Raw genomic sequence first — 54,368 nt, forward strand, 5'->3', positions numbered from 1 at the left:
GACATCCTGGAAGAGGCGGCGGACGCGTTCGAGCACGTCGCCAACACGGTCGAGACCATCGCGGTCAAGGAGTCCTGAGCGCCTCCCATGGACACCTTCGCGCTCATCGTGACCATTGCGGTCGCGCTCGGATTCACGTACACCAACGGCTTCCATGACTCCGCCAACGCCATCGCGACCTCGGTCTCGACCCGCGCGCTGACCCCGCGGGCGGCGCTGGCGATGGCCGCCGTCATGAACCTCGCCGGTGCCTTCCTCGGCAGCGGCGTCGCCAAGACGGTCAGCGAGGGGCTGATCGCCACTCCCCACGGCAGCAAGGGGATGGGCATCCTGTTCGCCGCGCTGGTGGGTGCGGTGGTCTGGAACCTGGTCACCTGGTACTTCGGCCTGCCCTCGTCGTCCTCGCACGCGCTGTTCGGCGGCATGGTCGGCGCCGCGCTGGCCGGTGGCACCACCGTGATCTGGTCCGGGGTGGTCGAGAAGGTCGTCCTGCCGATGTTCCTGTCGCCGGTGGTCGGGCTGGTGCTCGGCTATCTGGTGATGGTCGCGATCCTGTGGCTCTTCCGGAAGTCCAACCCGCACAAGGCCAAGCGCGGCTTCCGCATAGCCCAGACGGTGTCCGCGGCCGGTATGGCGCTCGGCCATGGCCTGCAGGACGCCCAGAAGACCATGGGTGTCGTCGTGATGGCCCTGGTCATCGCCGACGCCGAGGAGCCCAACGCCGCGATCCCGATCTGGGTCAAGCTGGCCTGTGCGCTCACCCTCTCGCTCGGTACGTACGCGGGCGGCTGGCGCATCATGCGCACCCTGGGCCGCCGCATCATCGAGCTGGACCCCCCGCAGGGCTTCGCCGCGGAGACCACGGCCGCCTCGGTCATGTACACCGCGTCGTTCATGTTCCAGGCCCCGATCTCCACGACCCATGTCATCACCTCCGCGATCATGGGTGTCGGCTCGACCAAGCGCCCGCGCGCGGTGCGCTGGGGCGTCGCCAAGAACATCGTGATGGGCTGGTTCATCACCATGCCGGCCGCGGCGCTGGTCGCGGCGTTCTCGTACTGGCTCGTCGCGCTGGCCTTCGGCTGACCGCTCTCCGCGCCACGGCAATGGGCCCGCCCCCGGGAAGAGGGGCGGGCCCTTCGTCGTGCGGTGGCACCGCCATGCAGCACCGCAGGACGTGGAGGGGGCGGCCCCGGCCGGTCGCCGGCCGGGGCGCGCGGGCGGCTCAGCCGAAGCGGCCGGAGATGTAGTCCTCCGTGGCCTGGACCGAGGGGTTGGAGAAGATCCGCTCGGTCTCGTCGATCTCGACCAGCTTGCCGGGCTGACCGACCGCGGCGAGGTTGAAGAACGCCGTACGGTCAGAGACGCGCGCGGCCTGCTGCATGTTGTGCGTCACGATGACGATCGTGAAGCGCTCCTTCAGCTCGCCGATCAGGTCCTCGATGGCGAGGGTGGAGATCGGGTCGAGGGCGGAGCACGGCTCGTCCATCAGCAGCACCTGCGGCTCGACCGCGATGGCGCGGGCGATGCACAGCCGCTGCTGCTGGCCGCCGGACAGGCCCGAACCGGGCTTGTTCAGCCGGTCCTTGACCTCGTTCCACAGGTTGGCGCCCTTGAGGGACCGCTCGACGATGTCCTTCAGCTCGCCCTTCTTGTACGAGCCGTTCAGCCGCAGGCCGGCCGCGACATTGTCGAAGATCGACATCGTGGGGAACGGGTTGGGGCGCTGGAAGACCATGCCGACGGTGCGGCGGACGGCCACCGGGTCGACGCCGGAGCCGTAGAGGTTCTCGTCGTCGAGCATCACCTTGCCCTCGACGCGGCCGCCGGGGGTGACCTCGTGCATCCGGTTCAGGGTGCGCAGGAAGGTCGACTTGCCGCAGCCGGACGGGCCGATGAAGGCCGTCACGGAGCGCGGCTCGACCGTCATCGAGATGTCGTCGATGGCCTTGTGGCTGCCGTAGTACGCGCTCAGGCCGCTGACGTCGATTCGCTTGGCCATGGAAATCACTGCTTCTTTCTGTCGCCGGGCCGGGTCGGCGGCCGGGCTGCGTCAAAAGGGTCGGACGTCGTCTCGCTTCGGCTCCGGTCGGGCGCCGCATCCTCGTTGCCGGGATGCGGGCTGCGGACTCCGCCGCGGCTCAACGCCGTCCTCCGCGGGGGGCCTTCCAGCGGGCGATGCCGCGGGCCAGCAGGTTGAGGACCATGACGAAGGCGATGAGGACCAGAGCTGCGGCCCAGGCGCGGTCGTAGGAGGCCTCGGAACCCTGCTGCCACTGCTGGAAGACGTAGAGCGGAAGCGACTGCTGGGCGTCCTGGAAGGGGTTGTTGTTGATCGTCTTCGCGCCCCAGACCAGGAGCAGCACGGGCGCCGTCTCGCCGGTGATCCGGGCGATGGCGAGCATCACGCCGGTGGTGATGCCGCCGACCGACGTCGGCAGCACGACCTTGAGGATGGTGCGCCACTTCGGCACGCCCAGGGCCAGCGACGCCTCGCGCAGCTCGTTCGGGACGAGCTTGAGCATCTCCTCGGTGGAGCGGACGACGACCGGCATCATCAGGATCGCCAGCGCCATCGCACCGGCGAAGCCGGACGGGCCGAAGCCGAGGATCAGGATCCACACCGAGAGGATGAACAGGCCGGCCACGATCGACGGGATGCCCGTCATGACGTCCACGAAGAAGGTCACGGCCCGGGCGAGCGCGCCGCGTCCGTATTCGACGAGGTAGATCGCGGTGAGCAGGCCGAGCGGCGCGGCGATCAGGGTGGCCAGGCCGACCTGCTCCAGGGTGCCGATGATCGCGTGGTAGATGCCGCCGCCGGGCAGGGCGTCCGGGGTGGTGCCCATGGAGTGCGAGAGGAAGAAGCCGTCCAGCACCTTGGTGCCGCGGGCGACGGTCTCCCACAGCAGGGAGGCCAGCGGGACGACGGCGACCAGGAAGCAGAGCCAGACCAGGCTGGTGGCCAGCCGGTCCTTGGCCTGCCGGGTGCCCTCGACGCCCGCGGCCAGCGCGAACGTGCCCAGCACGAAGAGCAGGCCGGCGAGCAGGCCCCACTGGACCGTGCTGTCCAGGCCGGCGGCCAGGCCGATGCCGCAGCCCGCGCCGGCCGCGGCCAGGGCGAGCGCCGGCGGGGTCCAGCGCGGCAGCCGGGCCTGCTTGAGGGAGACGGGCAGCGGGCCGCTGCCGTCGGAGACCGCGTGACGGCCGGTCATGACGCTCATGCTGCGGCTCCCGAATACTCCTTGCGGCGGGCGATGATCAGGCGGGCCGCGCCGTTGACGAGCAGCGTGATCACGAAGAGGACGAGCCCGGAGGCGATCAGCGCGTCCTGGCCGAACTCGTCGGCCTCGCTGAACTTGCTGGCGATGTTCTGGGCGAAGGTGCCGCCGCCCGGGTCCAGCAGGCTGGTGTTGATGAGGAAGCTGGGGGAGAGGACCGTGGCGACGGCCATCGTCTCGCCGAGCGCGCGGCCCAGGCCGAGCATGGAGGCGCTGATGATCCCGGAGCGGCCGAAGGGGAGCACCGACATCCGGATGACTTCCCAGCGGGTGGCGCCGAGGGCCAGCGCGGCCTCCTCGTGCGTCTTCGGGACCTGGAGGAAGACCTCACGGCTGACGCTGGTCACGATCGGCAGGATCATGATCGCGAGCAGGATGCCGACGGTGAACAGCGAGCGGGCCGCCCCGCCGGCGTAGCTGAAGATGCCGGTCCAGCCGAGGTAGTCGTCCAGCCAGGTGTAGAGACCGCTCAGGTGCGGGACGAGGAACAGCGCGCCCCACAGGCCGTAGATGATGCTGGGCACCGCGGCGAGCAGGTCGATGACGTAGCTGAGCGGGGAGGACAGCTTGCGCGGCGCGTAGTGCGAGATGAACAGCGCGATGCCGACCGCGACCGGCACGGCTATCAGCATCGCGATCAGCGAGCTGACGAGGGTGCCGAAGGCCAGCACGGCGATGCCGAACTTCGGGTCACTCCCGCTGGCGTTCCAGTCCAGCGTGGTGAAGAAGTTGGCCTTGTCGCCCGAGATGGCGAGCACCGAGCGGTAGGTCAGGAAGACCGCGATCGCGGCCATGATCGCCAGCAGGGCGATTCCGGAGCCCCGGGAGAGCCCGAGGAAGATCCGGTCGCCGGGGCGGACCGCCTTGCCGGAGACGGCGGAGCCGTCGTGCTGCGGTGGCAGGGGCGGGGTGTCGGTCGTGGAGGAGGGTGTCTTCATGGATTCTCCGGTCTGCGGAGCCGGTGAGGGCTCCTGGCGCGGCGGTGCACCGGACGGGCGGCGGCCCGAAAGGGGCCCTTGTGAGGGGGCCCCTTCGGTCGTACGGCGGCCGGTGGGCCGCCGCCCGGTGGGTCAGGAGAGCTTGGCGACGCTCGCGCGCACCTTGTCGGCGATCTCGGTGGGCAGCGGGGCGTAGCCGAGGGCCTTGAGGGCGCTCTGGCCGTCCTTGCTGGCGACGTAGGTCAGGAAGGACTTGGTGGCGGGCAGCGTCTCGGCCTTGTTGCCCTTGTCGCAGGCGATCTCGTACGTCACCAGGGTGATCGGGTAGGCACCCTCGGCCTTGGTGGTGTAGTTGAGCTGCAGGGCCAGGTCGTCGCCCGTGCCGACCTGCTTGGCCTCGGAGATGGCCTTCGAGGCGTTGTCGACGGTGGCGTCGACCGGCTGCTTGGCGCCGGTGTCCAGCTTGACCGTGGGGATCTTGCCGGCCGTCGCGTAGGACAGCTCGAAGTAGGAGATCGCCCCGGCGGTCTGCTTGACCTGCGAGGAGACGCCGGCCGAGCCGGACGCCGCCTGGCCGCCGGTGCCTTCCCACTTCTTGGCCGGCTCGTGCTTCCAGTCACCCGGGGCGGCGCCCTTGAGGTACTTGGTGAAGTTGTCGGTGGTGCCCGAGTCGTCGGAGCGGTGGAACGCCTGGATCTTGAGGTCCGGGAGCTTGGCGCCCGGGTTCAGCTTCTTGATCGCGGCGTCGTTCCACTTGGTGATCTTCGAGTCGAAGATCTTCGCCAGGGTCGGGGCGTCCAGCACGAGGTTGTCCGCGCCGGGGACGTTGTAGCCGACCGCGATCGGTCCGCCGACCATCGGCAGGTCGATCGCCTGGCCGTTCTTGCAGACCTTCTTGGACTTGGCGATCTCCTCCGGCTTGAGGGCCGAGTCGGAGCCCGCGAAGGCGGTCTGGCCCTGCAGGAAGGTCGTGACGCCGGCGCCGGAGCCCGTCGGCTGGTAGTTGATCTCGGTGCTCTTGCAGGCGCCCGAGTAGTTCTGCACCCAGACGTCCATGGCGTTCTTCTGCGCGGACGAGCCGGACGCGAGCAGCTTGCCCTTGCCGTCACACTTGATGTTCGACGTCTTGGCGGCGGCGGCGCCACCGCCGGAGGTGTCGTCGGAGCCGCACGCCGTCAGGGCCAGGGCACCGGAGACGGCGAGAGCGCCAACGGCGAGGGCGCGAACCCGGTTCTTGCGCTGAAGCTTCACTGTCGAGAGTTCCTTCCTGGGGCGCGCCGCTTCGTCGGCGTGCGGTGAGTGAGAGATGACTGCCGCGTCCATGGCGGAAGCCGGCCGTACTGCGCTCGTGCCGTGGGGGACGCGCACTCGGTAGGGCCGAAATTAGGTAGATCAGGTGAAGCGGCCGATGGAGGAGAGTGAACGCAGGGTGAACCTCGGCCATCGGCTGAGTGCGGGCCGATAAGTGCCGTTCGAGGGGTGGGATCCGGCACGTCGCCCTGTTGGATTACCGGTCGGTATGGCAGCATCCGCGCCTGAGACGTCGCGAATGCGTGCGGAACGACCGGAGGTGGCTGGTGGGGAGCCAGGGGGCACGGCAGGACGTGCGGGATGTTCCGGGAGCTCCGCGCGTACGGGGCGGGCGGGGCGGCCGGCTGAGGGCGTGCACCGCCGTCGTCCTGTGCGTGACGGGCCTGCTCGGCGGCATGGCGGCGACCGCCCACGCCGAGGCCCGCAGGAGCCCGGCCGCGGACCCGGTGAAGCCCGCGGACGCCGAGGCGCGCCACCTCGACGAGGTGCGCAAGAAGATCGACGCCCTGTACCGCAAGGCCGAGCAGGCCACCGACGCCTATAACGCCGCCAAGGAACAGGTCGACGTCCAGCAGAAGGAAATCGTCCAGCTGGCGCGCACCATCGATACCACCCAGCACAAACTGTCCGCACTCAAGCGGCAGGCGGGCGCGCTGGCCAGCGCCCAGTATCGCGGCGGCGGGCTGCCCGCCGAGGCGAAGCTGATGCTCAACGCCGATCCGGCGGGCTTTCTCGACAACGCCACCCTGGCCCGTAAGGGACAGCTCGCCGCAAAGCGAGTGGTCAGTCAACTGGCGCATCTCAAAGGCGACTTGCAGCGGTATTCGGACTCCGCCACGGACCGCTGGGAGAAGCTGGAGGCGAACCGCAAGAAGAAGGAAAGCGCTCAGCGGGACATCAAGAAACAGATCGATGAGGCAAAGCAGCTGGAATCCCGGCTGGCCGCCAGGGAAAAGGACCGGCTGAAGAAGCTGGAGGACGCGCAGGCCTTCCAGCAGCAGCAGAAGTGGCTCGACTCCGGCATCCTCAAAGACATCAGCAACAAGGCCTCGGCCGACGGCAAGAAGGCGATTTCGTACGCCACCGCGCAGATCGGCAAGGACTATGTGTGGGGCGCGGAGGGACCGGACACCTTCGACTGTTCCGGCCTGACCCTGCGGTCGTGGCAGGCCGCCGGCCGCACGATTCCGCGGACCTCACAGGAACAGTGGCGGCAACTGCCCCGGGTCGCCCTGAAGGACATGCGGCCGGGCGATCTGATTATTTATTTCTCCGATGCCAGTCATGTCGGGATGTATCTCGGTGACGGCGCGATTGTGCATGCGCCGCGCCCCGGCCGGCAGGTGACGATCACCGGTGCCGGTTCGATGCCGATCCTCGGTGTCGTCCGCCCCGACGGTGATGCCGGAGAAGATGGCGCGGCTCACACCCGGCGATAAATGACCTGTTTGTTTGCTCTCTGAGGGTTGTCGTCGCGTTGCTGAATGCACTCAAGCGGGGTGATGTTCGTCATTCCGCATTCCACCCTCTCCAGGTCAAATGGCTTATCGGTCGCGGCATATGACGATGGCCGATTGCCGCCGGGCATTCCATCCCACTCCGTACTGACGCTATGGTCGCCTGTCAGTGCCCGGTGCCACCCGTTCCATTCGACCGATGGACCACGGGACCCGGGCACGGTGGTGCACCGTCGGTGCCCCGCCGCACCCCTCGGGGGGAGGGAAGGAAGCAGACCGATGCCCGTACCCGTACCGCACCAGCGGACGGTCGTGCTGCCGCACCAGGCAGGACCGGTGGACGACGCCTGCGCGGAGACCGCGCGGGTCGCCCAGGCGCCGGGCGCGGGGGACGCGACGGCCCAGGGCGTCCGCGCCCCCGCCCCCGACGCGGGCCAGGAGGACCGGCCGGCGGCACAGGGCTCCCGTGAGCCCGCCCTCCCGCAGTCGGCCGACCGTCGACTTTCAGCCGACCATGGAACGACCCACCACGGCCTGACCCTGCTCCTCATCGGCGAGGACCCCAACAGTCACGTCCCCGAGATGTGGGACTGGGCGGGCCGCAAGGTGCGCCTGCGGACCGCCCGCAACCTCACCGAGGCCGCGCGGCTGCTCACCGACGATGTGCACTGCATCCTGCTCGACCTGTCCCCCCAGGCCCCCGAGGGCCGCGCGGAGCGGGACGCCGGGCACGCCGCCGAGGGGGACGAACTGGGCGTGCTGCGCGACGTCCTGCGGCTCGCGCCCTCGCACGCCGTCCTCGTCCTGACCTACGAGACGGATGCCGAGCGCGCCGCCGACGCCGTGCGCGTCGGCGCCCAGGACTACCTTTTCCGTGACGAACTGGACGGCGCGGTGCTCAGCCGCGCGGTCCGCTACGCCGTCGAACGCAAACGCGCCGACCTGGCCCAGCGCCAGCTCACCGAGTCGCGGATGCTCGCCCAGGAGAACGCCCGGCTGGAGCGGGGCCTGCTGCCCACGCCCCTGCTCGACGGCTCCGATCTGCGCTTCGCCGCCTGCTACCGCCCCGGCCGCAGCCGCGCGCTGCTCGGCGGCGACTTCTACGACACCGTCCGCACCCCGGACGGCACCGTCCACGCGATGATCGGCGACGTCTGCGGCCACGGCCCCGACGAGGCCGCCCTCGGCGTCGAGCTGCGCATCGCCTGGCGGGCGCTGACCTTCGCCGGGCTGTCCGGTGACGAACTGCTCGCCACCCTCCAGAAGGTGCTGGAGCACGAGCGCGCGGACGACGAGATCTTCGCGACGCTGTGCACCGTCGACATCTCCGCGGACGGCCGCCGCGCCGGGCTGTGCCTGGCCGGCCACCCCGCACCGCTGCTGGCCCGGGCCGGCGAGAGCCCGCGGCTGCTGCCCTACGAATTCGGCGGCCCGGCGCTCGGCCTGCTGCCGCACGCCCGCTGGCCGCGCCGGCAGGTCGAACTGGGCGGCTCCTGGAGCCTGATGATGTACACCGACGGGCTGATCGAGGGCCGCATCGGGGTGGGCAACCAGCGCCTCGGCCAGGAGGGCATGACCGAGCTGGTCAGCCGCAAGATGGCGGCCGGTCTCAGCGGCGAGGAGCTGCTGGACGCCTCGGTCAGGGAAGTACGCGATCTCAACGGCGGCGAGCTGACGGACGACGTGGCCGTGCTGCTGCTGGACCGGAGCTGACGCACCGGGCGGGATCCGGTGCCGGCGCGGCGGAGCGGCCGGGGTCCCGCAGGGGCCCGGCCGGGCGGGCTCAGCGCCCGCCGTTGAAGGGGCCGTACGGCCCGTCCGAGCTGGAGCCCCCGCGGCGCGGGCCGCTGCCGCCACCGGAGACCTCCCGGAGCGCGGGCCGCACGTCAACGGTGTAGACGATCACCGCGATCACGCCGATGACCGGCAGGAACGACATGATCGGGAGAATGAACAGCAGCGCCGTGGCCAGCGCGAGGAAGATCAGCCACATGCCCTTGGTCTGCTTGCTCGCGGCGCGGTAGGCGTCCTCGCGGCGCACGGCGGCATCGATCAGCATCACGGCGGCGTAGACGCCCAGGGCGAGCTGCACCCAGCTCAGAATGCTCTGGAACCCGTTAATCAGCACGCCGTCCACCGCCCGTTCGCCAGTCGTGTTCGTCCCGGTCCGGCACGGCCGTTTGCCGCCCGTGCCGCCCCACCGTACCCGGACAACGGGCCGGGCACCCGAAGGGTGCCCGGCCCGGCCCCGCAAATGGCGCCCTCACCGAAGAGTGAGTGACGTCACAGCGCGCTCACTTCGCGGACGGCGGCGTGCTCTTCTTCACCGGCGCCGGCTTGCGCTGCGCGACCGGCTTCTTCGGTGCGGCGGGCTTGGGCTGGGTCGCCGGGGTGGCCTTGGACTGTGCCTTGGCCCCGTTGGTGGCCGCGGGCTTCGGGGCGGTCTTGGACGCGGGCTTCGGCGCCGGCTCCGGCTCGATCGCCACCGCGAGGTCCTCGACCTGGTCGGCGGCCTCGCCGCGCCAGGTCGCCACCGCGCCGCGGCCGCGCTCGGCCAGCTCCTCGTAGCCCTCACGGGCCCGCACGACGGCCTCGGCGGCGCGGCCCACGCCCTGCAGCGCCAGCTCCTGCGCCTGGTCGCGGACCTTCTTGATGTCGCCGTCCAGCGAGCCCAGCAGCTCGGACAGCCGCTCCTGGGCGTCCTTGGCCTGCTTGCTGACCAGGGCCTGGACGTCCTTGGGGTCGGTGCTGCGCACGGAGTCGAAGTGCTTGGGCGCCTCGGCGCGGATCTTCTCGACGAGCTGCGGCACCTCGCCGAGCTTCTCGGCCGCCAGGTCGACGGTGCCGGCCAGCGCGTACAGCGGGGTGGCGTCGGTCAGGGTCTTGCGGAGGTCATCGGAGATGGCCATGACGTTTTTCCTCCTGGAAACGGAATCGGTTGCTCAGGTGGCGTGCGGGCCGCCGTCGGCCTCTGTGCCTGGGGTGTCCGTACCGCGCCCGACCCCGGGCCCGCTCGCAGCGGTGTCCCGATCTGCGGTGCCGAGCCCGTTCTCCTTGCGGAAGGACTCGTAGATCTGCAGCAGGACCTGCTTTTGTCTCTCGTTCAGCGCCGGGTCGGTGAGTATCGCGGTCTGCACCTCGACCCCGTCCAGACCGTGCCGCTCGTCCAGGATCCCGGCCTGGACGTAGAGCGTCTCCGCGGATATCCGCAGCGCCTTGGCGAGCTGCTGGAGGATTTCCGCGCTCGGCTTGCGCAAGCCGCGCTCGATCTGGCTGAGGTACGGGTTGGACACCCCGGCGGCATCCGCGAGCTGCCGCAGGCTCAGCCGCGCCGTGCGCCGCTGCTCCCGCAGGAACTCGCCGAGGTTGCCGACGTTGAGTGATGCCATACCCCGATGGTGCCTGCCGGTGCTAACTTTTGCAAGCAAGCGCTAGCAGAAGTGGTCCGACGGGGTGGGGAGGGGCTCCGGGCGGCCATCGAGCGCGCGGGGAGCCCGTCCGGTCGCCCGTTCCGCGGCCGTCGCCCGGATGCGCGGCTCAGGCCTCACGTCGGGCGTCCGTATGGGGATCATGTGTCACAGGACGGACGAATCCCCGACGAAAGGCATGACATGAAGGTCGCGGTCATCGGCGGCACCGGGCTGATCGGGTCGCAGGTCGTCAGGAAGCTGAACGCCGCGGGGCACGAGGCGGTGCCGTACGCGCAGTCCACCGGCACCGATGTGCTCAGCGGGCGGGGGCTGGACGAGGCGGCGGCAGGGGCCGATGTCCTCGTCAACCTGACGAACTCCCCGACCTTCGACGACGCGTCCCTGGCCTTCTTCCGGACCTCCATGGACAACCTGCTGGCCGCGGCCGCCAAGGCGGGTGTCGGCCACTTCGTCATCCTCTCGATCATCGGCGTGGACCAGGTGCCCGAGCTGGACTACTACCGGGCCAAGGCGCTCCAGGAGGAGATCCTCGCGGCCGGGCCGGTCCCGTACTCGATCGTCCGCGCGACGCAGTTCATGGAGTTCATGGACGCGGTGCTGTCCTGGACCGCCGAGGGTGACACCGTCCGGCTGCCCGCCACCCCGATCCAGCCGATCGCGGCCGGGGACGTGGCCGACGCGGTGGCGGAGGTCGCCGCGGGGCCGCCGCTGGGCGGCATTCACAAGGTCGCCGGCCCCGAGGTCTTCCCCCTCGACGACCTGGGCCGCCTCACTCTGGCCCACAAGGGCGACGACCGCACCGTCGTCACCGACCCCACCGCCGGCATGTTCGCCGCCGTCCGGGGCGATGTCCTCACCGACACGGACGCCCACCTCGCCCCCACCCGCTACACCGACTGGCTCGCCTGAACCGCTCGCCCCGTCCGGGCCCCTCACCTGCGGCCCGGCCGCTCAGAACGCCCACCGTGTGTGCGTGAAGACGCCGTCGTCCCGACCGAAGCCGTACGCCGTGGCCGGGGCGACGGCGAACAGCACCGCGCCCCCTGTGCGGAGCGCTTCCCCGAGCCCGTGGAAGGGGCCCTCGGGCGAGGTGATCTGCGGCCCGTACTTCGCCTCGTAGACCGCGATCACCTCGTCCAGCACCGCCGGATCGGCCACCCGCTCCGCCGTGCCCTCGACGACCAGGTCGAGCCCTTCGGCCAGCGCGTTCCGCCCGGTGGTCAGCGCGCAGTGCCCGTCAGTGGCGAGGTTTTGGGCCTTCTGCTCGTCCGGGCCGGTGGAGAAGTACAGCACCCCGTCGTGCCAGGCGGCGAGCACCGGAGTGACGTGCAGCCGGCCGTCCGGCCGCACCGTGGACACCCAGAAGATCTCGGCGGACGCCAGGTGGCGACGGGCCTCGGCCCACTCGGTGGCGGTGACGTCCGCGGCACCCGGGCGGGGGTTGAGGCCGGAGCTGTAGCGGGCGTCGAGTGCGGTCGTGGGCTGCGGTGCGGGTCCGTGGGTCGGCATGGCGGATCTCCCTTCCTCTTCCACCGGTAACGACCGGCCGGCGGCCCCGAAGTCATCGGCCGGGCCCCTTCGGGTCACCGCTCGCCCGGTTCGGGGCGGCCGCTACGGGGTGCCTTCCCCGGTGGCGGGCCGGGTCCCGATGACGACCGTGGCGTGCAGCTCGTCGGAGCCGGCCACCCGGGGCAGCAGCCCGTGGCGGGTGAAGGCCTCGACGGCCCGCGACGCCTGCCGCTCGCTCGTCTCGACCAGCAGATGCCCCTGCGGCGCCAGCCACCCGGGCGCGGCCGCGGTCACCCGCCGCAGCACGTCGAGCCCGTCCGCGCCGCCGTCCAGCGCGACCAGCGGCTCGTGCTCACGGGCCTCCGGCGGCAGCAGCCCGACCTCCTCGGTCGGGACGTAGGGCACGTTCGCCACCAGGACGTCGATACGGCCCCGCAGACCGGCGGGCAGCGCGTCGAAGAGGTCGCCGGCGAAGACCTTGCCGCCGGCGGCCCCGATGGTGCGGCGGGCGCAGCGCACCGCGGCGGGCTCGATGTCCGCCGCGTACAGCTCGACCCGGTCCAGGGCGGCGGCCAGTACGGCGCCGACCGCGCCGGATCCGCAGCACAGATCGACGACGACGGTGGGCCGGCCGGTGCGCGCCGCCGACCGGCGCCCCAGGCCGATGGCCTGGTCCACCAGGAATTCGGTGCGGCGCCGCGGCACGAAGACGCCGGGATCGACGGCGACCCGCCGCCCGTGGAACTCCGCCCAGCCGACGACGTGTTCCAGGGGAATGCCGAGGACACGGCGCTCCACCATGGCGGCGAGCCCGTCCGCCGTCCGCGCGGCCGAGCACAGCAACTCCGCCTCGTCCTCCGCGAACACGCACCCGGCGGCGCGCAGCCTGGCGACGACGCCGGCACGGGAGAGGGGCCGGGAGAGGGGTACCGCGCCGTCGGCCCGGGGCGAAACCGGCTCGGACCGCACGGGAGCGACCGATATGCGGGGTGACGACAGCGGGGACGACGACATGCGAGGTGACGACATGTGGGCCTTTCGGGGCGCCGAGGGCGCGTCCCGGGTCACGTGTGTCGAGCGGTCACCTGCGTCGGGCGGACCTGCGGACGTGAGCCGGGAGCACCTGCCTGATCTGGCGGGGAATCGGTCTCACCTCCTGGGTCGGTCCACTACTGAGAGTGCAACATTACCCGACCTGGGGCGCGGCGGCACGGGCAGACGGGGGGGGGCGGGCGCCGGGCGCGCAGGCTCGTCGGGCCGTGCGGAGCCCTTCCGCCGCCGGAGCACTCGCTCTTTCAACTTCGCTGGTTCCGGCGGCTCCTGAGTGGGGAGCCGGGACAACCCCGGGCTCCGGGAGGTGCCTTGAGGCATCCCGGCCTCGGCATGTGAGGCTGGGCCGCGGTCCGTCGGCATCCCTCTGCACCCCTCGGGAGGCGGCGGGTTCTATGAATCGAAAGTGCTTGTCATATTGGAAAGTGCTTGTCACGATGGAGTCGGAAGTCAGGTTCGTGAAGGCAGCGATCAGGGGGGACCGATATGGCGGAGTACGCATCAAAGGACGCGGTGGCCGCACTGGCCCGCGCGCAGGAGCTGCGCTCGACCGTGCGGGACGGCACGCGGTGGTACGCCTGGTATCAGGTGATCTACGGCAGCGCGACTGCGTTCACGCTGCTCAGCACCGGTCTGATCAGCAGGCCGTCCGGGGTGGCCATCGGCTGTGGCGTCTGGATCGCCGTCGTCGTCGGACTGTCCGTGTACGTCGCCCGGCAGCGCGTCACCCGGTGGGGCTTCCAGCGACGGCAGGCGTGTCTGATCACCGCTTGGGGGCTGCTGTACGGAGGGGTGCTGACCGTCGGCCTCATCCGGTTCCCCGGCGTCGTGGCGTGGTGGGTGCCCGGGGCGCTGTTGGTCGCCCTCCCCGGGCTGATAGGCGGCTACTTGGAGGCCCGACGGTGAGCACTTCACACCCCGGCATACATCCGCGCCATGGGCTCGACGAGGTGATCCACGCGCCCGTTCGCTTCTCCATCGTGGCGACCCTGGCGGCTGCGGGCAAAGCCGATTTCGGCTTCGTCCGTGACACCGTCGAGGTGAGCGACTCGGTTCTGTCGCGGCAGGTCACCACCTTGGAGAAGGCCGGATACGTCGCCGTCACCAAGGGGTACGTCGGCAAGCGCCCGCGCACCTGGCTCGCTCTCACGCCCGACGGCCGTGCGGCCTTCGCCGCGCACTGCCAGGCCCTGCGGGCGATAGCGGAGACGGCTGCCGACCAGTGACGCGCCGACCGGCGCCCGGGTGGGCGAGCGGGTGACGCGCCGCCGCCCTGTTGACTTGGAGTGTGCTTCAACTCGTAGCGTCCGGGGCGGATCCGGGGCGGTGGCCGGAACGGGGGCGACGGGCGGGGTTCACGGCCGGGGGTCGGCCGTGACGGGGTGGGTGGCCGCCGGTTGCCGGGTGGGCCGGGTCCGTTCGTCGTACGCCATGTGCATTCAGGAGGCAGCATCATGACCAGCACCAGCAGCATTCCGACGCGTCACCTCGGCGGGCTGGCGGTTTCCGCGCAGGGGCTCGGCTGTATGGGGATGAGCCACGGGTACGGCGCGTCGGACGACGCGCAGTCGATCGCGACCATCAACCGGGCGCTCGACCTCGGAGTCACCCTGCTGGACACCTCCGACTTCTACGGGGCGGGCCACAACGAGGAGTTGATCGGCCGGGCCGTCGCCGGGCGGCGGGACGAGGCGGTGCTGGCGACGAAGTTCGGGTTCGCCAACCGGCTCGGTGAGCCGACGGCGATCCGGGGTGACGCCGCCTATGTACGGGCGGCCTGTGACGCGTCACTGCGGCGGCTCGGGGTCGACCACATCGACCTCTACTACCAGCACCGCGTCGACCCGCAGGTGCCGATCGAGGAGACCGTCGGGGCGATGGCCGAGCTCGTCGCGGCCGGGAAGGTGCGGCATCTCGGGCTGTCCGAGGCGGGCGCCGCGACCGTCCGGCGGGCGCACGCGGTGCACCCGATCGCCGCGCTGCAGAGCGAGTGGTCGCTGTGGACCCGGGATCTGGAGCGGGAGATCGCTCCGGTGTGCCGTGAACTCGGCATCGGCCTGGTGCCGTTCTCCCCGCTCGGCCGGGGCTTCCTGACCGGGCGCTACACCTCCGTGGAGGGGCTGCCGGAGTCCGATCTGCGTCGGACCCAGCCGCGCTTCGCCGACGGCAACCTGGAGCAGAACCTGGCCATCGTGGAGAAGCTCGACGAGATCGCCGCCCGGAAGGGTGTCAGTGCCGGGCAGCTCGCGCTGGCCTGGGTGCAGCACCGCGGCGACGACGTGGTGCCGATCCCCGGCACCCGCCGGCAGAAGTACCTGGAGGAGAACCTCGGCGCCCTGGCCCTGGAGCTGACCGCCGGGGAACTCGCCGAGATCGACGCCGCCGCCCCCGCCGGCCGGATCGCCGGGACGCGCTACGACGAGGTCAGCATCGCGTTCGTGGAGAGCTGAGGCCACGCGGGCGGGGGTGTGGCGCGTGGCGCGGCGCCGACGCGGGCTCGCGGAGCGGGAGCGGGAGCGGTGCGGGAGCGCGGTGGCGTGCCGGGGGTGTGACCGCGCGCCACGGGGTGTGCGCCCTCCGCCACACCCGCGCGTGCCCGCGCCGCGCTGCCTAGACTTTTTGCAGCGCGGCAAGCCGGTGCCCACGGCCGTCGCTCCTGGGCCGCCGGCCGGAGGGAAGGACGGCGCGCCATGGACTGGAAGCTGGAACTGGTGCCGATTCCGGTCGCCGATGTGGAACGGGCGAAGCGCTTCTACAGCGAGCAGATGGGCTTCGCCGTCGATCACGACATGTGCGTCGGCGGCGAGGTCCGCATCGTGCAGCTGACGCCGCCGGGGTCGGGCTGCTCGATCGTCCTCGGCGCGGGTGCCGAGGACCCGGGAGCGCGGCCGGGGTCGGTGCGCGGGCTGCAACTGGTGGTGCCCGACATCGCCTCGGCCCGTGCGGAGCTGGCCGAGCGGGGGGTGGCGGTCGGCCCCGTCCAGCATGTCGAGAACGGGACGATGGTCGACGGCCCCGGCGGCGCGTGGAACTCGTTCGTCTACTTCAGCGACCCGGACGGCAACGGCTGGGCGCTCCAGGAACGCCCCTCGCCGGGATGAGAACCCGGCTGCGGAGGCGGGGAGTTGGCTTCCGGCCACGGGGCGGCCGGGGCGGGGGAGGGCTCCTAGGATCGGTGGATGACGACCGATCAGGAAGAGTTTCTGCGGACATTTCACGCCGCGCACCCCGCGGTGACGACGCAGGCCATGGCGCACGGGCGGGCCGAGGACGGCCGTTCCGGCTACCGGATCCTGCGGGACCGGGTCGCGGGGTGCGAGCGGGTGCTGGATCTGGGGTGCGGCGACGGGCTGCTGCTCGAACTCCTCGCCGCGCGGGACGGGGGCGCCCCGCGGGTGCTCGCCGGGCTCGACCTGTCCGCCGAGGAGCTGGCGCTGGCACGCCGCCGCCCGGGCGTCGGGCGGGCCGACCTGCGTGTCGGACGGGCGCAGCAACTGCCCTTCCAGGACGGCTGGTTCGACGGCTGTGTGTCCCACATGGCGCTGATGCTGATGGGGGAGGCGGAGCAGGTCGCGGCGGAGCTGGCGCGCGTGCTGGAGCCGGGCGGCACGCTGACCGCCGTACTGGGCGGCGGGGCGGCCGGCGGCGAGGCCTGCGAGCTGTTTCTGCGGCTGGCGAAGCCGCTGTTCCTCGCGGTGCCCGAGGGGCAGCGGATCCCACGCCTCGGTGACCGGCGGCTGCGCACCCGTGAAGGCTTCGACGCGGTGTTCTGTCCGGCCGGTTTCGGTCCGGCGGAATGGGAGACGGTGGCGATCGACCTGACCGGCCCGCCCGAGCAGGTCTGGCGCACCGTGGCCGCCTACTACGACGCCGGGCCGCTCGAAGCCTCCGCCATGGCGGAGCTGCGAGCCCGTCTCGAGGCGGAGTCGGTGGCGCTGGCGCTGCCGGACGGGCGCATTCCGTGCGGGATGCGGATGCATGTCGCGACGGCGGTGCGCTGATCCCCGGACTCGGGCGCCCGGCGGGGACGCAGCCTCCCAGAGCGCCCGCAACGGGCCTGCGGGAGCCGCCTGTTGCGGACACCCCCTAGCCCCCGTAGGGCCGGGTGGCGCGTGCCTCGCGAAGGGTCACCGCCCACCAGGTCAGCTGGCGGAGCAGGGCGTCGGCGGCCTGGGTGGCGGCGGCCGGTTCGCGCAGTTCGCCGGCGTCGTCGAAGAGGTTGCCGGCGAGGGCGAAGCTCACCGAGTCGCGGACCGTGGTGGCGTGCAACTCGGCGAAGACCAGCCGCAGTTGTTCCACGGCGCGCAGACCGCCGGAGATCCCGCCGTACGAGACGAAGCCGACCGGCTTGGCCTGCCACTGGGTGTGCAGCAGGTCGATGGCGTGCTTGAGCGGGGCCGGGAAGGAGTGGTTGTACTCGGGGGTGATCACGACGAACGCGTCCGCCTCGTCCACGCGCTTGGCGAAGGCCTCGTACTCCTGGCTGCCGTGGCGGAGGGTGTATGGGCGGACCTCGTCGAGGTCGATGACGTCGACGTCGAGATGCGGGTGGCGGGCGGCCTGCCGGGTGAACCAGGTCGCGATGACGGGCGCGAACCGGCCCTCCCGGGTGCTGCCGACGATCACTGCGAGGCGGTAGGGGTGCTCGGACATGCGGGGCCCTTCGTGGTCGGCGCGGGGGCGGCGGCGCGGGAGTCGGTGACGGCCGGGGTGCCGTCGGGACCCGACGCTAGGACCTCAAGCGAACTTGAGGTCAAACACGGGAGGGCAGGCCGGGCAGTTGCCCGGCCTGCCCCGTGCGCCTGGTGCCGTCCCCCGGCCCGTCCGCCGGGTCCGGCTCACTCCGCCCCGAACAGCTTCAGCAGCTCGGTCTTCTCGAACATCCGGGCCGTGTCGATCGCCGAGGGAGTGCCCGCCGACGGGTCCGCGCCGTGCGCCACCAGGACCTTGACGACCTCGTCCTCGGCCTTGAAGACGGCGCCGGCGAGCGGGGTCTGGCCGCGGTCGTTGGGGCGGTCGGCGTCGGCGCCGCGCTGCAACAGCGCCTCCACGGTGGTCGGATGGCCGTGGTACGCGGCCAGCATCACCAGCGAGTCGCCCTTGTCGTTCGTCAGGTTGGCGGGAACGCCCGCGTCCACATAAGCGGCGACGGTGTCGGTGTCACCGTGCCGCGCCAGGTCGAACACCTTCGCCGCGAGCTGCAGGACCTCGGGGTCGTGCGCGTGCTCGATCGCCTCGGGCCCCTGCGGCTCGGAATTCGCGTCGCTCATGGTCGCCGGCCTCCTGCTGTGGTGGGTGCTGCGTACGTGCACTGTCCTCGCCACCTTATGCAGGCCGTCGCCGTTGCGGCACCGGGCACATGCACCTCGCAGGGACGGGCCGGGCGGGACCGGTCGGGGGCCGGGCGACGGCCGTCCGCCGCCCGGCCCCCGGCCGTGCCGCTCAGAAGGCGGCGCGGATCTCGCCGACTCGGGCGCCGCCGCCGAGGAGCGGGGCGTCCTCCAGGCGGGAGAGCACGGGGGCGTCGATGCCCATGAGGCGCAGGGTGCGGGCGAGGACCGGGCCCAGGGTGCGGGTGGCACCGTCGTCGATCTTGAAGGCCAGGGCGCGGCCGTCGGGCAGGGCCAGTGCCTGCACGGCCTCGGCGCCCATCTTGGCGAGCGTGCCGGGGAGGGCCTGCATCAGCCAGGTGTCGGGGCGGCGGGTGCCGGCGACGTACTCGGGATGGGCGCGCATCGCGTCCGCGACCCGCCGCTCCGGGGTGCCGGGCCCGGCCAGGACGAAGTGCCGGAAGGCGCGGGCCAGGCCGGTCAGGGAGAGCGAGAGCAGGGGCGCGCCGCAGCCGTCCGTGCCGATGTGGGCGACGTCCTCGCCGGCGGCGGTGCGGACCCCGTCGGCCACCAGCTGCTGGAGCGGATGGTCCGGGTCGAGGTACGAGGCGAGCGGCCAGCCGTTGCGGGCGGAGGCGGCCAGCATGGCGGTGTGCTTGCCCGAGCAGTTCATGGTGAGGCGGTCGCGGGTGTGGCCCGCGGCGAGGTAGGCCTCCGCCTCCTCCGGGTCCAGCGGCAGGTCCGGCGGCGTCTGGAGCTGGTCGGCGGTCAGCCCGTGCTCGGCCAGCATGGTCCGCACCAGCGCGAGGTGGAACGGCTCGCCGGAGTGGCTCGCGGCGGCCAGCGCCAGCCGCTCACCGGAGAGGTCCAAACCCGCCCGCAGCACCGCCGCGGCCTGCATCGGCTTGTTCGTCGAGCGCGGGAAGACCGGCTCGGAGATCTCGCCCAGCGACCGGTCCACGCTGCCGTCGGCCGCGAGGACCACCAGCGAGCCGCGGTGCAGTCCCTCGACGAAGCCGGAGCGGACGACCTCGGCGAGGACGGGGTGAGCCGTGCGGGGCGCCGCCGCCCCCGAAACCGGGGACGCGGCGGAGCCCGGGGTCGGCTCGGGTATCGGAGTGGGCGAGGTCATCGGTGGCCTTCCGGGAGTGACCCGTGCCCCCGGAGGCTTGTGGCCGGTCAGGACAGCAGGTCGTCTACTTGGGCTTCGCCTTCACGGTACCTGCGGGCGATTTCGGCGCTGCACTCGTCGGTGGTGCGCTGGAGCGACTGGCGGCGGCGCGAGACCTGCTGCTCGTAGCGGATCAGCCGGCCCATCGCCTCGTGCAGCTCCTGGTCCGTGCGCGCGGTGAGGTCGGACAGCTCCACCTCGCCGAGCATCTCCTCGGCCAGCCTGCGGTACTCCTCGCTGTGCGGGGTCCCCAGCGTCACGTGCCGCGCCGAGGAGCGGTGCCGCGACGGCAGGTCGGTCAGGATCTCCGGGAGCCGGTCGAGGAGCGGGGAGTGCGGGGTGGTCCGGCGGGCGATCTCGGCCCGCAGGATGTCGATCCGGCCCTGCAACAGCCGCCGCAGATAGCTCAGATCGGCCTCCTCCTGCTGCGAATCGCGCCGCACCACCCGCAGCTCGGGCAGCCCCAGCCCGGACAGGTCGGGGGCCGTGGCCGGAAGGAAGCGTTCGAGCTGCTGCGGGGGGCGGGGGCGCTGCGGCGGGCCTGCCGGGAGCATGGGGCCGTCCTCCGTGCCGGGGGCCTCGGCACGCGCCGAGGTCGTGGTCGTCGTCAGGGCGGTGGGGGGTGGTGGGGTGCCGGGGGCCGGACGGGCCGGGTCCGGCGTGGGGGCGGTGGATGTCGTCCGTCCGGTCGGTGTCGTGCGGGCGGTTGGTCCGGGACCGGGTGTCTGTCCGGCGCCGAGAGTGCTCATGAATCGTTCCGTCCCCTCGTCCGGTGCCGCGTCCTGGGCATGTTGTCCATGAAACGCACCACGTGCACGCATCGTGCCACTCTGGGCGGTCCTTCTGCAGGGGCATGGCACCCGAACGGCCCCCGTAGGGGCACTGCTGTCCGAACGGGGCGGGCCGCCCGGCATCATGGCGGTATGCGAGCAGTGGTGCAGAGGATTGACGGCGCACGCGTCGAGGTGGCGGGCGAGACGGTCGGCGAGGTCGTCGGTGAGGGGCTGTGCGTGCTGGTGGGGGTCACGCACGACGACACCCCCGAGAAGGCGGCGCAGCTCGCCCGCAAGCTGTGGTCGGTGCGGCTGCTGCAGGGCGAGAAGTCCTGCTCGGACACCGCGGCGCCGCTCCTGGTGATCAGCCAGTTCACTCTCTACGGTGACGCCCGCAAGGGCCGCCGCCCCACCTGGAACGCCGCGGCCCCGGGGCCGGTCGCCGAGCCGCTGGTCGACGAGGTCGTCGACCGGCTGCGGGCGCTGGGCGCCCAGGTGGAGACCGGCCGCTTCGGGGCCGACATGAAGGTGTCGCTGACCAATGACGGGCCGTTCACGGTGCTGGTCGAGGTGTAGCCCCGCCGGCGGCGGACGGCTCAGGGCTCGACGACGACCTCCTGTGCCGCGGCGGTGCCGCCGGCCATCAGCGGGGCGTCCACCGGGACGTTCCGCTTGACCAGGGCGAGCGCGATCGGGCCCAGCTCGTGATGGCGGGCCGAGGTGGTCAGGAAGCCGAGCTGGCGGCCCTCCTCGCCGTCCGCGGCGAGGCGTACGGGGGTGCCGTGCGGCGGCAGATGGACCTCGCTGCCGTCCAGGTGCAGGAAGACCAGCCGGCGCGGCGGCTTCCCCAGGTTGTGGACCCGGGCGACGGTCTCCTGGCCGCGGTAGCAGCCCTTCTCGAGGTGCACCGCGCTGCCGATCCAGCCCACCTCGTGCGGGATGGTGCGGTGGTCGGTCTCCATGCCGAGCCGCGGGCGGTGGGCCTCGACGCGCAGCGCCTCCAGGGCCAGCACGCCGATGGCCGGCCCGTGGGCGGCGGCGAAGGCCTCCAGGCCGGCGCGCGGCAGGAACAGGTCGCGGCCGTGCGGGGTCTCGCGGACGACGGTGTGCTCGGGCACCTCGGCGATGGAGCCGGCCGGCAGATACACGACGGCGAACTCGTCGGTGCGGTCGGCGACCTCGACCCGGTAGAAGAACTTCATGCTCTCCAGGTAGGCGATCAGCGCCTCCTGGGTGCCCGGTTCGGTGTGCATCCAGGTCGTCTCGCCGTCGTCGACCATGGAGACGGCGTGCTCGACGTGGCCGTGCGCGGAGAGGATCAGCGCCTCGGTGGCATGACCGGGCGACAGGTCGCTGACGTGCTGGGTGAGCAGCAGGTGCAGCCAGCTCAGCCGCTCGGCGCCGGTGACGGTGACCACGCCGCGGTGCGAGAGGTCGACGAAGCCGGAGCCGTCGGCGAGCGCGCGCTGCTCACGGAAGAGGTCGCCGTAGTGCGCCGCGACGCCTTCGTCGGGGGCCTCGGCGGGGACGGCGCCGGGCAGCGACAGCAGGGGACTGGCGGGTGTTTGTCGCAGCATGTGCCCAGCCTACGACTCGGCGGCGATTGCCTCAGCCGTCCCCCTCGGCGGCCTTGTCCCGGCAGGAGGCACAGCGCCCGAAGATCGCGAAATGCTTCATGTCCGTCTCGAAGCCGAACTGTTCGCGCAGCTGCCTCGTGAACGGCTCGGCCACCGACAGGTCCGCCTCGATGACGTCCGTGCAGTCCCGGCACACCAGGTGGATGTGGTGGTGGCGGTCGGCGAGGTGGTAGGTGGGCGCCCCGTGCCCGAGGTGGGCGTGGCTGACCAGGCCCAGCTCCTCCAGGAGCTCCAGGGTCCGGTAGACGGTGGAGATGTTCACCCCGCCCGCCGTCTTGCGCACCTCGGTGAGGATGTCGTCCGGGGTGGCGTGCTCCAGCCTGTCCACGGCCTCCAGCACGAGCTGACGCTGTGGGGTCAGGCGGTATCCGCGCCTGCGGAGGTCGCTCTGCCAGTCTTTGGTCACCACACCGCCAGTATGAGGTGCTCCACCCCGGGACGGCGAAGATTCCTTGCGGCGGGCTTACGGGTTGTAGGGCGTGCCGTCCGGGCGGAAGAAGGAGACGCCGTCCGGTGTGTCGTCGGGCAGGCTCTGCGCCCACTCCTGGAGGTCGGCGACCTTCTTCAGATGCGCCGACATGTAGGGCCGCAGCGGCACGTCCGGGGTGGACTTCTCGCCGACCCACATCAGATCGCTGTTGACGTAGCCGTAGAGGCGCTTGCCGCCGCTGTACGGGCCGGAGGCCGCGGTGCGGGCGACGGCGTCGGTGGCCAGGTCGATCTGCGGCTTCTGGTCCGCCAGCTCGCCGTACCAGACCTCCACCAGGCCCTGGTCGCGGCACATCACGATCTCGACCTTGCGCTGGGCGTCGATGCGCCAGAAGCCGGTCTCGGTCTCCAGGGGGCGGACCTTCTTGCCCTCACCGTCGAGCACCCAGCTGTGCGAGGTGTACTCCAGGAAGTCACGGCCGTCGTGGGTGAAGGTGACCGACTGCCCGAAGTTGCACTTCTCGGAGCCGGGGAAGTCGGCCACGCCGGCGCCCTCCCACTTGCCGAGGAGGAAGGCGAGCGGCACCAGGGCCGGGTTCAGGTCGGACGGGATCTCGATCATGAGCGCTCAGGCGATCTGTAGAAGGGGGCGGAAGGGGCGCGCGGGGCGTGCTCGGCCGGGGGGGCTGCCGGCGGTCGGTCAGCGCTGGCCCTGGTAGAGCTTCTGCCAGGTCAGCGCGGCGAATCCGAGCACGCCGACGGCGACCAGAACGAGCAGGGTGGTGAAGAATGCCTCAAGCACGAGCGCGCTCCTTGAACGGGCGAGGGGGTAACGGACCGCCTGCGAGTCTAGTCGGCGGCACCGACAGCGGCGCTGTGAGGTCCTCCCCCGGGCTCCGGAAGAGCACGGGGTGCGCCCGCATCCCGCCCCTCGCGCCTACTCTTGCCCCATGGCGAAGAAGCTCGTGATCAAGGTGACGGCGGGCGCGGACGCGCCCGAGCGGTGTTCGCAGGCGTTCACGGTGGCGGCGGTGGCGGTCGCCAGCGGCGTCGAGGTCTCGTTGTGGCTGACCGGGGAATCGGTCTGGTTCGCGCTGCCGGGCCGGGCGGCGGAGTTCGAGCTGCCGCACGCGGCGCCGCTGCCGGAGCTGATCGACGGCATCCGGGCCGGTGGCGGGGCCATCACGGTCTGCACCCAGTGCGCGGCCCGGCGTGACATCGAGCAGAAGGACCTCATCGAGGGGGCCGGGATCGCCGGTGCCCAGGTGTTCGTCAGCGAGATCATGCCGGACGACGTGCAGGCGCTGGTCTACTGAGTCCCGCGGGCGCGGGCCGGCCTACTGGGGGTGCTTGTCGTCGCCCCGATCGTCCCCCCGGTCGTCCAGCTCGCGCCACCAGCGGTCGGACTCCGGGTCCCCGGACTCGTCCCACCAGCGCTCACCGGGCTCCCGGCGATTGCCGATGATCGCCGCGACCGGCGGGATCACCATCGCGACCACGCACATCCCCACCGCCGCCGGCACCGACCACAGCCGCACCACGCCCCAGGCGAGGACGAACAGCACCAGGCACACGCCCATCAGGACGAAGTACCTGAGATGGCGGCGCTGTACGGGCGACCGGCGGTGCGCGTCCATGCCTCCACGGTAAGTCCGCGCGGGGCCGGACAGAAGTCGGGCGCGGGACCCGCAGCGGGGCGGGCGCGGCCGTCCGCCACCGGGTACGGCAAAAGGGCCGCACCCCCGCATCAAGGCGTCCAAACCTCCGGGGGTGCGGCCCTTCCGGCCTTCGGTGCCGTCAGACGGCGATGGCGACCTCCGCCAGGCCGCCCTTCTCGGCGACGACCGTGCGGTCCGCGGTGCCGCCCGGGACGAGCGCACGCAGCGTCCAGGTGCCCTCGGCCGCGTAGAAGCGGAACTGTCCGGTCGCGGAGGTGGGGACCTCGGCGGTGAACTCGCCGGTGCTGTCCAGGAGTCGGACGTAACCGGTGACGGGCTCGCCGTCGCGGGTCACGCTGCCCTGGATCGTGGTCTCGCCGGGCTTGAGGGTCGAGGCGTCCGGGCCGCCTGCCTGTGCTCCACACATAGGGGTACTTCCTTGAGGGGTTGGGGAGAAGCTTGCGGGCTTACTTGGCGGCGCCGACCTCGATCGGCACGCCGACCAGCGAGCCGTACTCGGTCCAGGAGCCGTCGTAGTTCTTGACGTTCGCCTGGTCCAGCAGCTCGTGCAGGACGAACCAGGTGAGCGCGGAGCGCTCACCGATGCGGCAGTAGGCGATGGTGTCCTTGGCCAGGTCCACGGACTCCGACTCGTAGAGGGCCTTGAGCTCCTCGTCCGACTTGAAGGTGCCGTCGTCGTTGGCGTTCTTCGACCACGGGATGTTGCGGGCGCTGGGCACGTGGCCGGGGCGCTGCGACTGCTCCTGCGGGAGGTGCGCCGGGGCGAGCAGCTTGCCGCTGAACTCGTCGGGGGAGCGCACGTCGACCAGGTTGAGGTTGTCGATCGCGGCGACGACGTCGTCCCGGTAGGCGCGGATGGCGGTGTTCTGCGCCTTGGCCTTGTAGTCGGTGGCCGGGCGCTGGGGGACCTCGGAGCCGTCGACCAGGTCGCGCGAGTCCAGCTCCCACTTCTTGCGGCCGCCGTCGAGCAGCTTGACGCTGCCGTGGCCGTAGAGCTTGAAGTACCAGTAGGCGTAGGAGGCGAACCAGTTGTTGTTGCCGCCGTAGAGGACGACCGTGTCGTCGTTGCCGATGCCCTTGGCGGAGAGCAGCTTCTCGAAGCCCGCCTGGTCCACGAAGTCACGGCGCACCGGGTCCTGGAGGTCCTGCTTCCAGTCGATGCGGACGGCGTTCTTGATGTGGTTCTTGTCGTAGGCCGAGGTGTCCTCGTCGACCTCGACGAGGACGACCTTCGGGTCGTCCAGGTGGGCCTCGACCCAGTCGGCGTCTACGAGGACGTCGCTACGGCTCATGGTGTTCTCCTCCGGGGCAGTTGCGGGGGCGGTGGCAGAGTGGCACGCGGATCCGCCGGGAGCGCGCGGACGATCTCCGGGCGGGTGGTCCGGGCGGGCGCGGTGCGGGGATGAGCGGACGGCGGCCCGAGGGGCCGGCCGGCTGAAAACGGGCGGGAAGGCCCGTCAGACAGGGCGACAGAGCATGGCGGCGACGCGGCACAGGTCTACTGCCCGCCGCTTCGTCAGTACCGCACGTCCCCGTGGACGGAGACCGCTCAATGAGCTCTGCATGCCTCCGATCGTAGGGAGGCGGAGCGGGGCGTGTCACCGGCGTGTCGAATGGCGAGACGCGATTGTCCGTAATGCGGGATGGGAGGTCCCGTCGGGCGGGTATCCGGCGGGCCGCGGGGCCCGTTCGCCGGTGGGGGGTCTGGCGTACGGACCGGGGTGTCTCAGGGATTGGACGGGGTGGGTCCGGGCGCCGGCGCGGTGGCGCGCGCGGCGCGGCGGGCCGGTGGGGCGGCCCGCCGGCGGCGGCCGGTCAGCCGGGGAGCTTGACGTTCTTGCCGGAGGCGGAGATCGAGATGCCGTCGGGCATCGTCACGACCTTCTCCAGCTTCAGGTTGCCGGGCAGCTGGTCCAGCTTCCAGTCGTGGTCGGTCCGGGCGCGGACCTTGGACTCGCAGCCCGGGAGGACCTTGCACATCGTGGGCAGCCCGTCGGCCCGCAGCCGGACGGTGTCACCGTGGACGACGGAAATGGAGCCGGTCACGTCGAACTGGCTGAGCACCGGGATGTTCGGCGAGATCTTGACCTGGCTGCGGCCGTTCTTCTGGCCGCCGTAGGTGACCTTGACATCGGCGCCCGCCGCCCGGGTCAGGTCGGCGTAGTTGATCCGGGCGTTGCCGGTCGCCCAGGCGGCGCTCTCGATGGAGGTGTAGTCGCTGTTCAGCGCGACCTCGTGGAACTGCGCCGACAGCTGGTCGATGCGCAGCGTGCGGCCCTGGGCGCGGGCCTCGATGCCCCCGAGGTCGGCGTCGACCTCCTGGAGGTTGCGGCCGGCGATCTGGGTCAGGAACGGGAATCCCTTGATGGCGACGTTCGGGGTCTTGTCGAGCCCCTGGCTGCTGCGGATCTTGTCCGCGGCCTTGTCCTCGGCGAGATTCACCGCGACCCGGTCGGCCGCCACGAAGAGCCCGCCGAGTATGACCACGACGAACAGCAGCACACGAAGTGCACGCATCGAACCACTTCCCCCACACCTGGGCCGGGATACCGGCCGACTCGTCCGGGCAGGCCCCCTGCCTGCGTTTCCGGGGGAGCCTAGACGACGCCGAACGGGAAGCGGGAGCGGCGGCCGCCGGAGGGCGCAGGGTGCGCTTTCCGGCGGCCGCCGCTCCGTTTCGCCGGGAATCCTGGGGACTCCGCGGGACGTGCGCCTCCTGTGGCGGTTATCCCAGCGTGCGTCCCAGGACGTAGACCGCGGGCGCGGCCAGGGCCAGCGGCAGGGCCACCCCGGCCGTCAGGTGCACGAAGCGGGAGGGGTAGTCGTAGCTGGCCACCCGCAGCCCGATCAGGGCGCAGCCGCCGGCCGCCAGGCCCAGCAGCGCCCCGGACACCCCGAGGCCGGTGAGCTGGCCGGCCGCGATACCGGCGCCCGCGGCGGCCACCAGTGCCGCCCCGATCGAGGCGGGGCCGGGCAGCGGCAGCGCGCGGGCGAGCGTGGCCACCGCGGCACCGGCGGCGCCGACCACCACCGCATGCGGGCTCGCGGCGAGCTGGCCGCCGGCGAGCACCGCGAGCGCGGTCGAGGTCAGGCCCGCGGTCAGCGCGTACATCCGCTCGTCGGCGCTGCTGCGGTTGCGCAGCTGGAGGACGAGGACGAGCAGGCACCAGACGCCCAGCGTGCCGATGCCCACCAGCGGCGCGCTGGCGCGGTCGGTGGCCAGCAGCGCGACATCGGTGGTCAGACCGCCGAGGAAGGCGAGCGCGATGCCCTGACGGGCCGGCCACATGCCGTTCAGCCGGAACCAGCCGGCGGCGGTGACGGCCTGCAGCAGCGCCACCGGGACGGCGAGCACCGGGCGGCCCAGCGGCGCGGTGAGCGCCAGCAGCAGCGCGAGCCCGGCGGTCAGCGCGGCCGGCTGGATGCCGGGCGGGATGATCGGCGAGCGGCCCTCGGCGCGGGCCCGCTGGTTGGCCGCGAGCGGGGCGCTGGAGACCGGCGGGGTGGGCAGCGGCGGCTTGGCCGCGGGCGCGGCGGGCGCGGCGGGCGCCGGCCCGGCCTGCTGGGGGTGCGCCCGGCCGTAGGGGTCCTCGGCCGGCCGCGCGCTCTGGTGCTGGTTGGGCAGCTGCGAGGTCTCCGCGGACGGGATGCGGTAGCCGTCGTGCCCGTAGGGCGGCTGCGGCTGCTGCTGCGGCTGAGCGGGCTGCTGCGGTTGCGGCTGCTGGGATTGCTGGGGCTGCGGCCGTGCGTGCTGGGGCCGGCGCCCGTACTGCTGCTGTCCGTACGTCTCCCGCCCGTACTGATCGCGTCCGTACTGCTCGCGCCCGTACGCCTGCTGCCCGTATTGCTGCTGCCCGTAGGGGTCGTGCCCGGCCTGCTGCCCGTACGCCTGCTGCCCGTAGGGGTCGTGCCCCGGCTGCTGCGCGGACGGGTCGTGAGCCGGCCGGCCGTAGGGGCCCGGCGCGGGCTGCTGCGGCTGTGCGGCGTAGGGGTCCTGCGCGGCGTACGGATCCTGCGGCGCGTACGGGTCCGGCCGGCCGTACGGGTCCTGCGGCGGGTACGGATTGCGGTGCTGCGGCTGGTTGTCGCTCATGATCGTGTGCTCACCCTCCCGCGAACGGCGGCAGTACCTCGACGGTCCCGCCCTCGGCCAGCGGCACCGTCCCGTGGTCGCGGGTGCCGACCGGCGCGCCGTCCACCAGGAACGAGCAGCGCAGCAGCACGCGGGCGAACTCGGGGTTCGCGGCGTGCTCCGCCCGCGCCGCGTCGAGTGCCTCGGCGAGCGTCGCCGCCGCGTACGGCTCCTCTGCCGTGCCGGCGGCGGCCTTGGCCGCCGCCCAGTAGCGCACGGTGCCAGTTGTTGTCACGGCGGCCTCTTCGTCGTGTTCGTCGGTGCGTCGTGTCGGTCGGGGGCGTCCGGTGGTGGCCGGTGCCCCGTCGTTGCCGCCTCCATGATGGCGTACGCGGCGGCCCGTCCGGTTCCGGCAACATCTGGCAAAGCCTGCCCGTCCAAGCGGGGCAGACCGGGGAAATTCGGTTGCCGTGGGCACATGTTCGCTTAGGCTCACTGTGTGTTGGTCCGACTTGTACGGGGACATCTGCGGCCCCACAGACGCGCGATCTCCCTGATCGTGCTGCTCCAGCTGATCCAGACGCTCGCCACCCTCTACCTGCCCACCCTCAACGCCGACATCATCGACAACGGCGTCGTGAAGGGGGACACGGGCTACATCCTCGGCACCGGCGGCTTCATGGTCGTCGTCACCCTGCTGCAGATCGTCTGCGCGATCGGTGCCGTCTACTTCGGTGCCCGCACGGCCATGGCGCTGGGCCGGGACCTGCGCGCCGCGGTCTTCGACCGGGTGCAGTCCTTCTCCTCCCGGGAGATGGGCACGTTCGGGGCGCCGTCGCTGATCACCCGCACCACCAATGACGTCCAGCAGGTCCAGATGCTGGTGCTGATGACGTTCACGATGATGGTGACGGCGCCGATCATGTGCATCGGCGGCGTGCTGATGGCGCTCAACCAGGACGTGCCGCTGTCCGGTCTGCTGCTGGTCATCGTCCCCGTCCTGGCGGTGCTGATCTCCCTGATCGTGCGCCGGCTGCGCCCGCTCTTCCGCGGGGTGCAGCAGCGCATCGACACCGTCAACCGTGTCCTGCGCGAGCAGATCACCGGCATCCGCGTCATCCGCGCCTTCGTCCGTGACGGCTACGAGCGCGAGCGGTTCGCCGGGGCCAACACCGATCTGTTCGACATGTCGCTGCGCTCCGGCCGGCTGATGTCGATGATGTTCCCGCTGGTCATGCTGATCGTGAACCTCTCCAGCGTGGCCGTCGTCTGGTTCGGCGGGCTGCGGATCGACGCCGACGAGATGGAGATCGGCGCGCTGACGGCCTTCCTCAGCTACCTCATGTACATCCTGATGTCGATCATGATGGCGACGTTCATGGTGATGATGCTGCCGCGCGCGGAGGTCTGCGCCGAGCGCATCCACGAGGTGCTGTCCACCGACTCCAGCGTCACCCCGCCCGAGCACCCGGTCACCACGCTGCGCCGGCACGGCGAACTGGAACTGCGAAACGTCGAGTTCCGCTTCCCCGGTGCCGAGCAGCCGGTTCTCAGGGACATCTCGCTGATCGCCCGCCCCGGCGAGACCACTGCCGTCATCGGCTCCACGGGCTCGGGCAAGTCGACCCTGCTGGGCCTCGTACCGCGGCTCTTCGACGCGACCGGCGGCGCGGTCCTGGTGGACGGCGAGGACGTCCGCACCCTCGACCAGGAGACGCTGGCCCGGACCATAGGCCTGGTCCCGCAGAAGCCGTACCTCTTCTCCGGCACCGTCGCCAGCAACCTGCGCTACGGCAATCCGGACGCCACCGACGAGGAGCTGTGGCAGGCGCTGGAGACCGCCCAGGCCCGGGAGTTCGTCGAGCGGATGGAGGGCGGGCTGGCGGCCCCCGTCGCGCAGGGCGGCGGCAATGTCTCCGGCGGTCAGCGGCAGCGGCTGGCCATCGCGCGGGCGCTGGTGCGCCGGCCCGAGATCTACCTCTTCGACGACTCCTTCTCCGCGCTGGACTACGCGACGGACGCGGCGCTGCGGGCCGCGCTGTCCCGGGAGACCGACCGCGCGACGGTGGTGATCGTCGCTCAGCGGGTCGCCACGATCCGGGGGGCCGACCGGATCGTCGTCCTGGACGAGGGCCGGGTCGTCGGCACCGGTACCCACACCGAGCTGATGGCCGGCAACGAGACCTACCGGGAGATCGTGCTCTCCCAGCTCACCGAGCAGGAGGCGGCGTGACCACCGCGGACAGGGCGCCGGCCACCGGGACCCCGGCAGCCGGCGAGCAGAGCGCCCCGGCGCCCCGGAGAGGCCCGGCCCCGGCGGTCGGGCCGGCCCGGATGATGGGCGGCCAGCCCACCGAGAAGTCCATGAACTTCAAGGGCTCCGGCAAGCGGCTGCTGTCCCAGATGCGGCCCGAGCGCGGCGTCATCGGCATCGGGCTGCTGCTGGCCGTCGTCAGCGTGGCGCTGGCGGTGGTGGGTCCCAAGGTGCTCGGCAGGGCCACCGACCTGATCATGTCCGGTGTCATCGGCCGCCGGCTGCCCGAGGGGATCTCCAAGGCCCAGGCGATGGCCCAGCTGCGCGCCCACGGCCAGGGCGGGCTCGCCGACATGCTCGACGCGATGCCGGTCGTGCCCGGCCGGGGCATCGACTTCGGCGCCGTCGGCGGGGTGCTGCTCTGGGCCGCCGTGATCTACCTGGGCGCCACGGTGTTCGGCTTCGTCCAGGCCCGGATCGCCACCCGCGTCGTCCAGCGGACCGTCTTCCGGCTGCGCGAGCAGGTCGAGGAGAAGCTGGCGCGGCTGCCGCTGAGCTACTTCGACCGGCAGCAGCGCGGCGAGGTGCTCTCCCGCGCCACCAACGACATCGACAACATCCAGCAGACGCTGCAGCAGACCCTCAGCCAGATCGTGGCCTCGCTGCTGACCATCGTCGGCGTGCTGGTGATGATGTTCTGGATCTCGTGGCTGCTGGCGCTGGTCGCCCTGGTCACGGTCCCGCTCTCGATCCTCGTCGCCACCAAGGTCGGCAAGCGGGCCCAGCCGCAGTTCGTCCAGCAGTGGAAGACCACCGGCAAGCTCAACGCGCACATCGAGGAGATGTACACCGGCCACAGCCTGGTGAAGGTCTTCGGCCGCCAGCGGGAGTCCGCCGAGCTGTTCCGCGAGCAGAACGACGCGCTGTACGACGCGGGGTTCCGGGCCCAGTTCATCTCCGGGATCATCCAGCCCGCGATGATGTTCATCGGCAATCTGAACTACGTCATGGTGGCGGTCGTCGGCGGTCTGCGGGTCGCCTCCGGGGCGCTGTCCATCGGCGACGTCCAGGCCTTCATCCAGTACTCCCGGCAGTTCAGCCAGCCGCTCACCCAGGTCGCCTCGATGGCCAACCTCGTCCAGTCCGGCGTGGCCTCCGCCGAGCGGGTCTTCGAACTCCTCGACGCCGCCGAGCAGGAGCCCGACCCCGCCCGCCCGGCCCGGCCCGCGCGGGTGGAGGGCCGTGTCGAGTTCGAGGACGTCACCTTCCACTACTCCGCCGACAAGCCGCTCATCGAGGAGCTGTCGCTGGCCGTCCACCCCGGGCAGACGGTGGCGATCGTCGGCCCGACGGGCGCCGGCAAGACCACGCTCGTCAATCTGCTGATGCGCTTCTACGAGGTGCGCGGCGGCCGGATCACCCTCGACGGCACCGACATCGCCGGCATGGCACGCGAGGAACTGCGCTCCCACATCGGCATGGTCCTCCAGGACACCTGGCTGTTCGGCGGCACGATCGCGGAGAACATCGCCTACGGAGCGCCCGCGGGCACCTCCATGGACACGATCGTGGCGGCGGCCAGGGCCACCCACGTCGACCGCTTCGTGCGCACCCTGCCGGACGGCTACGACACGGTGCTCGACGACGAGGGCGGCAATGTCTCGGTCGGTGAGAAGCAGCTGATCACCATCGCCCGTGCCTTCCTCGCCGAACCGGCCATCCTGGTCCTGGACGAGGCCACCAGCTCGGTCGACACCCGCACCGAGGTGCTCATCCAGCACGCGATGGCCCGGCTCCGCAGCGGCCGCACCAGCTTCGTCATCGCCCACCGGCTCTCCACCATCCGCGACGCCGACACCATCCTGGTGATGGAGAACGGCGCGATCGTGGAACAGGGCCCGCATGACGCCCTGTTGGCGGCCGGCGGCGCCTACGCCCGTCTGTACGCGGCGCAGTTCGCCGAGGCGGTGGCCGAGACGGAGTGAGAGCGGCGGGCCGGCCGCCGCACCGCTACTGCGGGGTGCGGGCCGTGATCCACTCCCCGATCCGCCCCAGCAGCTCCGGCGCCGCCGCGTTCTCCGCGTGCCCGAAGCCCCGCTCGATCCACAGCTCCGTCGTCGCGGGGTCGGCGGCCGCGCTCAGCATCCGCGGATGATCGAGCGGGAAATACGGGTCGCGGTCGCCGTGGACCAGCAGCAGCGGCGTGGGCGCGATCCGCGGCACGGCCTCGGTGGGGGAGAGCGGGACCGGGTCCCAGTCCTCGGGGTGGATCCGGGTGCCCAGCCCGAGCCGGGAGACGAGCCGGCCGGCGGGGCGGGTGATGGCCCAGTTGACCCGGCGCATGGACGCGGTGCCGCGGTAGTACCAGCGGGCCGGGGCACTGACCGAGACGGCCGTGTCGGCGTGCGCACCGGTGCGCTCGTCGTGCGCCCCCGGGCGGTGCAGGGCCGCGTGCCGCAGGACGACCGACCCGCCCATGGAGAAGCCGACGGTGGCGACCCGGCGGTGGCCCAGGGCGCGGGCCCAGCGGACCGCGGCGGCCAGGTCCTCCACCTCCCGGTCGCCGACCGTGGAGCGCCCGCCGGAGCCGCCATGTCCACGGAAAGAGAACGTGATCACGTCCGCATGCTGGGAAAATGCGGCGGCCGCCCGGCGGAGTGCGGGGCGGTCCAGCGCCCCCGTGAAACCGTGCGCGAGGACGATCGCCGGGGCGTCGGCGCGGACGCCGCAAGCCGCTTCATCCGGGGCCCGGCGGGGGGTGTGGGCGGCCTCGATCCGGACCCCGTCGGAGGTCAACAGGCACACCCTCTGACCACTCGAAGTGATCGAGGGAACACAAGAACGCGCAAAATCGGCCTCGGGTCCGGGAGTCATGTGAGCTATTCTGCTGGGCAGGAAGGATCCGGGCAGCGTTGCCCCCGGATCCTTTTGTGCTTTCAGCCACGCGCCGGCGCGGCTGAAAGGACCCCGTACGAAGCAGTGCCGCAGACACCCCGGCCGAGGCCGGGGGTGCCCCCGTCGCAGGGACCGAGGAGGAACCAGACGTCATGGGCGAGCGAAGCAGGCAGGACCGCACACCGCACAGGGTGATTCGACCCGAGAACCGGGCAGGTGGTCGCACGTGAGTTCACTCCTGCTGCTGACCAATGCACTCCAGCCGTCGACGGAGGTGCTCCCGGCGCTCGGTCTGCTGCTGCACAGCGTGCGGGTGGCCCCTGCCGAGGGCCCCGCACTCATCGACACCCCCGGGGCCGACGTCATACTGATCGACGGCCGCCGTGACCTGCCCCACGTACGGTCCCTGTGCCAGCTGCTGCGGTCCACCGGACCCGGCTGCCCGCTGGTGCTGGTCGTCACCGAGGGCGGGCTGGCCGCCGTCACCGCCGACTGGGGCGTGGACGACGTCCTGCTGGACACCGCGGGCCCCGCCGAGGTCGAGGCCCGGCTGCGGCTGGCCATGGGCCGCCAGCAGATCACCACCGACGACGGCCCGATGGAGATCCGCAACGGTGATCTCTCGGTGGACGAGGCGACGTACAGCGCGAAGCTCAAGGGCCGGGCCCTGGACCTGACCTTCAAGGAGTTCGAGCTGCTGAAGTACCTGGCGCAGCACCCGGGCCGGGTCTTCACCCGCGCCCAGCTCCTCCAGGAGGTCTGGGGCTACGACTACTTCGGCGGCACGCGGACGGTCGACGTCCACGTCCGGCGGCTGCGCGCCAAGTTCGGCCCCGAGCACGAGTCGCTGATCGGCACGGTCCGCAACGTCGGCTACCGCTTCGTGGTGCCGGAGAAGCCGGACCGGTCGGGCGAGGGCAAGGGCAAGGGCGAGGCAGCGAAGACGGCGGAGTCCTCGGGGGCCCCGGGGGCCCCGGCCGTGTCGCGGCGTGACGGACGGGGCGCACCGGGTGGTGACGGTTCCGCGAAGGCGGCCGGCGCCGGCGCGGAATCCCCCGCGCCACAGCCTGCCCGCCGGTAGCACCACCCGCGTAGACTGCCGCGCGTGGCCAAGGTGACGCGGGATGATGTGGCAAGACTGGCGGGTACGTCCACCGCCGTTGTCAGTTACGTCATCAACAACGGACCACGGCCGGTCGCCCCGGCCACGCGCGAGCGGGTACTCGCCGCCATCCAGGAGCTCGGCTACCGGCCGGACCGGGTGGCGCAGGCGATGGCGTCCCGCCGTACCGACCTCATAGGTCTGATCGTGCCGGACACCCGGCAGCCGTTCTTCGCGGAGATGGCGCACGCGGTCGAACAGGCCGCCGCCGAGCGCGGAAAGATGGTCCTGGTCGGCAACGCCAACTACCTCGACGAGCGCGAGGTGCACTATCTGCGCGCCTTCCTCGGGATGCGGGTGTCCGGGCTGATCCTCATCAGCCAGGGCCCCAGCGAGCACGCGGCCGCCGAGATCGACGCCTGGGACGCCCGGGTGGTGCTGCTGCACCGCCGGCCGGACGCCATCGACGACGTCGCGGTGATGACGGACGACATCTGGGGCGCGCAGCTGGCGACCCGGCATCTGCTGGAGCACGGTCATCCCTACGTCGCCTTCCTCGGCGGCACGGAGGAGACCCCGAAGTCCGGCGACCCGGTCACCGACCACGTCGAGGGCTGGCGGCGGGCCATGCAGGAGTCCCAGAAGTCCACCGAGGGGCGCTACTTCCAGGCCCTGTACAACCGCTATGACGCCTACCAGGTCGCGCTGAAGCTGCTGGCCGGGCCCCAGCGGCCGCCGGCCATCATGTGCGCTACCGACGACCAGGCGATCGGGGTGCTGCGGGCGGCCCGCGAGCTGCGCATCGACGTGCCCGGTGAGCTGGCGGTCGCGGGCTTCGACGACGTGAAGGAGGCGGCACTGACCGACCCGCCGCTGACCACCGTCGCCTCCGACCGCGAGGCGATGGCGCGGGCGGCGGTCGATCTGGTGCTGGACGACGGGCTGCGGGTGGTGGGCTCCCGCCGTGAGCGGCTGCGGCAGTTCCCCTCGCGGCTGGTGGTCCGGCGCTCCTGCGGCTGCGGCGGCTGAGCGCCCGATCCGAAGCGCCCGATCCGAAGCGCCAAACCCTCCCCGGGCCGGCGGCTTTATATCGGGCATACCCACTTCTGTCGGGTCTCTCAGCACGCTCTCAGCCGGTTCTCATGGACCGGGCGCAGAGTTTTCGACATGAGCGAGAACTACCGCCGCAGCGGCGATGAGATGCCCCAGGACCGACCGTCCTCGTACGGCGACTCCGACAACTCCGGTCACGCCACCTTCGGGTACGGCGGCGAGCACGCCCAGCAGGCTCAGGGCGGCCACGGCGGTGTCCCGGGCGGCACGGGGCAGGCGGTGCCGCCGCCGCCCCCGTACGCGCCCCCCTCACGGCGCCGGCCGCGCCGCCCGGTCACGCTGATCGCGGCGGTGGCCCTCATCTCCGGTCTCATCGGCGGCGGCAGCGCGGCGCTGATCGCCGACGCCACCGGCCGGGCGACGCAGAACACCTCCTCCACCCCGCTGGTCAACGCGGGCGACAAGTCGAGCGGCAGCGGCGTCTCCGGGGTGGCCAAGGCCGTCAGCCCGGCGATCGTGGAGATCAAGGCCCGGACCGCGGGCGGGGAGTCCACCGGCTCCGGGGTGGTCGTCGCCAGTAACGGCGAGATCGTCACCAACAACCACGTGGTGTCCGGCGCGAGCACGGTGACCGTCACCTTCAGCGACGGCAGCCGGAAGAAGGCCGAGGTCGTCGGCACCGACCCCGACAAGGACCTGGCGATGGTCAAGATCAACGGCGCCAAGAACCTGACCGCGGCCTCGCTCGGCGACTCCGACAAGCTCACGGTCGGCGACCAGGTGGTGGCGATCGGCTCACCCGAGGGGCTGACCGGCTCGGTGACCAGCGGCATCGTCTCCGCGCTCAACCGGGACGTGACCGTCCCCAAGGAGGAGAGCCAGGGCCAGCAGGGCAACGGCGGCGGCAACGGGGGCGGCGACGGCGGCTGGCCGTTCGAGTTCGGCGGCCGGCAGTTCAACGGCGACACCGGCTCCTCGAAGACCTCCTACAAGGCGATCCAGACCGACGCCTCGCTCAACCCGGGCAACTCCGGCGGCGCGCTGATCAACATGCAGGGCCAGATCATCGGCATCAACTCCGCGATGTACTCGCCGAGTTCGGCGTCGAGCAGCTCGGCCGGCAGCATCGGCCTGGGCTTCGCCATCCCGATCAACACCGTCAAGGACGACCTCGACTCCCTGCGCGGCGGCGGGAGCGGAGGCAGCAACGGCGTCTGACCCCCGGCCCTTCCCCGGGAGTCCCCCGTCCCGCCCTGCCCCGGTACGAGACGCCACGCGTCGCCCGGCGGGAGGCACCCCGTCGTGCAAGGCTGAGGGCCGGCCGTTCCCCATCGACCCGAGGTAGCCACGCACATGAGCCCCGCCGAGCACGGTGATCACCCCTCCCGCATCCTGATCGTCGACGACGAGCCCGCGGTCCGCGAGGCCCTGCAGCGCTCCCTGGTCTTCGAGGGCTATGTGACCGAACAGGCCGTCGACGGTCTGGACGCGGTCGAGAAGGTCGCGGCCTGGGACCCCGAACTGATCGTGCTGGACGTGCTGATGCCCCGGATGGACGGGCTGACCGCGGCCCGCCGGCTCCGGGCGAGCGGGGTGACGCTGCCGATCCTGATGCTGACCGCCCGCGACACCGTCGGCGACCGGGTCACCGGCCTGGACGCCGGCGCCGACGACTACCTCGTCAAGCCCTTCGAGCTGGACGAGCTGCTGGCCCGGATCCGGGCCCTGCTGCGCCGCAGCTCGTACGCGGCCGGCGGGGGCGATCCCGAGGAGGGCGAGTCGCTGGCCTTCGCCGATCTGCGGATGGACCTGGCCACCCGCGAGGTGACCCGGGCCGGCCGGCCGGTGGAGCTGACCCGTACCGAGTTCACCCTGCTGGAGATGTTCCTCGCCCATCCGCGGCAGGTGCTCACCCGGGAGCAGATCCTCAAGGCCGTCTGGGGCTTCGACTTCGAGCCCACCTCCAACTCCCTGGACGTCTACGTGATGTATCTGCGCCGCAAGACGGAGGCGGGCGGGGAGCCGCGGCTGGTGCACACGGTGCGGGGGGTCGGCTACGTCCTGCGGGCGGACGGCGGTGCGGAATGAGCCAGGGCACCAGGACCTCCGCGGCGGGCGGCACGGGCCCGGCGTACAGCAGGCTCGGCGCCCGCTTCGCGCGGCTGCCGCTGCGCTCGCGGCTGACCCTGCTCACCGCGGCCGCGGTGGCGGTGGCGGTGGCGGTCTCCGCACTGGCCTGCTGGCTGCTCACCCGGGCCCAGCTGCGGGACGAGGTGGACAACACGCTGCAGAACGTCAACGTCGGCCCGGAGTATCTCCAGGCGACCTATGCCAACTGCCGGGCCAGCGACCCGACCGAGAACAAGAACGCCCCGCCCTCCTACTACAACGTCCAGATCGTGCAGGTCGACGGCTCGCGCTGCATCGGACCCAACTCCCAGCCGGTGAAGGTGCAGGCCGCGGACCTCGGGGTGGCGCAGGGCGTGCAGCGCGACACCCTGCACGACGCTGTCACCACGAGCGGGGCGGACGTGCGGGTGCTGACCAAGCACATCGAGGTCCAGGGTGTGCAGTTCGCGGTGTCCGTCTCGCGCCCGCTGACCGAGGTCGACAGCGCGCTGAACCGCCTCGCGCTGCTGCTGGCGGCCGTCGCCGGGCTGGGCGTGGTCGGCGCGGGCACGGCCGGACTGGTCATCGCCCGCTCCGGCCTCAAACCCGTGGACCGGCTGACCGACGCCGTCGAGCACGTCGCCCGCACCGAGGACCTGGCCATCCGGATCCCGGCCGACGGCGAGGACGAGATCGCCCGGCTGTCGCGCTCCTTCAACTCCATGACCGCCGCGCTGGCCGCCTCCCGCGATCTGCAGCAGCAGCTGATCGCGGACGCGGGCCACGAGCTGCGCACGCCGCTGACCTCGCTGCGTACCAACATCGATCTGCTGGTGCGCAGCGAGCGGTCCGGCCGGCCGATCCCGCCCGCCGACAAGGAGGCCCTGCTGGCCTCGGTGAAGGCCCAGATGGGGGAGCTGGCGGCGCTGATCGGCGATCTGCAGGAGCTGTCGCGGCCCCCGGAGCCGGGGCACAGCGCCATCGCGGTCATCGCACTGCACGAGATCGCCGGGGCGGCGCTGGAGCGGGCCCGGCTGCGCGGCCCGTCACTGCACTTCGCGGCGGATCTGCACCCCTGGTACGTCCGGGCCGAGCCGGCCTCGCTGGAGCGGGCGGTGGTCAATCTGCTCGACAACGCGGTGAAGTTCAGCCCGCCCGGCGGCACCGTCGAGGTCCGGCTGACCGACGGCGAGCTGACCGTGCGCGATCACGGACCGGGCATCCCGCAGGACGAACTGCCGCACGTCTTCGAGCGGTTCTGGCGCTCCCCGTCGGCGCGCAGCCTGCCGGGCAGCGGGCTGGGCCTGTCGATCGTGGCGCGGACGGCGGAGCAGGCGGGCGGTGCGGTCCGGCTGAAGTCGGCGGACCTCGGCGGCACCGAGGCGGTGCTGACACTGCCGGGCGCCGCGACCCCGCCGCCGGGCGCACCGGCCCCGCAACGGCCCCCGGAGCCGCCTGCCGCACCGCGGTAGCGACGACGGGCCCCGGGGCTTCCCCCGGGGCCCGTTTCCGTTCGTCTCCCGGCTACTTCCCGCCGTGCTTCTTCGCCGCGTCCCCGAACGGCAGCTCCACCCCCGACAGGTCGGCGCGGATGCCGTCCCGCTCGACGGAGATGTGCCGCAGCCGGACGTTGCCGGGCGTCTTGGGGAGCTGGAAGGACAGCGACAGCTGGTCGGCGAGCTGCGGCTTGGTCAGGCCGGACAGCGTGCCGAAGATCTTCGGGTCGATGCCGACCTTCTGGAGCAGCCAGGGGTGGTCGGTGACCACGTCGACGAGATTGACCTTCATCAGCTGCCGGACGAAGCGCGGCGAGCCGGTCAGCTCGTGCAGCTTCTCCTCGCTGTTCAGGGCGTCCTGGATGTAGGCCTTGGGGATGCCGATCCGGTCGGCGATCGCCGGGATGCTCAGCATCGCCTTGACCTTGGCGGCCTCCCGGCTGAGCTGCGCCGCGGTCTTGCGGGTCAGCCGCAGGCCCTCCTCCTTGCCGGTGCCGGGGCGGTAGACGGCGATGTCACCGATGTCCAGGCGCATCCGGCTGATGTCGGTGGAGATGCCGCGTTCGCCGGTCCGGTGGATGTTCGCCTGCGCCCGGACCCGCAAGTCGTGTCCGGCGATCGGCAGTTGGCCCACCGCGCGCACCGCGTCGGGGCCCATTTCACTGAACTTGACCTGGGAGGCACCCAGTTCACGGTTCATGTCGTCGAAGGCGAGCAGCACGCTGCCGTGCATCTGGCCGATCGTGGCGCCCTTGATCGAGCTGGGCAGATCGCCGTCGAGACGCACGTCGTCCGCGGTGGCCTCGAACTTGGCCAGCGAGACCCGGTCGGCGGCCAGGTCGGGAATGGTCACCTTGACCTGGTCGACGCGCTTGTCCGCGAGCTGGGTGAGGAACGGGAAACCCTTGATGTCGACTTCCGGGGTCGCGTTCAGATGCAGCGACTCCTTCAGCTTCTTGGCGGCCGCGTTCTGCGCGTACAACACCGCGAACCGGTCCCCGAGCGCCAGGAACGAGGTGCCGACCAGGACCGCGACCAGCAGCTTCAGGGTGATCGGGATGGCCGAGAAGCGGCTGATGCCACGCTTCTTGCGGCGGTGGTTCGGCGGCTTCCAGCCCTCGTCCGTCTCGTCGTCCGAGCGCAGCCCCAGGCCCAGCGGGTCGTCGCTGTCGTCGCGCTCGTTGAGGTAGGTGCGCCGCCGGGGCGTCCCGTCGGCGTCGTACGTGTCGAAGTCCGCCTCGGGCTCCGGCTCCGGGTCGGCGAGGGCCGCGAGGTCCGCGTAGGGGTTGACCGGGGCCACCGGGGTGAGTTTTCTGGTCTCGCCGGCAGGGTCGTCCGGGCTGCCCGCGGTGGCAAGGGAGTCGCTACCGTGCGGCGCGGCGGGCGCCGGCGAGGGTATGCGTGTGGGGGTGCGCATCCCTACATCCCACCATGAGCGGGTCCCTCGAACGCAAGTTGCACCGGACGTAAGTCGCGTATGCCCGCCTTGTCGCGCCGGCCTTGATAAAAAATTGCCTCGCCCATGGGCAGCCCTGACCACCGTCACCCCTCCGGCCGACCCGGACGACGGCCCGCACCGGCCGGCGCCCGCCCTGTGGGAATCCGCCCGGCGCGGACGGGGTTACCCCCCTGAACACCCGTAGTCCTCGCGCCCTATCGGCCCACCACCGGAAGACGGACGTCCTCCCATGAACTCTCCCGAGAACTCTCCCGAACGCGCCCCCGTGATCGTCGTCACCGGGGCCACCGGAAACATCGGCCGCCGACTTGTCGGCCGGCTCCTCGCGGACGGCGCCGCCGTGCGCGCGCTGACCCGCGATCCGGCGCGCGCCGCGCTGCCGGCCGGCGCCGAGGCCGTGCGCGCCGACCTCAACGACCCCCAGGACCTCGCACCGCTGCTGGCCGGCGCCGACGCGCTGTTCCTCAACCTGGCGGCCGGCGGGGAGCAGGCGGTGACCGCACTGGTCGACGCCGCCGTCGCGGCCGGCGTCCGCCGGATCGTCCTCAACTCCTCGATGGCGGTGACCGGCACCGCCGCCGACGACTCGAACCACATCGCCCGCATGCACGCCGCGTCGGAGCGCGCGGTGCGCGCGTCCGGCCTGGAGTGGACCTTCGTCCGCGGCAGCAACTACTCCACCAACACCCTCGCCTGGGCCCCGTCGATCCGCACCTCCGGCGTGGTGCGTGACGCGCACCCCGGCGCCCAGGGCTCGCCCGTGCACGAGGCCGACCTCGCCGATGTCGCCGCGGTCGCCCTCCTGGACCGCGGCGGCGCGCACCAGGGCCAGGCCTATCTCGTCACCGGCCCGGAGGTGCTGACCATCGCCCAGCAGGTCGCCGAGATCGGCCGGGCGACCGGACGCGAGACACGGGTCGAGCAGATCTCCGAGGAAGCCGCGGCCGAGGCGATGGCCGGCCCCCACTTCCCGCTGGAGGCCGCCCGGGAACTGGTCGCCCTCTTCGGCACGATGGTCGACGCGCCGACCTTCCCCGTCTCGGACGCCGTCGCACGCGTCACGGGCCGCCCGGGCCGGACGTACGCGGAGTGGGCCCGGGAGCATGCGGGGGACTTTTCCTGACGGGGGTGGGGCGCCGCCGGCTTCCTTACTGCCCGCCGGCGCGCTGCCCCTCCGCCCCGAGGAACTGCCTGACTCCGCCGCCAACACCTTGACGGGGCGGGCCGCTTCGGCGATGTCGTGGCCCATGCCCGTACGGCCGGAGGCGCCCCCACGACCGCGCCCCCGCCCCGGCGCATGGCCGGAGCGGGGGCGCGATGAACCTACGGAGCCGGCGGCTACTTCACCACCGTGATGCGGTCCGCCTTCGGCGGGGTCAGGGGGGCGGTCGCCGAGGAGTGCGCGGTCAGGTAGGCGGTGAGGGCGTCCAGGTCGGAGGGGCCGACGTACTTGTTCTTGCCTTCCTTGAAGGCGGGGAAGCCGTCGCCGCCGCCGGCCAGGAACTCGTTCATCGCGACGCGGTAGGTCTTGGCGGGGTCGAGGGCGGTGCCGTTCAGCTTCACCGAGTCCTTGACGAGGCGGTCGGCGCCGGACTTCTTCATGTCCAGGGTGTAGGTCAGGCCCCTGGAGACCTGGAGGATCTTCGGCGAGGCCTCGTTGGGGCCGCTGACCTGCTGCTGGAGTGCGGTCAGGAGCTGGGCGCCGGTGAGGTCGACGACGTTCATCATGTTGGTGAAGGGCTGGACGGTGAAGGCCTCGCCGTAGGTGACCACCCCGTCGCCCTCCGGGCCGGAGGCCTGGAAGGCGAGGTCGGAGCGGATGCCGCCGGGGTTCATCAGGGCGAGCTGCGCGCCGCCCTTGTCGGCGGCCTCGGTGGCCTCCAGCTGGGCGTCGGAGATGACGTCGCCGAGCGGGGACTCGGGGGCCTCGGTGCCGCGGCCCGCGATGTCGGCGGAGATGTGGCCGACGGGGCGGTTCGCGACCGGGGCGGCCAGCTTGTTCCAGCGGGCGATCAGCGAGGTCATGTCCGCGGCCTTGGGCTGGGTGCGGTCGACGACGTGGTTGACCGCGCCGGGCGCGGTGACGCGGGTGCGCACGATGTCACGGGTGCGGCGGTCGTAGCGCAGCGTGGTGTCGGTGTAGAGCTTGCCGTAGGACGCGGCGGAGGTGACGGTGCGCGGCCGCCCGGAGGGGTCCGGGATGGTGCAGGCGTAGGCCTGGTGGGTGTGGCCGGTGACCAGCGCGTCGACCTTCGGGGTGACGTGCTTGGCGATGTCGGTGATCGGCCCCGAGATGCCATCCCCGCGGCCGGGGCTGTCGCAGTGGTAGTTGTAGGAGGTGGAGGCGGGCTGGCCGCCCTCGTGGATGAGGGCGACGATCGCCTTCACGCCCTGGTGGTCGAGGACCTTGGCGTACTTGTCGATCGTCTCGACCTCGTCGTGGAACTTCAGGCCCTTGACGCCGCCGGCGCTGACGACGTCCGGGGTGCCCTCCAGCGTCACGCCGATGAAGCCGATTTTGACGCCCTTGTGCTTCCAGACGGTGTACGGCTTGAGCAGCGGCTTTCCGCTCTTCTCGTCCGTGACGTTGGCGGCGAGGTAGGGGAAGCCGGCGCCCCGGAACTTCTTGCCCTTCTCGTAGCAGCCGTCCTTGGGGTGGCAGCCGCCGTTCTGCAGGCGCGTCAGTTCCGCCCGGCCCTCGTCGAATTCGTGGTTGCCGACGGAGGTGACGTCGAGGCCCAGCTTGTTCATCGCCTCGATGGTCGGCTCGTCGTGGAAGAGCCCCGACAGCAGCGGGCTGGCGCCGACCAGGTCGCCGGCCGCCGCGGTGACCGAGTAGGGGTGGCCCTTACGGGCCGTGCGCAGCGACTGGGCGAGGTACTCCACGCCGCCCGCGGTGATGCTCTTCTTGCTGCCGTCCGGCTGGAGCTCCTCGACGGTGCCGGAGGAGCCCTGCGGCGGTTCGAGGTTGCCGTGGAAGTCGTTGAAGGAGAGCATCTGCACGTCGACGGTGCGGCCGGCGTGTGCGCGGTGGCCGGTGGCGGCGCCGGCCGGCAGGGCGGCGGCGGTGACCGTGGCGGCCGCGGCCAGTGCGGCGGCGCCGATCGTCAATCTGCTGATGGTGCGGCGCCGTTGCGGTCTCGCTGGCATGTGTTCCCCTCCTGGATGGTCCTGAGCGGACGGCAGCTTATTGTCGACGCGCGTAGCGCAACAGGGGGAAAGGATGACGACCTGGTTGCGGGTCGGGGGCGGGGTGCGCGGGTGGTACCCGTCGGGGGACCCGGCAGGGCCGTACGCTTCACACATGACTGACGCTGCACAGGAGATGGGCCGGGTCGGCCGCAGGATCCAGGTGGTCGACGAGGTCGCGCCGGAGACGGCCGCGGCCGTCGTCGATCTGATCGAGCGGGCGGCACGGACGGACGGGCAGCCCGCCGTGTCCGAGCAGGGGCGGCTGCAGCTGCGCGGGGGCCGGCGCCCCGGCGTGCGCCATGTGCTGGTGTACGTACCCGGTGACGAGGACGCGGGCGAGGAACTGGTCGCCTACGGGCAGCTGGAGGACACCGACCCGGTGGAGGCGCCGGCCGCCGAGCTGGTGGTGCACCCCGGTCACCGCGGCCGCGGACACGGCCGGGCGCTGGGCGGCGAGCTGCTGGAGCAGTCCGGGCGGCGGCTGCGGATCTGGGCGCACGGCGGGCATCCGGCCGCCCGGCACCTCGCCCAGACCCTGGGGCTGACGATGTTCCGGGAGCTGCGGCAGATGCGGCGCCCGCTGACGGATCTGGAGCTGCCGGAGCCGGTGTTCCCCGAGGGGGTGTCGGTGCGGACCTTCCAGCCGGGGACCGATGACGCGGCCTGGCTGGAGGTGAACGCGGAGGCGTTCGCCCACCACCCGGAGCAGGGCTCGCTCATCCAGCGCGACCTGGACGACCGCAAGGCCGCGTCGTGGTTCGACCCCAAGGGGTTCTTCCTGGCGGAGCAGGCGGGCCGGCTGGTCGGCTTCCACTGGACCAAGGTGCACGCCGACGAGGGGCTCGGCGAGGTCTATGTCCTCGGGGTCCGTCCGGGTGCGCAGGGCGGTGGCCTGGGCAAGGCGCTGACCTCGGTCGGGCTGCGTCATCTGGCCGCCCAGGGGCTGCCGACGGCGATGCTCTACGTGGACGCGGACAACGCCGCGGCGGTCAGCGTGTACGAGCGGATGGGGTTCGCCACCCACGAGACGGATCTGATGTACCGCTCGGAGACGTGAGCGCCGGGCCGGAGGCGGCCCGAGGAGGAGGAAGCGGGGCGGGCCCACGGTGGCCCGCCCCGCTTCTCACTGTCCGGGTGCGGCCTGCCGCCGCGCCCGCCACTCGCGCGCCAGCATCGCGTAGACGACCTCGTCGGCCCACTCCCCGTCGAGGAACTCGTTCTCCCGCAGATGGCCCTCGCGGCGCATCCCCAGCCGTTCCAGGAGCCGGGCGGAGGCGGTGTTGCGCCAGTCCAGCTCGGCCTGGATGCGGTGCAGCCCCAGCTCCTCGAAGCCGAGCCGCAGCAGCGCCCGGCTCGCCTCGGTCGCGTAGCCGTGGCCGGCGTGGTCGGGGTGGAAGACGTAGCCGATGCCGCCCTGGCGGTGCTCACGGCTCTTCCAGACGAAGGTGACGTCGCCGGCCAGCACCCCGCTCGCGCGCACGACGACGGCGAGCTGGAGGACGTCGCCGGACTCGCGCAGCGTGGTGCGGGTGGTCTTGGCGGCGACGGAGGCCCGGGAGCCGGCCTCGTCGAGCGGGCCCCAGTAGAGGTAGCGGCAGACCTCGGGGAGGCGTTGGTAGGCGTGGATCGCCGCGAGGTCGCCGGGGGTGACCGGGCGCAGATCCAGGCGTTCGGTGCGCAGCGGGTAGTCGGGGGTGTACGGCAGCGGTGGACTCACGGGCACGGATGGTGGGGGCACGCGGGCAGCGTACGCAGCGGAGGTTGACAGGTGCAGCCCACTTCCCTCACCCTTTCACTACTTAATTAGTGGAATGCATCAGAGGGGGGCGGCGATGCGGCCGATGATCAGGGGCGAGGGGGTCGGCCGGGCCGCGGGGCGCACCGCCGTCGAGGCGATCGGCCTCGGCAGGCGCCACCGCCGCCGCTGGGCGCTGCGCGACTGCACCTTCCGGCTGCCGGCCGGCCGCATCTGCGCACTGGTCGGCCCGAACGGCGCCGGCAAGAGCACGCTGCTCTCGCTGGCCGCCGGGCTGACCCGCCCCACCGAGGGCTCGATCCGGGTCGGCGACGGCGCCCCGGCCCGCCCCGTCATCGCCCATCTCGCCCAGGACAAGCCGCTCTACCGCCGGCTGACCGTCGCCGAGACGCTGGAGCTGGGCCGCGCCCTCAACCCCGGCCGCTGGAACGGGCGGTACGCCGAGCGGCTCGTCGACGACGGCGAGATCCCCCTCGGTGCCCGCGTCGCCACCCTCTCCGGCGGGCAGCGCACCCGCCTCGCGCTCGCCCTCGCCTTCGCCAAACGCCCCGAACTCCTGCTGCTCGACGAGCCGTTGGCCGGTCTCGACCCGCTCGTACGGCACCGGGTCGCGGCGCTGCTGCTGGCCGAGGCGGCCGAGCACGGCACCACCGTGGTGCTGTCGTCGGACCTGCTCGCCGAGCTGGACGGGGTCTGCGACCACGTGCTGCTGCTGGGCGACGGCCGGGTCCGGCTCGCGGGCGAGGTCGACGACGTCATCGGGGCGCACGCCCTGGTGATGGGGCGCCGGGGGCGGGGGCTGCCGCCGGAGGTCGCCGCGCACCCGGTCGTCGAGGCCCAGCTGTCCGGGCCGCGCTTCACCGCCCTCGTGCGGCGAAACGGCCCGGTCGCCGCCGGGCCCTGGGAGACCGCGGAGCCGTCCCTGGAGGAACTCCTGCTCGGCTATCTCCGCGCGCCCGGCGCGCCCGGGCTGATCGCGCCGAGCGCGGAGCCGCTCTCCGCGGCGCCGCGCCGCCGGCCCGGCCACAAGCCCGGCATCCCCGGCATGCCGCGCAACGGACCGCCCCGCCCGGCGGGGCTGCCGGGCTGCCGGGAGAGCCCCCCGCGCAGCACGGAACGCACACGGCACGACCATCACAGCGGCAAGGGAGCGGCGGCATGACCAGCACGGCACACCTCGGGACGAGCGGGCGCGGGAGCACCGCGGACACACCGGAGCACCCCCGCGCCACGCGCGGCCGGGGACCGCTGGGCGGCCTCGTCTGGCTGGTGTGGCGCCAGCACCGGCTGGTCCTCGGCGTGCTGCTCACCGCGGCGGTCGGCGGCGCGGTCTGGTGCGTGGTGCTGCGCGGCCGGATGGCCGCGTTCATCGACGCCCACCACATCGCCGGCTGTTCGCAGATCTCCCTCGTCGCACGCTGCGAGGGCACCCAGAGGGCGGTCACGGCCTTCCGCGACGCCTACGGCCCGTCGCTGAAACTGGCCGAGGTGGGCCTGGTGCTGCTGCCCGCGCTGGTCGGGCTGTTCCTGGGCGCCCCGCTGATCGCCCGCGAGCTGGAGGCCGGCACCCACAAGCTGGTGCTGTCCCAGTCGGTCGGCCCGCTGCGCTGGCTGGCGGCGAAGGTCGCGCTGCCCGCGGCGTTCGTGCTCGCGGCCGGCACGCTGGTGTCGACGGCCTTCGCCTGGCTCTGGCAGGTCGGCGGCGACGAGGTGTCCGGCTCGTACTGGTATTCGATCATGGGGTTCGGCTCGCTCGGCCCGGTGCCCGTCGCCTACTCCCTCCTGGGCCTCGCGATCGGCCTGCTGGCCGGCCTGCTGCTGGGCCGCACGGTCGCCGCGATGGGCGTCACGCTGACCGCCATGGTCCTGGTGCAGGTGGCGTTCACGCAGCTCAGGTCCCACCTGATGCCGCTGGTCACGGCCAAGTTCGGGGCCAGTGAGCCCACCCAGGTGCCGGACAGCTCCTGGCTGGTGGGGCAGGGGTACCACACCTCCACCGGCGAGCGGCTCTCCGACCTGCCCTGCCGGCCCAACCAGGATTTCGACGGCTGTCTGCGGCAGCACCACGTGGCCGGCCAGTACATCGACCACCACCCGGTGTCGCACCACTGGCCCCTGGCGTGGGCCGAGTCCGGGATCGTGCTGGTGGCGGCGGTGGTGCTGACCGTCCTCGCCTTCCGGGTGCTGCGGCGCCGGCACGGGTGATGGCGCGGGGCGCGGGCGGCGCCGCCCGCTTTTCCCGGTGCGCCGCCTCTGATGGCATTCTGCGTCCCGCATTTCCCTCTCCGGCGCATTTCCACTCCGCGCGCTTTCCCCTTCCTCGGGTTCCTCGGGTTCCCTGAGTTCCCCGGGCGAATTTTCATCGCGGGGGGAGGGGGCGGAGTGTTCCGGCGCTCAAATGCCTTGTGGCCGGGCCCCGTTCGCCGTACTGAACGGTGGGGGTGTCGGCCGCAACGCCCGCCCGGCATCGCCCGCCGCTCCCCGCCCCGCCGCACTTTCGTCGTCACCCCGGCCGAATGAGTTCGGCCGGTAAATCAAAAACCCGCATCCGCACCGACCGGGAAATCGCAAACGGCCGACCCCTTTCCGCCCCGCCTTTCCTTCCCCCGCCGCTTGATCAAATATGGCCCCGAAGAGACGGGCATTCCGCGTCTATAATCGGGCGTGTGACCACGGCCGCGTCGGGGCAAACAGCAGGGGCGCGCCGCACCGCGGAGCCCGTCGCGGAAACGGACCCCGCAGGGCGCCGCCCCCGGCACCCCGTCCCGCCCGACGGCACCGTGAGGGGCGGCCCCGCCCGGCGTCCCCCGCCCGCGCCCGGACACCGCCGGCGGCCCGGACCCGGCACCCCCGAAATGCCCCGGGGAGTAGCACCCCGCTTGCCTGGTGGCCATATCCGCGTTACCGGCGATTCAACGTCGCTTGCGAGCATCGCTGAATGCAGCCCGCTGTGCCGAACGTCCCTCCTCCCAGGCTCCATGTCGCGCCGCCACCTCTTCCCGACGCGCCTGGAACCCCGGGTACGCGGAAGAATAAGGACATGAACCAGCAGCCCAGCGCTCAGGCACAGGTCCAGCCCGAGACGTCGACCCCGAAGCCCCCCAAGGCCGCGCCGCCCTCGGCGCAGCCGTCGGTGGGCTCCATCGCCGCGCACCGCCCGCAGGCGGTCCGCGGGACGGTGCCCGGGCTGGAACCCGACCTCGACGCCGATCCCGATGCGTACGAGGACCGCGGCGTGGTGGGCGTGGACGGCGAGGAGCTGCCCGGTGACCGGTTCCTGGACCGCGAGCGCAGCTGGCTGGCGTTCAACGAGCGGGTGCTGGAGCTGGCCGAGGACCCGGCCACCCCCCTCCTCGAACGGGCGAACTTCCTTGCGATTTTCGCCAGCAATCTGGACGAGTTCTTCATGGTCCGGGTCGCCGGACTCAAGCGACGGATCGCCACCGGCGTGGCCACCCGCTCGGCCTCCGGCCTCCAGCCCCGTGAGGTGCTGGACCTGATCTGGACCCGCTCCCGCGAACTCATGGCCCGGCACGCCGCCTGCTACCAGCAGGACGTCGCCCCCGAGCTGGCCGACCAGGGCATCCATCTGATCCGCTGGCCCGAGCTGACCGAGAAGGAACAGGCCCGCCTGTTCACCCTCTTCCGCCAGCAGATCTTCCCGGTGCTCACGCCCCTGGCCGTGGACCCCGCGCACCCCTTCCCGTACATCTCCGGCCTCTCGCTGAACCTGGCCGTCGTCGTGCGCAACCCGGTCAGCGGCCATGACCACTTCGCGCGGGTCAAGGTGCCGCCGCTGCTCTCCCGCTTCCTGGAGGCCTCCCCGCAGCGCTACGTCCCCATCGAGGACGTCATCGCCGCCCACCTGGAGGAGCTGTTCCCGGGGATGGAGGTGCGTGCCCACCACATGTTCCGGGTCACCCGCAACGAGGACCTGGAGGTCGAGGAGGACGACGCGGAGAACCTCCTCCAGGCCCTGGAGAAGGAGCTGATGCGGCGCCGCTTCGGCCCGCCGGTGCGCCTGGAGGTCGAGGAGTCCATCGACCCGGCCGTGCTCGATCTGCTCGTCCAGGAGCTGAAGATCTCCGACGCCGAGGTCTACCCGCTGCCCGGCCCGCTGGACCTCACCGGCCTCTTCGGGATCGGGGCCCTGGACCGGCCCGAGCTGAAGTACCCCAAGTTCGTCGCCGGCACCCACCGCGACCTCGCCGAGGTGGAGTCCGCATCCGCCCCGGACATCTTCGCCGCCCTGCGCGCCCGCGACGTCCTCCTGCACCACCCCTACGACTCCTTCTCCACCTCCGTGCAGGCGTTCCTGGAGCAGGCCGCGGCCGACCCGGACGTCCTGGCGATCAAGCAGACGCTCTACCGCACCTCCGGCGACTCCCCGATAGTCGACGCCCTGATAGACGCCGCGGAGTCCGGCAAGCAGGTCCTCGTCCTGGTCGAGATCAAGGCGCGCTTCGACGAACAGGCCAACATCAAGTGGGCCCGGAAGCTGGAGGAGTCCGGCTGCCACGTCGTCTACGGCCTGGTCGGCCTCAAGACGCACTGCAAGCTCTCGCTGGTCGTCCGCCAGGAAGGCGAGATGCTGCGCCGCTACTCCCATGTGGGGACCGGCAATTACCACCCCAAGACGGCCCGGCTCTACGAGGACCTGGGGCTGCTGACCGCCGACCCGCAGGTCGGCGCCGACCTCTCCGACCTGTTCAACCGGCTCTCCGGCTACTCCCGCCGGGAGACCTACCGCCGCCTGCTGGTCGCGCCCAAGTCCCTGCGGGACGGCCTGATACAGCGCATCACCCAGGAGATCGACCACCAGCGCGCGGGCCGGTCCGCCTACGTCCGCGTCAAGGTCAACTCGATGGTCGACGAGGCCGTCATCGACGCGCTCTACCGCGCCTCGCAGGCCAGCGTACCGGTCGACGTCTGGGTGCGCGGCATCTGCGCGCTGCGGCCCGGAGTCCCCGGCCTGAGCGAGAACATCCGCGTCCGCAGCGTGCTCGGCCGCTTCCTGGAACACTCCCGGGTCTTCGCCTTCGGCAACGGCGGCGAGCCCGAGGTGTGGCTGGGCAGCGCCGACATGATGCACCGGAATCTGGACCGGCGGATCGAGGCACTGGTGCGGGTCACCGACCCGGCCCACCGCGTCGCGCTCAACCGGCTGCTGGAGACCGGCACCTCGGACGCCACGTCGTCCTGGCACCTGGGCCCGGACGGCGACTGGACCCGGCGCGCGGTGGACGCGGACGGCGCGCCGCTGCGCAACATTCAGGAAATGCTCATTGACGCCCGGAGGCGCCGGCGTGGCCCAGCGACATGACCAGCAGACCGGAGGGCCGGCGGGTCTTATCGGCATCGGATACGAGTTCGGCGGGGCGCCCGGAGCCCGTTCCGCCGTGGTGGACGCACCCGGCCCGGACGGCGGCGGCCGCCGCGGCACCTCACCCGGAGCGCTGATGACCCACGGCCACGGCCCCGCGGACGACGGCACCGACCCCGGCAGCGGCCTCACCACCCGCACCGCCGAGGAGGTCCTCGCCGGCTATCTGCACCAGCAGGCAGCGGAGTTCCTGCGCAGTCTGCGGCTGCACCGCGAGAGCGGCGCGGACGCGGAGGGCGCCGGCGACGCGGCCCGGCAGCTGCGCCGCGCCGCCCGCCGGATCAGCGCCACCCTGCACACCTACCGGCCGCTGACCGAGGAGGCCTGGGCCGACCAGCTCCGCGCCGAACTCGGCTGGCTGTCCGGCACCCTGGCCCGCGAACAGGCCTGCGCGGCCCGCCGCGACCGGCTGATGGCGGCCCTGCAACGGCTCACCGGCCGGGGGGAGCGGCCCGACCGCGGCGGCCCCGACGACCACGGCGGCCGGCCGGAACGCGACCGGCGCAGCGGGCGGGAGCGCACGGGCCGCCCCACCGCGGCGGCCGCCGCCCCGTCGGCCGTCTCCGACACCGCCGCCGACGCCGCCACCGAGCCGGACCCCGACGGCGCCCTGGCCGCCGGTGCCGCGCGGGCCGGTGCGCTGCTCGACCGCCAGCTCACCCTGGCCCGCACCCGCGCCCACTCCGCCGCGCTCCAGGCCCTGGGCTCCTCCCGCTTCCACGCCGTCGCCGACTCCGTGGCGGTGCTCGCCTCCGAGGCCCCGCCGGCCGGCAAGAACGGCGACCTGCCCGCCGCCGAGGCGCTGCCGCCGCTCGCCGACCAGGCCCACCGACGGCTGGTTGAGGCGGTGGCCACGCTGCCGCTCTCCCGCGCCGGCTACCCGTACCACGCCGCCGCGCTCGCCGCCGACCAGCGCCAGGACGCGCCCTGGCACCAGGTCCGGCTGCTGGTGCGGCTGAGCCGCTACGCCCGGGAGGTCATCGCCCCGGAGTACGCCGAGCAGCGGCTGGCGGAGGCGGGCCGGGCCCTGGAGTGGCACCGCGACGCCGCCGAGGCCGCCGCCGCGGCCACCGCCGCGGCCCGCACCCCCCGCATCGCCCCGGCCACCGCCTACGCCCTCGGCGTGCTGCACGCCGATCAGCGGCACGAAGTCGAGGCGGCCCGCTACGCCTTCGGCCGGGTATGGCTGCCGCGCCCGTCCGAGCGGACCGGCTGAGGCACACCCGACAGCATCCGACGCAGGCCAGGACCGACCGGAAGGGGATGAGGACGTGACGGTGGTGCAGCGGCCGGTACGGGCGGCGGGCTGCGTCCTGTGGCGCCGCGCGGCCGGCGAGGACGGCTTGGAGATCGCCCTCGTCCACCGCCCCAAGTACGACGACTGGTCGCACCCCAAAGGCAAGTTGAAGCGCGGCGAGAGCGCCCTGGCCGGAGCGGTGCGCGAGGTGGCCGAGGAGACCGGCATGTCCTGCCGCCCCGGCGCGCCGCTGCCGACCTCCACCTACGTGGCCAACGGCCGCCCCAAACAGGTCCGTTACTGGGCGGCCGAGGCCGTCGCCGGCGCCTTCACCCCCAACAGCGAGGTCGACCGCATGGAATGGCTCTCCCCGACCGACGCCCGCCACCGCCTCACCCAGGAACGCGACCGCCCGCTGGTGGACGCCTTGCTCGCGGCCCTGCACCTGGCGTGAGGGCCCTCCCGGGGGTGCCCGGGAGGGCCCTGGGGTGTGCGTGTGGGGTTCAGACGGCCTGCGCCTTCGCGTACTCGACGAAGTGCGACCACGGCTGGGCGGGGAAGGCGAGAGCGGGGCCGTGCGGGGTCTTGCTGTCGATCAGGCGCGCCAACTGCGCCTCCATGACCGCCGACCCACCGACGGGCCGACGTAGGCAGCTCTCGTCCAGCACCACGAAGACCAGCGGCGGGGGCGTACGAAGCAGTGTCGCCTGTCGTTCCGCGACGAGTGACACCCGCTCGTCCGCCTGCTCGGGCGAGATCGCTCCGCGCTTGACGTGACTCCCCGCGAGCACGGATGCATACTCCGGGGTCTGCAACAGCCCTGGAATAACGCCCACTTCATACAGCCGGATTTCCGCTGCCCGACCCTCGTAGTCGAGGTACTCCGGGAAGCCCTCCAGCAGGCTGCCGTGCTGGATCTCGCGGTACTGCCGCTCGAAGGTGTCCACGGTGCCCGCGATGCCGAATACGCGGTCGGCACTGCGCGAAATGCGCAGAGTCGGGGGCTTGCGGCCAGTTTCGACCGCTGACACGTGCGTACTCGAATACCCCAGGCGCTCGGCAAGCTCCTCCTGCGTCCAGCCGCGTGCCTCCCGCGAGCTGCGTAGACGCGCTCCGAAGGCCTCCCGAGGGCTGTGGTCCGGCGTCAACTCCTTGCGATTCAAAGAGCTTTCGCCAACGCTTCCTTCATCTCTGACAAGTTGAACGGCTTCCGACTGTAGGCCAGCCTGAGTCGCCCCGGTAGTGGAATGACTACAGAGAGGAGCGGCCGTTGTCGCGGAGTCAGACTCCCCCCGACCGCCCTGCGGCGGCTCAGCACCGCAGCGGCACGGACGAGCCGACAGCACGGCACTGCTCTCCTTCCTGGATCACTTCGGGCTGGTGTCCGGGAGCTTCGACCTCGCCGTGGACCGGGCGGGGGACCACTGGTGGCTGGAGCTGAACCCGAACGGCCAATGGGGGTGGCTGGAGGGACGGACCGGACTCGACATGTCCGGCGCATTCGCCGCTCTGCTGGCGCAAGGGAGTACCCATGACTGACACCGCGCCCGAGCGGCGTGCGCTCGCCGACCGGCTGGAGAGGGCCGGGGTCCTCACCACTCCCGCATGGCGAGCTGCGGTGGAAGCCGTACCGCGTGAGCTGTTCCTGCACCCCGGCGTGTTCCTGCCCGAGGAGGGCGGCCGGTGGCGGCCGGTCTCCGCCCACTCGGGTCCGATCCGGCCGAGTGGGCGGAGATTGCCTACAGCGACCGGTCCCTGACCACGCAGCTCGACGGACACCTGACCGCCGACCAGGTCAGCGACCTCGTGACGGGCTCGCCCACGTCGTCATCCACCACCCCGGTCACCGTGCTGGACATGATCGAGCGCGTGGAGGTCGACGACGGCCACCACGTGCTGGAGATCGGCACCGGCACCGGGTATTCCTCGGCCCTGATGTGCCACCGGCTCGGCGAGGACAACGTGACGACGGTGGAGGTCGACCCCGCCGTGTCGGCCCGCGTGGACGCCGCGCTGGTGGCGGCCGGATTCGAGACGTGGGCCGTGACCGGGGACGGGCTCCTCGGCCATCCCCGCCGCGCCCCGTACGACCGTGTCATCGCCACCTGCGCCGTGCGCCGCATCCCCTACACGTGGCTCAGGCAGACCGAGCCGGGCGGCATCGTCCTGGCCACCGTCGGCGGCTCCTGGGGCTACGGCACGGGCCTGGCCAAGGTCGTCGTGGGCGCGGACGGCACCGCCGAGGGCAGGATCACCGGCCCCTCCTCCTTCATGCAGGCACGATCCCAGGCCGCGCCACCGGTCTGCGGGGATCTGTCCGCCCGCACGGCCTACGCCGACAGCGAGCGGCGAACGGAGTTCCCG

Annotated in this window: 53 protein-coding genes and 3 pseudogenes (2 of these 56 only partly in view); 28 read left to right on the forward strand and 28 right to left on the reverse strand. The window is 72.2% G+C overall.

Annotated elements, in window-relative coordinates:
• A protein-coding gene (locus ACQP17_RS20960; protein ID WP_026170326.1) for a DUF47 domain-containing protein crosses the window boundary here: on the forward strand, positions 1-78 show its end. The gene continues 543 nt to the left of window position 1, outside the view; only the last 78 of its 621 coding nucleotides appear in the window; its start codon lies beyond the left edge, outside the window; it ends in the stop codon at positions 76-78.
• A 9-nt stretch (positions 79-87) separates the two neighbouring features.
• Positions 88-1,086 (forward strand): inorganic phosphate transporter, encoded by a 999-nt coding sequence (locus tag ACQP17_RS20965; protein ID WP_189104157.1) that lies wholly within the window; start codon positions 88-90, stop codon positions 1,084-1,086.
• Between the two features lie 139 nt (positions 1,087-1,225).
• On the opposite strand, the gene pstB is transcribed toward ACQP17_RS20965, so the two are convergent.
• The 4 genes from pstB to pstS all read right to left on the reverse strand — a co-directional run bounded on the left by pstB (position 1,226) and on the right by pstS (position 5,470).
• Positions 1,226-2,002, reverse strand: a complete 777-nt coding sequence (gene pstB, locus ACQP17_RS20970) for a phosphate ABC transporter ATP-binding protein PstB (protein WP_433857651.1) — start codon at positions 2,000-2,002, stop codon at positions 1,226-1,228.
• Positions 2,003-2,141: 139 nt separating this feature from the next.
• Positions 2,142-3,224, reverse strand: a complete 1,083-nt coding sequence (gene pstA, locus ACQP17_RS20975; protein WP_433857652.1) for a phosphate ABC transporter permease PstA — start codon at positions 3,222-3,224, stop codon at positions 2,142-2,144.
• Positions 3,221-4,219 carry a phosphate ABC transporter permease subunit PstC gene (pstC, locus tag ACQP17_RS20980; protein ID WP_433857653.1) on the reverse strand — a complete coding sequence of 333 codons (999 nt, stop codon included), beginning with the start codon at positions 4,217-4,219 and terminating at the stop codon, positions 3,221-3,223. The genes pstA and pstC overlap by 4 nt, the downstream gene beginning before the upstream one ends.
• Before the next feature lie 132 nt (positions 4,220-4,351).
• Positions 4,352-5,470, reverse strand: a complete 1,119-nt coding sequence (gene pstS, locus ACQP17_RS20985) for a phosphate ABC transporter substrate-binding protein PstS (protein ID WP_433857654.1) — start codon at positions 5,468-5,470, stop codon at positions 4,352-4,354.
• 455 nt (positions 5,471-5,925) lie between these two features.
• Between pstS and ACQP17_RS20990 the strand changes: the two genes are divergently transcribed.
• Together ACQP17_RS20990 and ACQP17_RS20995 are read left to right on the forward strand one after the other, a co-directional pair.
• Positions 5,926-6,969: an NlpC/P60 family protein gene (locus ACQP17_RS20990; RefSeq protein WP_433859958.1), complete on the forward strand. Its 1,044-nt coding sequence runs from the start codon at positions 5,926-5,928 to the stop codon at positions 6,967-6,969.
• 297 nt (positions 6,970-7,266) lie between these two features.
• Positions 7,267-8,700, forward strand: a complete 1,434-nt coding sequence (locus tag ACQP17_RS20995) for a PP2C family protein-serine/threonine phosphatase (RefSeq protein ID WP_433857655.1) — start codon at positions 7,267-7,269, stop codon at positions 8,698-8,700.
• A 70-nt stretch (positions 8,701-8,770) separates the two neighbouring features.
• Here ACQP17_RS20995 and ACQP17_RS21000 read toward each other — a convergent pair whose 3' ends face one another.
• The 3 genes from ACQP17_RS21000 to ACQP17_RS21010 all read right to left on the reverse strand — a co-directional run bounded on the left by ACQP17_RS21000 (position 8,771) and on the right by ACQP17_RS21010 (position 10,376).
• Positions 8,771-9,115 (reverse strand): DUF2516 family protein, encoded by a 345-nt coding sequence (locus ACQP17_RS21000; RefSeq protein ID WP_433857656.1) that lies wholly within the window; start codon positions 9,113-9,115, stop codon positions 8,771-8,773.
• A 166-nt stretch (positions 9,116-9,281) separates the two neighbouring features.
• The gene (locus ACQP17_RS21005; RefSeq protein WP_433857657.1) at positions 9,282-9,896 is read right to left on the reverse strand and encodes a hypothetical protein; all 615 of its coding nucleotides are present in this window, start codon (positions 9,894-9,896) and stop codon (positions 9,282-9,284) included.
• Between the two features lie 33 nt (positions 9,897-9,929).
• A complete protein-coding gene (locus tag ACQP17_RS21010) occupies positions 9,930-10,376 on the reverse strand; it encodes a helix-turn-helix domain-containing protein (RefSeq protein ID WP_189104141.1) in 447 nt (148 codons plus the stop codon).
• A 222-nt stretch (positions 10,377-10,598) separates the two neighbouring features.
• On the opposite strand from ACQP17_RS21010, the gene ACQP17_RS21015 reads away from it, so the two are divergent.
• Positions 10,599-11,327: an SDR family oxidoreductase gene (locus tag ACQP17_RS21015; RefSeq protein ID WP_433857658.1), complete on the forward strand. Its 729-nt coding sequence runs from the start codon at positions 10,599-10,601 to the stop codon at positions 11,325-11,327.
• A 42-nt stretch (positions 11,328-11,369) separates the two neighbouring features.
• Here ACQP17_RS21015 and ACQP17_RS21020 read toward each other — a convergent pair whose 3' ends face one another.
• On the reverse strand, positions 11,370-11,927 hold the full coding sequence (locus tag ACQP17_RS21020) for a pyridoxamine 5'-phosphate oxidase family protein (RefSeq protein ID WP_433857659.1): 558 nt from the start codon (positions 11,925-11,927) through the stop codon (positions 11,370-11,372).
• A 102-nt stretch (positions 11,928-12,029) separates the two neighbouring features.
• Positions 12,030-12,941, reverse strand: a complete 912-nt coding sequence (locus ACQP17_RS21025) for a putative protein N(5)-glutamine methyltransferase (RefSeq protein ID WP_433857660.1) — start codon at positions 12,939-12,941, stop codon at positions 12,030-12,032.
• A gap of 522 nt (positions 12,942-13,463) precedes the next feature.
• Here ACQP17_RS21025 and ACQP17_RS21030 point away from each other — a divergent pair.
• The 5 genes from ACQP17_RS21030 (at position 13,464) to ACQP17_RS21050 (ending at position 16,978) form a co-directional block, all read left to right on the forward strand.
• Positions 13,464-13,883, forward strand: a complete 420-nt coding sequence (locus tag ACQP17_RS21030; RefSeq protein ID WP_433857661.1) for a hypothetical protein — start codon at positions 13,464-13,466, stop codon at positions 13,881-13,883.
• Complete coding sequence (locus ACQP17_RS21035) at positions 13,880-14,203, forward strand: winged helix-turn-helix domain-containing protein (RefSeq protein ID WP_433857662.1); 324 nt, start codon at positions 13,880-13,882, stop codon at positions 14,201-14,203. The genes ACQP17_RS21030 and ACQP17_RS21035 overlap by 4 nt, the downstream gene beginning before the upstream one ends.
• A gap of 228 nt (positions 14,204-14,431) precedes the next feature.
• Positions 14,432-15,427: an aldo/keto reductase gene (locus ACQP17_RS21040; RefSeq protein ID WP_433857663.1), complete on the forward strand. Its 996-nt coding sequence runs from the start codon at positions 14,432-14,434 to the stop codon at positions 15,425-15,427.
• 240 nt (positions 15,428-15,667) lie between these two features.
• Positions 15,668-16,078 carry a VOC family protein gene (locus ACQP17_RS21045; RefSeq protein WP_433857664.1) on the forward strand — a complete coding sequence of 137 codons (411 nt, stop codon included), beginning with the start codon at positions 15,668-15,670 and terminating at the stop codon, positions 16,076-16,078.
• A 78-nt stretch (positions 16,079-16,156) separates the two neighbouring features.
• On the forward strand, positions 16,157-16,978 hold the full coding sequence (locus ACQP17_RS21050) for a class I SAM-dependent methyltransferase (RefSeq protein ID WP_433857665.1): 822 nt from the start codon (positions 16,157-16,159) through the stop codon (positions 16,976-16,978).
• 85 nt (positions 16,979-17,063) lie between these two features.
• On the opposite strand, the gene ACQP17_RS21055 is transcribed toward ACQP17_RS21050, so the two are convergent.
• The 4 genes from ACQP17_RS21055 to ACQP17_RS21070 form a co-directional block, all read right to left on the reverse strand.
• Entirely contained in the window at positions 17,064-17,630 is a 567-nt protein-coding gene (locus tag ACQP17_RS21055; RefSeq protein ID WP_433857666.1) for an NADPH-dependent FMN reductase, read from the reverse strand.
• A gap of 185 nt (positions 17,631-17,815) precedes the next feature.
• On the reverse strand, positions 17,816-18,247 hold the full coding sequence (locus tag ACQP17_RS21060; RefSeq protein ID WP_364879451.1) for an ankyrin repeat domain-containing protein: 432 nt from the start codon (positions 18,245-18,247) through the stop codon (positions 17,816-17,818).
• 172 nt (positions 18,248-18,419) lie between these two features.
• Positions 18,420-19,439: an asparaginase gene (locus ACQP17_RS21065; RefSeq protein ID WP_433857667.1), complete on the reverse strand. Its 1,020-nt coding sequence runs from the start codon at positions 19,437-19,439 to the stop codon at positions 18,420-18,422.
• Positions 19,440-19,486: 47 nt separating this feature from the next.
• The gene (locus ACQP17_RS21070; protein ID WP_433857668.1) at positions 19,487-20,227 is read right to left on the reverse strand and encodes an RsiG family protein; all 741 of its coding nucleotides are present in this window, start codon (positions 20,225-20,227) and stop codon (positions 19,487-19,489) included.
• A gap of 174 nt (positions 20,228-20,401) precedes the next feature.
• On the opposite strand from ACQP17_RS21070, the gene dtd reads away from it, so the two are divergent.
• Positions 20,402-20,827, forward strand: a complete 426-nt coding sequence (dtd, locus tag ACQP17_RS21075) for a D-aminoacyl-tRNA deacylase (protein ID WP_433857669.1) — start codon at positions 20,402-20,404, stop codon at positions 20,825-20,827.
• Between the two features lie 20 nt (positions 20,828-20,847).
• Here dtd and ACQP17_RS21080 read toward each other — a convergent pair whose 3' ends face one another.
• From ACQP17_RS21080 to ACQP17_RS21090, 3 genes are read right to left on the reverse strand one after another with little or no spacing between them, the layout of a single operon-like run.
• Positions 20,848-21,828, reverse strand: a complete 981-nt coding sequence (locus tag ACQP17_RS21080) for a YgfZ/GcvT domain-containing protein (RefSeq protein ID WP_433857670.1) — start codon at positions 21,826-21,828, stop codon at positions 20,848-20,850.
• A gap of 31 nt (positions 21,829-21,859) precedes the next feature.
• Entirely contained in the window at positions 21,860-22,297 is a 438-nt protein-coding gene (locus tag ACQP17_RS21085) for a Fur family transcriptional regulator (RefSeq protein ID WP_433857671.1), read from the reverse strand.
• A gap of 54 nt (positions 22,298-22,351) precedes the next feature.
• Entirely contained in the window at positions 22,352-22,939 is a 588-nt protein-coding gene (locus ACQP17_RS21090; RefSeq protein ID WP_364879439.1) for an FABP family protein, read from the reverse strand.
• A 328-nt stretch (positions 22,940-23,267) separates the two neighbouring features.
• On the opposite strand from ACQP17_RS21090, the gene ACQP17_RS21095 reads away from it, so the two are divergent.
• Entirely contained in the window at positions 23,268-23,633 is a 366-nt protein-coding gene (locus tag ACQP17_RS21095) for a DsrE family protein (RefSeq protein ID WP_033266312.1), read from the forward strand.
• Positions 23,634-23,654: 21 nt separating this feature from the next.
• Here ACQP17_RS21095 and ACQP17_RS21100 read toward each other — a convergent pair whose 3' ends face one another.
• The 7 genes from ACQP17_RS21100 to ACQP17_RS21130 form a co-directional block, all read right to left on the reverse strand.
• Positions 23,655-23,954 carry a DUF3099 domain-containing protein gene (locus ACQP17_RS21100; protein ID WP_364879437.1) on the reverse strand — a complete coding sequence of 100 codons (300 nt, stop codon included), beginning with the start codon at positions 23,952-23,954 and terminating at the stop codon, positions 23,655-23,657.
• A 160-nt stretch (positions 23,955-24,114) separates the two neighbouring features.
• Positions 24,115-24,402 carry a DUF1416 domain-containing protein gene (locus tag ACQP17_RS21105; protein WP_189101324.1) on the reverse strand — a complete coding sequence of 96 codons (288 nt, stop codon included), beginning with the start codon at positions 24,400-24,402 and terminating at the stop codon, positions 24,115-24,117.
• A 40-nt stretch (positions 24,403-24,442) separates the two neighbouring features.
• Entirely contained in the window at positions 24,443-25,288 is an 846-nt protein-coding gene (locus ACQP17_RS21110) for a sulfurtransferase (protein ID WP_433857672.1), read from the reverse strand.
• 165 nt (positions 25,289-25,453) lie between these two features.
• Positions 25,454-25,561: a putative leader peptide gene (locus ACQP17_RS21115; protein WP_350252853.1), complete on the reverse strand. Its 108-nt coding sequence runs from the start codon at positions 25,559-25,561 to the stop codon at positions 25,454-25,456.
• 250 nt (positions 25,562-25,811) lie between these two features.
• Positions 25,812-26,513 (reverse strand): LmeA family phospholipid-binding protein, encoded by a 702-nt coding sequence (locus ACQP17_RS21120; protein ID WP_433857673.1) that lies wholly within the window; start codon positions 26,511-26,513, stop codon positions 25,812-25,814.
• A gap of 208 nt (positions 26,514-26,721) precedes the next feature.
• Positions 26,722-28,089, reverse strand: coding sequence for a hypothetical protein (locus ACQP17_RS21125; protein WP_433857674.1), 1,368 nt, complete (start codon positions 28,087-28,089; stop codon positions 26,722-26,724).
• A 10-nt stretch (positions 28,090-28,099) separates the two neighbouring features.
• Positions 28,100-28,345: a MoaD/ThiS family protein gene (locus ACQP17_RS21130; RefSeq protein ID WP_433859959.1), complete on the reverse strand. Its 246-nt coding sequence runs from the start codon at positions 28,343-28,345 to the stop codon at positions 28,100-28,102.
• 222 nt (positions 28,346-28,567) lie between these two features.
• On the opposite strand from ACQP17_RS21130, the gene ACQP17_RS21135 reads away from it, so the two are divergent.
• Both ACQP17_RS21135 and ACQP17_RS21140 read left to right on the forward strand, forming a co-directional pair.
• Entirely contained in the window at positions 28,568-30,301 is a 1,734-nt protein-coding gene (locus tag ACQP17_RS21135) for an ABC transporter ATP-binding protein (RefSeq protein ID WP_433857675.1), read from the forward strand.
• A gap of 104 nt (positions 30,302-30,405) precedes the next feature.
• Positions 30,406-32,307: an ABC transporter ATP-binding protein gene (locus ACQP17_RS21140; protein WP_433859960.1), complete on the forward strand. Its 1,902-nt coding sequence runs from the start codon at positions 30,406-30,408 to the stop codon at positions 32,305-32,307.
• 25 nt (positions 32,308-32,332) lie between these two features.
• On the opposite strand, the gene ACQP17_RS21145 is transcribed toward ACQP17_RS21140, so the two are convergent.
• A complete protein-coding gene (locus tag ACQP17_RS21145) occupies positions 32,333-33,196 on the reverse strand; it encodes an alpha/beta hydrolase family protein (protein WP_433857676.1) in 864 nt (287 codons plus the stop codon).
• Positions 33,197-33,443: 247 nt separating this feature from the next.
• Here ACQP17_RS21145 and ACQP17_RS21150 point away from each other — a divergent pair, with 247 nt between their 5' ends.
• The 5 genes from ACQP17_RS21150 to ACQP17_RS21170 all read left to right on the forward strand — a co-directional run bounded on the left by ACQP17_RS21150 (position 33,444) and on the right by ACQP17_RS21170 (position 38,953).
• A complete protein-coding gene (locus tag ACQP17_RS21150; protein WP_433857677.1) occupies positions 33,444-34,298 on the forward strand; it encodes a winged helix-turn-helix transcriptional regulator in 855 nt (284 codons plus the stop codon).
• Between the two features lie 24 nt (positions 34,299-34,322).
• Positions 34,323-35,348, forward strand: coding sequence for a LacI family DNA-binding transcriptional regulator (locus ACQP17_RS21155; RefSeq protein ID WP_364879420.1), 1,026 nt, complete (start codon positions 34,323-34,325; stop codon positions 35,346-35,348).
• Between the two features lie 138 nt (positions 35,349-35,486).
• Positions 35,487-36,590 (forward strand): S1C family serine protease, encoded by a 1,104-nt coding sequence (locus ACQP17_RS21160; protein ID WP_433857678.1) that lies wholly within the window; start codon positions 35,487-35,489, stop codon positions 36,588-36,590.
• A 135-nt stretch (positions 36,591-36,725) separates the two neighbouring features.
• The gene (locus tag ACQP17_RS21165) at positions 36,726-37,460 is read left to right on the forward strand and encodes a response regulator transcription factor (protein ID WP_433857679.1); all 735 of its coding nucleotides are present in this window, start codon (positions 36,726-36,728) and stop codon (positions 37,458-37,460) included.
• A complete protein-coding gene (locus tag ACQP17_RS21170; protein ID WP_433857680.1) occupies positions 37,457-38,953 on the forward strand; it encodes a sensor histidine kinase in 1,497 nt (498 codons plus the stop codon). Before ACQP17_RS21165 ends, ACQP17_RS21170 begins: the two co-directional genes overlap by 4 nt.
• Before the next feature lie 52 nt (positions 38,954-39,005).
• On the opposite strand, the gene ACQP17_RS21175 is transcribed toward ACQP17_RS21170, so the two are convergent.
• Positions 39,006-40,394, reverse strand: a complete 1,389-nt coding sequence (locus ACQP17_RS21175; RefSeq protein ID WP_433857681.1) for an LmeA family phospholipid-binding protein — start codon at positions 40,392-40,394, stop codon at positions 39,006-39,008.
• Between the two features lie 271 nt (positions 40,395-40,665).
• Between ACQP17_RS21175 and ACQP17_RS21180 the strand changes: the two genes are divergently transcribed.
• Positions 40,666-41,559: an SDR family oxidoreductase gene (locus ACQP17_RS21180; RefSeq protein ID WP_433857682.1), complete on the forward strand. Its 894-nt coding sequence runs from the start codon at positions 40,666-40,668 to the stop codon at positions 41,557-41,559.
• 215 nt (positions 41,560-41,774) lie between these two features.
• Here the strand turns inward: ACQP17_RS21180 and ACQP17_RS21185 are convergent, their stop codons facing one another.
• On the reverse strand, positions 41,775-43,586 hold the full coding sequence (locus ACQP17_RS21185; RefSeq protein WP_433857683.1) for a bifunctional metallophosphatase/5'-nucleotidase: 1,812 nt from the start codon (positions 43,584-43,586) through the stop codon (positions 41,775-41,777).
• Between the two features lie 175 nt (positions 43,587-43,761).
• Here ACQP17_RS21185 and mshD point away from each other — a divergent pair, with 175 nt between their 5' ends.
• Positions 43,762-44,685 carry a mycothiol synthase gene (mshD, locus tag ACQP17_RS21190; protein WP_433859961.1) on the forward strand — a complete coding sequence of 308 codons (924 nt, stop codon included), beginning with the start codon at positions 43,762-43,764 and terminating at the stop codon, positions 44,683-44,685.
• A 66-nt stretch (positions 44,686-44,751) separates the two neighbouring features.
• On the opposite strand, the gene ACQP17_RS21195 is transcribed toward mshD, so the two are convergent.
• Positions 44,752-45,345 (reverse strand): GNAT family N-acetyltransferase, encoded by a 594-nt coding sequence (locus tag ACQP17_RS21195; RefSeq protein WP_433857684.1) that lies wholly within the window; start codon positions 45,343-45,345, stop codon positions 44,752-44,754.
• 94 nt (positions 45,346-45,439) lie between these two features.
• Between ACQP17_RS21195 and ACQP17_RS21200 the strand changes: the two genes are divergently transcribed.
• The 5 genes from ACQP17_RS21200 (at position 45,440) to ACQP17_RS21220 (ending at position 52,458) form a co-directional block, all read left to right on the forward strand.
• Positions 45,440-46,546, forward strand: a complete 1,107-nt coding sequence (locus tag ACQP17_RS21200) for an ATP-binding cassette domain-containing protein (RefSeq protein ID WP_433857685.1) — start codon at positions 45,440-45,442, stop codon at positions 46,544-46,546.
• Positions 46,543-47,589 carry an ABC transporter permease gene (locus tag ACQP17_RS21205; RefSeq protein ID WP_433857686.1) on the forward strand — a complete coding sequence of 349 codons (1,047 nt, stop codon included), beginning with the start codon at positions 46,543-46,545 and terminating at the stop codon, positions 47,587-47,589. The genes ACQP17_RS21200 and ACQP17_RS21205 overlap by 4 nt, the downstream gene beginning before the upstream one ends.
• A gap of 835 nt (positions 47,590-48,424) precedes the next feature.
• Complete coding sequence (locus tag ACQP17_RS21210; protein WP_433857687.1) at positions 48,425-50,707, forward strand: RNA degradosome polyphosphate kinase; 2,283 nt, start codon at positions 48,425-48,427, stop codon at positions 50,705-50,707.
• Positions 50,670-51,983 carry a CHAD domain-containing protein gene (locus tag ACQP17_RS21215; RefSeq protein WP_433857688.1) on the forward strand — a complete coding sequence of 438 codons (1,314 nt, stop codon included), beginning with the start codon at positions 50,670-50,672 and terminating at the stop codon, positions 51,981-51,983. Before ACQP17_RS21210 ends, ACQP17_RS21215 begins: the two co-directional genes overlap by 38 nt.
• 55 nt (positions 51,984-52,038) lie before the next feature.
• A complete protein-coding gene (locus ACQP17_RS21220) occupies positions 52,039-52,458 on the forward strand; it encodes an NUDIX hydrolase (protein WP_433857689.1) in 420 nt (139 codons plus the stop codon).
• A gap of 136 nt (positions 52,459-52,594) precedes the next feature.
• On the opposite strand, the pseudogene ACQP17_RS21225 reads toward ACQP17_RS21220, so the two are convergent.
• Positions 52,595-53,167: pseudogene (locus tag ACQP17_RS21225) on the reverse strand (helix-turn-helix domain-containing protein); the annotation flags it as partial.
• A gap of 184 nt (positions 53,168-53,351) precedes the next feature.
• Between ACQP17_RS21225 and ACQP17_RS21230 the strand changes: the two are divergent.
• Together ACQP17_RS21230 and tgmC are read left to right on the forward strand one after the other, a co-directional pair.
• Positions 53,352-53,543: pseudogene (locus ACQP17_RS21230) on the forward strand (ATP-grasp ribosomal peptide maturase); the annotation flags it as partial.
• Positions 53,536-54,368 (forward strand): annotated as a pseudogene (gene tgmC, locus ACQP17_RS21235) (ATP-grasp peptide maturase system methyltransferase); it runs 339 nt beyond the window's last position. The pseudogenes ACQP17_RS21230 and tgmC, both read left to right, overlap by 8 nt.

Source organism: Streptomyces kronopolitis, assembly GCF_050953795.1.
GTDB classification, from domain to species: domain Bacteria; phylum Actinomycetota; class Actinomycetes; order Streptomycetales; family Streptomycetaceae; genus Streptomyces; species Streptomyces kronopolitis_A.

Excerpts from the sequence above, each read along its gene's own strand:
- ACQP17_RS20965 (WP_189104157.1), top strand. The coding sequence starts at position 88 with ATGGACACCTTCGCGCTCATCGTGACCATTGCGGTCGCGCTCGGATTC.
- pstB (WP_433857651.1), bottom strand. The coding sequence starts at position 2,002 with ATGGCCAAGCGAATCGACGTCAGCGGCCTGAGCGCGTACTACGGCAGC.
- pstA (WP_433857652.1), bottom strand. The coding sequence starts at position 3,224 with ATGAGCGTCATGACCGGCCGTCACGCGGTCTCCGACGGCAGCGGCCCG.
- pstC (WP_433857653.1), bottom strand. The coding sequence starts at position 4,219 with ATGAAGACACCCTCCTCCACGACCGACACCCCGCCCCTGCCACCGCAG.
- ACQP17_RS20990 (WP_433859958.1), top strand. The coding sequence starts at position 5,926 with ATGGCGGCGACCGCCCACGCCGAGGCCCGCAGGAGCCCGGCCGCGGAC.
- ACQP17_RS20995 (WP_433857655.1), top strand. The coding sequence starts at position 7,267 with ATGCCCGTACCCGTACCGCACCAGCGGACGGTCGTGCTGCCGCACCAG.
- ACQP17_RS21005 (WP_433857657.1), bottom strand. The coding sequence starts at position 9,896 with ATGGCCATCTCCGATGACCTCCGCAAGACCCTGACCGACGCCACCCCG.
- ACQP17_RS21010 (WP_189104141.1), bottom strand. The coding sequence starts at position 10,376 with ATGGCATCACTCAACGTCGGCAACCTCGGCGAGTTCCTGCGGGAGCAG.
- ACQP17_RS21015 (WP_433857658.1), top strand. The coding sequence starts at position 10,599 with ATGAAGGTCGCGGTCATCGGCGGCACCGGGCTGATCGGGTCGCAGGTC.
- ACQP17_RS21020 (WP_433857659.1), bottom strand. The coding sequence starts at position 11,927 with ATGCCGACCCACGGACCCGCACCGCAGCCCACGACCGCACTCGACGCC.
- ACQP17_RS21025 (WP_433857660.1), bottom strand. The coding sequence starts at position 12,941 with ATGTCGTCGTCCCCGCTGTCGTCACCCCGCATATCGGTCGCTCCCGTG.
- ACQP17_RS21030 (WP_433857661.1), top strand. The coding sequence starts at position 13,464 with ATGGCGGAGTACGCATCAAAGGACGCGGTGGCCGCACTGGCCCGCGCG.
- ACQP17_RS21040 (WP_433857663.1), top strand. The coding sequence starts at position 14,432 with ATGACCAGCACCAGCAGCATTCCGACGCGTCACCTCGGCGGGCTGGCG.
- ACQP17_RS21045 (WP_433857664.1), top strand. The coding sequence starts at position 15,668 with ATGGACTGGAAGCTGGAACTGGTGCCGATTCCGGTCGCCGATGTGGAA.
- ACQP17_RS21050 (WP_433857665.1), top strand. The coding sequence starts at position 16,157 with ATGACGACCGATCAGGAAGAGTTTCTGCGGACATTTCACGCCGCGCAC.
- ACQP17_RS21055 (WP_433857666.1), bottom strand. The coding sequence starts at position 17,630 with ATGTCCGAGCACCCCTACCGCCTCGCAGTGATCGTCGGCAGCACCCGG.
- ACQP17_RS21060 (WP_364879451.1), bottom strand. The coding sequence starts at position 18,247 with ATGAGCGACGCGAATTCCGAGCCGCAGGGGCCCGAGGCGATCGAGCAC.
- ACQP17_RS21065 (WP_433857667.1), bottom strand. The coding sequence starts at position 19,439 with ATGACCTCGCCCACTCCGATACCCGAGCCGACCCCGGGCTCCGCCGCG.
- ACQP17_RS21070 (WP_433857668.1), bottom strand. The coding sequence starts at position 20,227 with ATGAGCACTCTCGGCGCCGGACAGACACCCGGTCCCGGACCAACCGCC.
- dtd (WP_433857669.1), top strand. The coding sequence starts at position 20,402 with ATGCGAGCAGTGGTGCAGAGGATTGACGGCGCACGCGTCGAGGTGGCG.
- ACQP17_RS21080 (WP_433857670.1), bottom strand. The coding sequence starts at position 21,828 with ATGCTGCGACAAACACCCGCCAGTCCCCTGCTGTCGCTGCCCGGCGCC.
- ACQP17_RS21090 (WP_364879439.1), bottom strand. The coding sequence starts at position 22,939 with ATGATCGAGATCCCGTCCGACCTGAACCCGGCCCTGGTGCCGCTCGCC.
- ACQP17_RS21095 (WP_033266312.1), top strand. The coding sequence starts at position 23,268 with ATGGCGAAGAAGCTCGTGATCAAGGTGACGGCGGGCGCGGACGCGCCC.
- ACQP17_RS21100 (WP_364879437.1), bottom strand. The coding sequence starts at position 23,954 with ATGGACGCGCACCGCCGGTCGCCCGTACAGCGCCGCCATCTCAGGTAC.
- ACQP17_RS21105 (WP_189101324.1), bottom strand. The coding sequence starts at position 24,402 with ATGTGTGGAGCACAGGCAGGCGGCCCGGACGCCTCGACCCTCAAGCCC.
- ACQP17_RS21110 (WP_433857672.1), bottom strand. The coding sequence starts at position 25,288 with ATGAGCCGTAGCGACGTCCTCGTAGACGCCGACTGGGTCGAGGCCCAC.
- ACQP17_RS21115 (WP_350252853.1), bottom strand. The coding sequence starts at position 25,561 with ATGCAGAGCTCATTGAGCGGTCTCCGTCCACGGGGACGTGCGGTACTG.
- ACQP17_RS21120 (WP_433857673.1), bottom strand. The coding sequence starts at position 26,513 with ATGCGTGCACTTCGTGTGCTGCTGTTCGTCGTGGTCATACTCGGCGGG.
- ACQP17_RS21125 (WP_433857674.1), bottom strand. The coding sequence starts at position 28,089 with ATGAGCGACAACCAGCCGCAGCACCGCAATCCGTACCCGCCGCAGGAC.
- ACQP17_RS21140 (WP_433859960.1), top strand. The coding sequence starts at position 30,406 with ATGGGCGGCCAGCCCACCGAGAAGTCCATGAACTTCAAGGGCTCCGGC.
- ACQP17_RS21145 (WP_433857676.1), bottom strand. The coding sequence starts at position 33,196 with ATGACTCCCGGACCCGAGGCCGATTTTGCGCGTTCTTGTGTTCCCTCG.
- ACQP17_RS21160 (WP_433857678.1), top strand. The coding sequence starts at position 35,487 with ATGAGCGAGAACTACCGCCGCAGCGGCGATGAGATGCCCCAGGACCGA.
- ACQP17_RS21165 (WP_433857679.1), top strand. The coding sequence starts at position 36,726 with ATGAGCCCCGCCGAGCACGGTGATCACCCCTCCCGCATCCTGATCGTC.
- ACQP17_RS21170 (WP_433857680.1), top strand. The coding sequence starts at position 37,457 with ATGAGCCAGGGCACCAGGACCTCCGCGGCGGGCGGCACGGGCCCGGCG.
- ACQP17_RS21175 (WP_433857681.1), bottom strand. The coding sequence starts at position 40,394 with ATGCGCACCCCCACACGCATACCCTCGCCGGCGCCCGCCGCGCCGCAC.
- ACQP17_RS21180 (WP_433857682.1), top strand. The coding sequence starts at position 40,666 with ATGAACTCTCCCGAGAACTCTCCCGAACGCGCCCCCGTGATCGTCGTC.
- ACQP17_RS21185 (WP_433857683.1), bottom strand. The coding sequence starts at position 43,586 with ATGCCAGCGAGACCGCAACGGCGCCGCACCATCAGCAGATTGACGATC.
- mshD (WP_433859961.1), top strand. The coding sequence starts at position 43,762 with ATGGGCCGGGTCGGCCGCAGGATCCAGGTGGTCGACGAGGTCGCGCCG.
- ACQP17_RS21200 (WP_433857685.1), top strand. The coding sequence starts at position 45,440 with ATGCATCAGAGGGGGGCGGCGATGCGGCCGATGATCAGGGGCGAGGGG.
- ACQP17_RS21205 (WP_433857686.1), top strand. The coding sequence starts at position 46,543 with ATGACCAGCACGGCACACCTCGGGACGAGCGGGCGCGGGAGCACCGCG.
- ACQP17_RS21210 (WP_433857687.1), top strand. The coding sequence starts at position 48,425 with ATGAACCAGCAGCCCAGCGCTCAGGCACAGGTCCAGCCCGAGACGTCG.